The sequence below is a fragment of the Bacteroidota bacterium genome (genome assembly GCA_016720935.1).
GTDB lineage: Bacteria > Bacteroidota > Bacteroidia > AKYH767-A > 2013-40CM-41-45 > JADKJP01.
The window spans coordinates 403,701-461,371 of the sequence record JADKJP010000004.1; the positions used below are offsets into that span (position 1 = coordinate 403,701).

45 protein-coding genes (2 of these 45 cut by a window edge) are annotated in these 57,671 nt (G+C 42.2%); 20 read left to right on the forward strand and 25 right to left on the reverse strand.

Translation table 11 applies throughout. The features are described from left to right. On the reverse strand, positions 1–1,772 hold the 5' portion of the coding sequence (locus IPP86_05775) for an exo-alpha-sialidase (protein MBL0138024.1). The gene continues 1,147 nt to the left of window position 1, outside the view; 1,772 of the gene's 2,919 nt are visible here — the first part of the coding sequence; the start codon lies at positions 1,770–1,772; its stop codon lies beyond the left edge, outside the window. Positions 1,773–2,088: 316 nt separating this feature from the next. On the opposite strand from IPP86_05775, the gene IPP86_05780 reads away from it, so the two are divergent. After that, positions 2,089–2,727 (forward strand): biopolymer transporter ExbD, encoded by a 639-nt coding sequence (locus tag IPP86_05780; GenBank protein MBL0138025.1) that lies wholly within the window; start codon positions 2,089–2,091, stop codon positions 2,725–2,727. 68 nt (positions 2,728–2,795) lie between these two features. Here IPP86_05780 and IPP86_05785 read toward each other — a convergent pair whose 3' ends face one another. From IPP86_05785 to dinB, 4 genes are all read right to left on the reverse strand, one after another. Continuing rightward, on the reverse strand, positions 2,796–5,816 hold the full coding sequence (locus IPP86_05785) for a DNA polymerase III subunit alpha (protein MBL0138026.1): 3,021 nt from the start codon (positions 5,814–5,816) through the stop codon (positions 2,796–2,798). A 400-nt stretch (positions 5,817–6,216) separates the two neighbouring features. Next, positions 6,217–8,916, reverse strand: coding sequence for a DUF2569 family protein (locus IPP86_05790; protein ID MBL0138027.1), 2,700 nt, complete (start codon positions 8,914–8,916; stop codon positions 6,217–6,219). 36 nt (positions 8,917–8,952) lie between these two features. Then, complete coding sequence (locus IPP86_05795) at positions 8,953–11,724, reverse strand: T9SS type A sorting domain-containing protein (GenBank protein ID MBL0138028.1); 2,772 nt, start codon at positions 11,722–11,724, stop codon at positions 8,953–8,955. Positions 11,725–11,955: 231 nt separating this feature from the next. Continuing rightward, a complete protein-coding gene (gene dinB / locus IPP86_05800) occupies positions 11,956–13,131 on the reverse strand; it encodes a DNA polymerase IV (GenBank protein MBL0138029.1) in 1,176 nt (391 codons plus the stop codon). A gap of 465 nt (positions 13,132–13,596) precedes the next feature. Here dinB and IPP86_05805 point away from each other — a divergent pair, with 465 nt between their 5' ends. Together IPP86_05805 and IPP86_05810 are read left to right on the forward strand one after the other, a co-directional pair. After that, positions 13,597–14,397 (forward strand): LexA family transcriptional regulator, encoded by an 801-nt coding sequence (locus tag IPP86_05805; protein ID MBL0138030.1) that lies wholly within the window; start codon positions 13,597–13,599, stop codon positions 14,395–14,397. A gap of 151 nt (positions 14,398–14,548) precedes the next feature. Further along, positions 14,549–15,199 (forward strand): YdeI/OmpD-associated family protein, encoded by a 651-nt coding sequence (locus IPP86_05810; protein MBL0138031.1) that lies wholly within the window; start codon positions 14,549–14,551, stop codon positions 15,197–15,199. A 277-nt stretch (positions 15,200–15,476) separates the two neighbouring features. Here IPP86_05810 and IPP86_05815 read toward each other — a convergent pair whose 3' ends face one another. Then, positions 15,477–16,697 carry a TCR/Tet family MFS transporter gene (locus tag IPP86_05815; GenBank protein MBL0138032.1) on the reverse strand — a complete coding sequence of 407 codons (1,221 nt, stop codon included), beginning with the start codon at positions 16,695–16,697 and terminating at the stop codon, positions 15,477–15,479. 129 nt (positions 16,698–16,826) lie between these two features. On the opposite strand from IPP86_05815, the gene IPP86_05820 reads away from it, so the two are divergent. Continuing rightward, positions 16,827–18,068: an S-adenosylmethionine:tRNA ribosyltransferase-isomerase gene (locus IPP86_05820; protein MBL0138033.1), complete on the forward strand. Its 1,242-nt coding sequence runs from the start codon at positions 16,827–16,829 to the stop codon at positions 18,066–18,068. Between the two features lie 26 nt (positions 18,069–18,094). Here IPP86_05820 and IPP86_05825 read toward each other — a convergent pair whose 3' ends face one another. From IPP86_05825 to IPP86_05845, 5 genes are all read right to left on the reverse strand, one after another. Beyond that, on the reverse strand, positions 18,095–18,595 hold the full coding sequence (locus tag IPP86_05825) for a DinB family protein (GenBank protein MBL0138034.1): 501 nt from the start codon (positions 18,593–18,595) through the stop codon (positions 18,095–18,097). A gap of 61 nt (positions 18,596–18,656) precedes the next feature. Continuing rightward, a complete protein-coding gene (locus IPP86_05830; GenBank protein ID MBL0138035.1) occupies positions 18,657–20,207 on the reverse strand; it encodes a DHA2 family efflux MFS transporter permease subunit in 1,551 nt (516 codons plus the stop codon). Between the two features lie 135 nt (positions 20,208–20,342). Further along, on the reverse strand, positions 20,343–21,386 hold the full coding sequence (locus IPP86_05835) for an HlyD family secretion protein (GenBank protein ID MBL0138036.1): 1,044 nt from the start codon (positions 21,384–21,386) through the stop codon (positions 20,343–20,345). Between the two features lie 21 nt (positions 21,387–21,407). Then, entirely contained in the window at positions 21,408–22,733 is a 1,326-nt protein-coding gene (locus IPP86_05840; protein MBL0138037.1) for a TolC family protein, read from the reverse strand. Positions 22,734–22,756: 23 nt separating this feature from the next. Further along, positions 22,757–23,368, reverse strand: coding sequence for a TetR/AcrR family transcriptional regulator (locus tag IPP86_05845; protein MBL0138038.1), 612 nt, complete (start codon positions 23,366–23,368; stop codon positions 22,757–22,759). Between the two features lie 314 nt (positions 23,369–23,682). On the opposite strand from IPP86_05845, the gene ndhC reads away from it, so the two are divergent. From ndhC to acs, 13 genes are all read left to right on the forward strand, one after another. After that, the gene (gene ndhC, locus IPP86_05850; protein MBL0138039.1) at positions 23,683–24,054 is read left to right on the forward strand and encodes an NADH-quinone oxidoreductase subunit A; all 372 of its coding nucleotides are present in this window, start codon (positions 23,683–23,685) and stop codon (positions 24,052–24,054) included. 129 nt (positions 24,055–24,183) lie between these two features. Continuing rightward, entirely contained in the window at positions 24,184–24,747 is a 564-nt protein-coding gene (locus IPP86_05855; protein ID MBL0138040.1) for an NADH-quinone oxidoreductase subunit B, read from the forward strand. Between the two features lie 14 nt (positions 24,748–24,761). After that, positions 24,762–25,292, forward strand: coding sequence for an NADH-quinone oxidoreductase subunit C (locus IPP86_05860; GenBank protein MBL0138041.1), 531 nt, complete (start codon positions 24,762–24,764; stop codon positions 25,290–25,292). 36 nt (positions 25,293–25,328) lie between these two features. After that, positions 25,329–26,537, forward strand: a complete 1,209-nt coding sequence (locus tag IPP86_05865; protein MBL0138042.1) for an NADH-quinone oxidoreductase subunit D — start codon at positions 25,329–25,331, stop codon at positions 26,535–26,537. 163 nt (positions 26,538–26,700) lie between these two features. After that, complete coding sequence (gene nuoE / locus IPP86_05870; protein ID MBL0138043.1) at positions 26,701–27,246, forward strand: NADH-quinone oxidoreductase subunit NuoE; 546 nt, start codon at positions 26,701–26,703, stop codon at positions 27,244–27,246. Between the two features lie 3 nt (positions 27,247–27,249). Beyond that, on the forward strand, positions 27,250–28,593 hold the full coding sequence (nuoF, locus tag IPP86_05875; GenBank protein MBL0138044.1) for an NADH-quinone oxidoreductase subunit NuoF: 1,344 nt from the start codon (positions 27,250–27,252) through the stop codon (positions 28,591–28,593). 224 nt (positions 28,594–28,817) lie between these two features. Beyond that, a complete protein-coding gene (locus tag IPP86_05880; GenBank protein ID MBL0138045.1) occupies positions 28,818–29,165 on the forward strand; it encodes a four helix bundle protein in 348 nt (115 codons plus the stop codon). Positions 29,166–29,212: 47 nt separating this feature from the next. Next, on the forward strand, positions 29,213–30,223 hold the full coding sequence (locus tag IPP86_05885) for a (2Fe-2S)-binding protein (protein MBL0138046.1): 1,011 nt from the start codon (positions 29,213–29,215) through the stop codon (positions 30,221–30,223). A 9-nt stretch (positions 30,224–30,232) separates the two neighbouring features. Further along, positions 30,233–31,267 (forward strand): NADH-quinone oxidoreductase subunit NuoH, encoded by a 1,035-nt coding sequence (nuoH, locus tag IPP86_05890; protein MBL0138047.1) that lies wholly within the window; start codon positions 30,233–30,235, stop codon positions 31,265–31,267. Between the two features lie 29 nt (positions 31,268–31,296). Further along, complete coding sequence (locus IPP86_05895; protein ID MBL0138048.1) at positions 31,297–31,869, forward strand: NADH-quinone oxidoreductase subunit I; 573 nt, start codon at positions 31,297–31,299, stop codon at positions 31,867–31,869. 94 nt (positions 31,870–31,963) lie between these two features. After that, positions 31,964–32,461, forward strand: a complete 498-nt coding sequence (locus IPP86_05900; protein ID MBL0138049.1) for an NADH-quinone oxidoreductase subunit J — start codon at positions 31,964–31,966, stop codon at positions 32,459–32,461. 1 nt (position 32,462) lies between these two features. Next, positions 32,463–32,792 carry an NADH-quinone oxidoreductase subunit NuoK gene (gene nuoK / locus IPP86_05905; GenBank protein MBL0138050.1) on the forward strand — a complete coding sequence of 110 codons (330 nt, stop codon included), beginning with the start codon at positions 32,463–32,465 and terminating at the stop codon, positions 32,790–32,792. Between the two features lie 100 nt (positions 32,793–32,892). Beyond that, entirely contained in the window at positions 32,893–34,806 is a 1,914-nt protein-coding gene (gene acs, locus IPP86_05910) for an acetate--CoA ligase (GenBank protein MBL0138051.1), read from the forward strand. Positions 34,807–35,029: 223 nt separating this feature from the next. Here acs and IPP86_05915 read toward each other — a convergent pair whose 3' ends face one another. The 4 genes from IPP86_05915 to IPP86_05930 form a co-directional block, all read right to left on the reverse strand. Beyond that, positions 35,030–35,731, reverse strand: a complete 702-nt coding sequence (locus IPP86_05915) for a DUF2807 domain-containing protein (GenBank protein MBL0138052.1) — start codon at positions 35,729–35,731, stop codon at positions 35,030–35,032. A gap of 56 nt (positions 35,732–35,787) precedes the next feature. Then, positions 35,788–37,179, reverse strand: a complete 1,392-nt coding sequence (locus IPP86_05920) for a DUF2807 domain-containing protein (GenBank protein ID MBL0138053.1) — start codon at positions 37,177–37,179, stop codon at positions 35,788–35,790. Positions 37,180–37,468: 289 nt separating this feature from the next. Next, complete coding sequence (locus IPP86_05925) at positions 37,469–38,554, reverse strand: hypothetical protein (GenBank protein MBL0138054.1); 1,086 nt, start codon at positions 38,552–38,554, stop codon at positions 37,469–37,471. A gap of 129 nt (positions 38,555–38,683) precedes the next feature. Beyond that, complete coding sequence (locus IPP86_05930; protein MBL0138055.1) at positions 38,684–39,169, reverse strand: RNA polymerase sigma factor; 486 nt, start codon at positions 39,167–39,169, stop codon at positions 38,684–38,686. Positions 39,170–39,408: 239 nt separating this feature from the next. On the opposite strand from IPP86_05930, the gene IPP86_05935 reads away from it, so the two are divergent. Next, positions 39,409–40,872, forward strand: coding sequence for an L-serine ammonia-lyase (locus IPP86_05935; GenBank protein ID MBL0138056.1), 1,464 nt, complete (start codon positions 39,409–39,411; stop codon positions 40,870–40,872). Positions 40,873–41,061: 189 nt separating this feature from the next. Then, positions 41,062–42,126, forward strand: a complete 1,065-nt coding sequence (locus tag IPP86_05940; protein MBL0138057.1) for a T9SS type A sorting domain-containing protein — start codon at positions 41,062–41,064, stop codon at positions 42,124–42,126. A 96-nt stretch (positions 42,127–42,222) separates the two neighbouring features. On the opposite strand, the gene glgP is transcribed toward IPP86_05940, so the two are convergent. The 5 genes from glgP to IPP86_05965 all read right to left on the reverse strand — a co-directional run bounded on the left by glgP (position 42,223) and on the right by IPP86_05965 (position 52,703). Further along, a complete protein-coding gene (gene glgP / locus IPP86_05945; protein MBL0138058.1) occupies positions 42,223–46,473 on the reverse strand; it encodes an alpha-glucan family phosphorylase in 4,251 nt (1,416 codons plus the stop codon). A 61-nt stretch (positions 46,474–46,534) separates the two neighbouring features. Further along, positions 46,535–47,788 carry a polysaccharide deacetylase family protein gene (locus IPP86_05950; GenBank protein MBL0138059.1) on the reverse strand — a complete coding sequence of 418 codons (1,254 nt, stop codon included), beginning with the start codon at positions 47,786–47,788 and terminating at the stop codon, positions 46,535–46,537. Positions 47,789–47,881: 93 nt separating this feature from the next. Beyond that, complete coding sequence (locus IPP86_05955; protein MBL0138060.1) at positions 47,882–49,189, reverse strand: glycosyltransferase family 4 protein; 1,308 nt, start codon at positions 49,187–49,189, stop codon at positions 47,882–47,884. A gap of 84 nt (positions 49,190–49,273) precedes the next feature. After that, the gene (locus tag IPP86_05960) at positions 49,274–51,307 is read right to left on the reverse strand and encodes a glycogen debranching enzyme family protein (protein MBL0138061.1); all 2,034 of its coding nucleotides are present in this window, start codon (positions 51,305–51,307) and stop codon (positions 49,274–49,276) included. Between the two features lie 166 nt (positions 51,308–51,473). Then, the gene (locus IPP86_05965; GenBank protein MBL0138062.1) at positions 51,474–52,703 is read right to left on the reverse strand and encodes an MFS transporter; all 1,230 of its coding nucleotides are present in this window, start codon (positions 52,701–52,703) and stop codon (positions 51,474–51,476) included. Positions 52,704–52,897: 194 nt separating this feature from the next. On the opposite strand from IPP86_05965, the gene IPP86_05970 reads away from it, so the two are divergent. Beyond that, the gene (locus IPP86_05970; protein MBL0138063.1) at positions 52,898–54,337 is read left to right on the forward strand and encodes a T9SS type A sorting domain-containing protein; all 1,440 of its coding nucleotides are present in this window, start codon (positions 52,898–52,900) and stop codon (positions 54,335–54,337) included. A gap of 10 nt (positions 54,338–54,347) precedes the next feature. Here the strand turns inward: IPP86_05970 and IPP86_05975 are convergent, their stop codons facing one another. The 5 genes from IPP86_05975 to IPP86_05995 form a co-directional block, all read right to left on the reverse strand. Further along, positions 54,348–55,046 (reverse strand): DUF542 domain-containing protein, encoded by a 699-nt coding sequence (locus tag IPP86_05975; GenBank protein MBL0138064.1) that lies wholly within the window; start codon positions 55,044–55,046, stop codon positions 54,348–54,350. A gap of 165 nt (positions 55,047–55,211) precedes the next feature. Further along, positions 55,212–55,670, reverse strand: a complete 459-nt coding sequence (locus IPP86_05980; GenBank protein MBL0138065.1) for a DUF2752 domain-containing protein — start codon at positions 55,668–55,670, stop codon at positions 55,212–55,214. Continuing rightward, positions 55,645–55,995, reverse strand: a complete 351-nt coding sequence (locus IPP86_05985) for a DUF4234 domain-containing protein (protein ID MBL0138066.1) — start codon at positions 55,993–55,995, stop codon at positions 55,645–55,647. The genes IPP86_05980 and IPP86_05985 overlap by 26 nt, the downstream gene beginning before the upstream one ends. Positions 55,996–56,241: 246 nt before the next feature. Then, positions 56,242–57,111: a T9SS type A sorting domain-containing protein gene (locus tag IPP86_05990; protein MBL0138067.1), complete on the reverse strand. Its 870-nt coding sequence runs from the start codon at positions 57,109–57,111 to the stop codon at positions 56,242–56,244. A 367-nt stretch (positions 57,112–57,478) separates the two neighbouring features. Then, positions 57,479–57,671, reverse strand: the end of a protein-coding gene (locus IPP86_05995; protein ID MBL0138068.1) for an OsmC family peroxiredoxin. Its footprint extends 221 nt past the window's final position; the window shows 193 of its 414 coding nt (coding positions 222–414); the start codon falls outside the window, past its right edge; the stop codon is at positions 57,479–57,481.

The window sequence follows — 57,671 nt, forward strand, 5'->3', positions numbered from 1 at the left end:
ATGTCGAATGGACCGGTAACACCATTTGTACTCACCACTACTCCACGACCCATTGTACCAACCATTACCTGGTCGTTGTCAGGATGCAAAGCACCACCGTTGTTTTGCAACTGGAAAGTTTGCCATGTGTCTCCCATGTCTGTAGAGATCGCGCTTCCCGGAATGATCATCACCATACCGTTTGATTGTGGCATTGACGATACCCAATTCGGACTATAGTCCACATCGCTCAGCGGGAAGTTTCCACCGGGACCGGTAAGCAAGGTCCAGGATGTTCCACCATCGAGGGAACGATACATTTGAGTACCACCCATTGCCGGTGCAAGTGCTATCAATGTATCCGCAGTCACCTGACCGGGATGAGTAAAGATCATTGAAAATCCACTCACACCACCGGGAAGAGTTACCGGAGTGAAAGTTGATCCATCGCATTTATAGAGCAGACCTGGATTAGAACCAAATTGTCCGGTTGTATCCACGATACAATAAAATGGATAACCGGTTGAAGTGTTTCCTGCTGCAATCGCTTTCACCTGTGAATTTGAACTGATGCCGGCGATAGCAGTTGTTATATCAATCAAATCTGTTGAAGGGTTGATGGCTGACGCGCTGTTCACGCGAACAATATATTTTCCCATCAGGCAATACATATAATAATCTGTGAGCGACATTCCGGAAACATTCTGACTCTGGTAACCCATCTGACTCATCATGTAACTATCCAAAGCTGTTTGCCATGTGTTACCACCATCAAAACTTATTACCAACGCGTTCAATGTTCCTGCTTCCTGCGATGTCTGAACCGCTACCCAGTTGTTTGTGTTGGTCAGGACGCGTACGGCACGACCGCCCCATCCTCTGCCACAACCATATTCCAGTGAATCATCCGGGAAGGCACGATGCCAGATTTTGCAGGAGTCATCAGAATAAAATAATGACGCAGGCGAAGAAATAGCCGCGAAGAGACGTTTGTTTGAATAGTTCCAGGTAAGGTCAAGACTTGATCCGCCATAGAGTCCCATATTTTCACGAGTACCTTCAGTACTTGTAGGAGGACAATTCTGATTACTTCCGCCACCGGAATTAATGTGGATCATCATTGAAGTATCGCTTGCCAATCCGGATGAAGTTGCCAGCAGATGATAATCACCAGGCTGATCAAACTGTACACCATTAAAATATACAAGACCGTTGATCGCGTTCGCGGTTGTTGTTCCGGACAAATTACCCGGACCATCCAGTTTTGCGATATCTACCTGTCCGTTAAATGTAGAGTCCATACACATCTGTGCATTCAAGACCTGAACTTCCACATTGAATGGCGCGTTTTGATTCATTCCACCGGGGACATTGGTGAATTTTACATTAACCGAAGGTCCGGCTCCGAAACAAAATCCATTTCCTGTAGGAGGAATTGTATCAAATGTCCGGCTACAATTAAAGGAAGCCAAACTTCCACTACTAACGTCAAACGTATAGGTTCCACGAACAGAAACATTGATTCCGTTCATCTGGAGAATTCCTTTATTGAATGCTCCATTGAGATTCCCTGTTACAGATCCCGGTCCGGATACAACATTCACCGTAACGGCTGAGTTGTAAGTGGTATCAATCAGATTCATTGCATCCATTGCTCCAAAGAGAAAGGAAGCAGGCTGACTCATTGATACGGTATCATTGCAGTATGGAGAAAATACTGCTACTGCAGGACCGGAGGAACAACCGGGACCGTTTGGACCGCATGGGTCAAAACCGCCTTGGGCCTTCAGCATTGAAGGCATTGTACTGAGTAAACACCACAAGAAGAAAATTGCTTTTTTTCTTCAAAATGGCAGAAAGTTTAAAATAATCATTTTTCATGTGAGGTAGGATTTTAACAATTCAACGACCTCAAGCCTTGCCGGTTACCATTTACATCCAAACTGTAAGATTTCTGTTAAAATTGATCAGCGGAAATTGATTTCGTGAAAAGAATGATGATGCTTTTCAATTATGTGAAAAAATAATTTTTCTGTCCTTTTCAAAAAAATTATGGAAAATCAACATTCAAAGCTCTTCACTAAAATTTTCCACACTAAATCTGATTCTATGCATGAACTTGAAAAGCCTGCAACCTCTTCCGGAAGGCATCAACGTCCGCGGCAAAAAAAATCCGGAATCCATATTGACAGTACACCGATGGCCGATCTGGCATTCCTTTTACTTACGTTCTTTATTTTGACCACCACTTTTGCCCGACTTCGAACCATGGATATCACCATGCCCGTAAAAGGTCCGCCTACACTTACTCCTGAATCACGCACGATTACTTTTCTGTTAAGCCGCAATGATCACATATTCTGGTATAGTGGCTCTGGCGACAATCTTTCAGACACTAGTTTGCATCCTACCGATCATTCAAGACTCCATACGGGAATTCCATTTCTTCTGGCAACCAGAAATCAGGTGCTGCTTCAAAAAATCCGTCTTTTGAATGATTCAGTAAAAAATGGTTTGATAGAAAATATTCCTGAGCTTATTACTTCTCATCTCACCCAATTAAAAAATAGCGATTCTCTGGGTCCAATTGTGCTGATCAAGACGAATGATGATGCACGCTATCAAAATCTGGTCAGTATGTTGAATGAGATGTTGCGGTTTAGTATACCACGTTATTCCATCGTGGAACTCACTGCGGTTGAAAAACAAATGCTACAGAAAATTGAAAACAGAGATCAGACTCAGTGATAACAATTCACATGGGGCACAGATTTTTTCAAATTATATATATAAAGGCGAACTAAACGTGTGAAGTTTCATGAGGATCGGATTACTTCTCCTGTAGAAATTGCTTTCACCGGCCGGTCATCACGGCTCATGGTTTCAAGTTTTTCGAGAGCGGTGACCGTGAGACTGCAGAAACCGAATTCTTCGTCTACTTTTCCTTTGATGAGATAGGTGCCGCGGCCCCGGAAAGGGAACTGCTCCACTACTTTTGGAAAATGAGTCGTGTCGAAAAAAAATCCATTGCGATCGAGAAAAGTTCCGAACATCATGGTCTCGCGTTTGACCGTGCTGGTATATTTAATGGTGACCAGGTAGCCGACGATACTAATTTCTTTCCCTACATATTTCGGAAGATCCGCGGCGAGAAGATCGCTGGCAATGGGATCGCGGAGCAATGTAAAAGGCGAACACAGGGGAAAGCCGAGGATTTCGATTTCATCCATCGCGTCATCGAAGGTGCCGTGATGTAATTCGGGCAGCTGAAAATTTTTCACGCCCACATCAAAGAGTTCCGGTTTGGCTTCTGATTTTTTCTGCGCGCCAAGGAGAATGTGAATGTCCCAGAGCAACTGCTTCTTCGTGCGGCCCGTGAAACGAAAAGCGCCGATGCGGATCAGGATGCGGAGCTGTTCCACGGCAATGCTTACGCGTTTTGTAAAATCCTGCAGACTGCCAAAGGCACCGTTGCGTTCCCTGTCTTCGAGAATTTGTTCTACTACTTTTTTCTCCAGCTCGGCGAGGTGAATGAAACCAAGATAAATATCGTCTCCCTGAATCGAAGTCACGTATTCACTCTTGTTGACGCAAGGCGCATGCACCACCGCGCCTGACATACGGGCTTCGTGTACATAAAACTCTGTCTTGTAAAATCCTCCGAAATTATTGATCACTCCCACCATGAACTCCTTCGGGTAATGCGCCTTGAGGTACAAACTCTGGTAGCTTTCTACCGCATAGGAAGCGGAATGCCCTTTGGAAAAAGAATAACCGGCGAAACTCTCGATCTGTCGCCACACCTCCGTGGTAATCGTCTCGGGATAACCTTTCTCTTTGCAACAGAGAAAAAATTTATCGCGGATCTTCGCGAACTCCTCGCGTGAACGAAACTTTCCTGACATTCCCCTGCGCAGCACATCGGCTTCCGAGAGCGAGAGTCCTGCGAAGTGATGCGCTACTTTGATCACGTCTTCCTGGTAGACCATGATGCCGTAGGTTTCTTCCATCAGCTCTTTCATGAGTGGATGGATATAGGTACGCCGCACGGGATCGTGTGTGCGTAAAATGTATTCACGCATCATCCCCGATTTCGCTACACCCGGACGAATGATAGAACTCGCCGCTACCAATTGGATATAGGTATCGACACGAAGCTTTCTGAGCAACATTCGCATGGCAGGAGATTCCACATAAAAACATCCGATGCAACGTCCGTTGCGGATGAGTTGTTTGATTGTTTCATCCTGCTTGAACTCCGCGATGTTGTGAATGTCGATATCGATACCACGGTTACGTTTAACAATTTCGACAGTGTCTTTGATATGGCCCAGTCCGCGCTGACTGAGAATATCATATTTATACAAACCGACATCCTCCGCTTCGAGCATACTGAACTGTGTGGTGGGATAACCTTTTGGCGGCATATTGGTAGCGGTGTACCAGGTGACCGGTTTCTCCGAGATCAGTACACCACCGGCATGAATGCTCAGGTGACTGGGGAAGTCGACGATGCGTGTCGAGTACAAACGAATGAGCTGTGTAATACGATCGGGAGTATCGGGATGCCGGCGGCTTTCGGCAATGGCATCGATCTCCGCTTTGGGCAGACCGAAAACTTTTCCGAGCTCGCGTACGATGGCATTGAACTGAAACGTAGAATACGTCGCGAGCAAAGCCACATGTTCGCGGCCATGACGACGGAAAATATAATCGGTGAGTTCATCGCGGTCTTTCCAGGAAAAATCGAGATCGAAATCGGGAGGATTGGTGCGAAAAGGATTGATGAAACGCTCGAAGTAGAGATCGAGATCGATCGGATCCACATCGGTGATGCGCAGACAATACGCGACAATGCTGTTCGCCCCGCTGCCGCGGCCGACATAAAAATATCCTTTGTGTTGCGCGTAGCGGACGATGTCCCAGTTGATCAGAAAATATGGAGCGAAACCCAGCTCGTTGATCATCTGCAATTCCTTGTCGACACGCTGCCGTACTTCATCGCTCCCTTTTCCATAGCGGTATTCAAGACCTTTGTATGTTTCACGGCGGAGAATTTCGCGATCGAGCAATTTACTCCCGGAGAATGTCCGTTTATTTTTACTTTCGTGATAATCGAAAGCGATGCCGCAAGGCTCCAGTAATTCCTGTGTGTTGCGAATGATTTCCGGAAATTCAACATAACGCGCGCAAAGCTCCTGTTCCGTGATCATCACTTCTTCCGCGCCGGCCAGCTCCTCCGCTCCGACTTTGCTCAGCAATGTATTGTTTGCCACAGCGCGCAACAAACGATGCGTATTAAAATCACCGGGCGTATTGAATGTCACCGGATGCAGAATAACCATTCGCTTTGTACGGTTTTTCCAGGCCGAAAAACGAATGCGGGAAAGTTCGTTTTGTTTTACTCCGATAAAAAAATGAAATGTGTTCTTCGCGAGATCCGGAAAGAGCGCGGGAAAATCAGTCCGGATCACACGTTCAAAGGGAATGATCCAGTGCACGTTCTGTAATAGCGGAGGGAGATCCGGCATATCGGGAATTTCATTTGTCCCTCTCCGCAGACAATGGGTGAGGAATTCATTCAGCTCGTGAAAGCCTTCGTTATTTTTCGCGATACCAATATATAATTGTCGTGCTCCGATTCTGAAATCAATACCAACAACCGGCTGCACTTCATACTTTGGGGCCAGACGAATAAAATCCAGAACACCTGAAGTATTATTGATATCCGTGAGCACCAATTTCCGCACACCACAACGCTGCGCCGCCGCGAGCAGTTGCTCCACGCTCAGCGTTCCGTATTTGAAGCTGAAATAGGTGTGTGTATTGAGGAACATTTGGCAAGACGTTGGGACGAGGGACGAGGGACGAGGGACGAGGGACGAGGGGCGAGGGGAGGGACGAGGGACGAGGGACGAGGGACGAGGGACGAGGGACGAGGGGCGAGGACGAGGGACGGGACGAGGGGCGAGGGACAACTACTGTCCGATTTCACTTCAGGCTACCGGCTTCAACAAGACCGGTACCTGAAGGAGAAATCGTTTGTCATAACAACCAAAAACGCGAGTACATGATTGTGTAACCGTCATTTTGATTGTCTATAATATAGTCATTTTTATTTCGGTGAAAAACAAAAAAACCAATCTTCAGGAAAGTGATTGAAAGTGAAGAAGATTATTTTTGAAAATAATCGGGAAAAACACGTGATGAAAAACTGTAGACGGAAATAAAGGCAGACTAAGCATCCTTATTTTTTTCGCCGATATCAGGAGTGTTTTCTTCCGGTCGGGTAAGTTCGGCTGGCATTGTAGGGAGAGCAGCGGGTTCCACAACGTTGGAATCCGGAGAAACAGGAACAAAATAATCATCCTCCGATTTTCCATAAGTCAATAGAAATGTTTGCTTCACCCGTGAAGAAAAAAGCATGTAAGGGATCCAGATCGCTGAATAAACAATCGAGCGTATGACGGTTTGAGAACTTGTTTCATCAGCAGAATTTTCAGCAATGGCCGGAATAAAATTCCCCATCACTGAATCAATTAAAAGAAAGACAAGATAAGATGACAAATAAATAATCATCGCTCTGGGAAAAATGGTACGTCTTCCAAGAAGCAAATACAAAGTGAACGCGGCCATGCAAATCGTAAACAAATTACCAACCAGTTCAAAAGTAAGTAGCGGTCCATAAAGCGGATGATATGCCGCACTGGCCTTGTCAGTGACAGCTGTCCAGATGGAATTATTAAAAAACGGACTGGATACAATTTCAACGAACAGTCTCAAAGGGGTTAGAACCAACCCCAGGATGACAACAAACAACCAGCCACCTATCGGGAGTGGTGCGAAGTTATTTTCAACAGGAAGATCACGTTTGTTGATGATCCTGGCGAGGACAATAAACAAAACGACGAATACAATAGAAAGCGTAATCATTGTCCAGTTAATATTCCCTGAATTTGTTTCCGCAATGCCTGGGTTCCAGGAGAGCGAATAATTTTCATTCGCTGTAGCCTTTTGAACCGCGCTTGTATACGCCGGAACATCAGCGACAGGAACAAAAGATGAAATCGCTTTGTATTTATAATTTAATACAACCGTATCACCGCTATAGGCAGCCTCATAACCGGCTTTGAACCACGGGTAATCAGAATCAACTTTTTCTTCGATGATATTCCAGCGACCCGGCGTTACTATTTTTATTGTCTGAGTAAGGTTCACAGGATACGCCAAACCGATCGGCATCGTGCGTGCGACAGAACCCGGATCATAAAATTTTTCATGGAAAATTGCGGCAGAAAAAACAGCTCGGTATTTCTCTTTGGTGCTATCCTCCTTCTCCCACATTTTACCGATTTCATAACTCTCTACGGTGACGAGCACATTGTTCAACGTATCGTCCATCACCTGGATCGATTTCACCGCACTGATTTCATTATAGATAGTGCCATAATAATTCAGGTAATTCTCTTTGATTTCATCCAGACTTGATCCTGCAAAAGTTTCACGTTGTTGATCCGCGTCTTCTCCGGTATATGTTGTAGTCACAAACAATTTTGTAAGCTGCAAGGTATCCCCTACAATAAATAATTCTTCTGCATGAGTCCGGCCGGACTGCGATGAAGGAATTTCAGTGAGTGTTGTATTGGTATCTCCAATTACAAGAGCCTTTCCGTAGTCCGGACAATAAACTGAACCAAGTTTTCCACCCTGACTTGTTGCGGTTGCATCAAACCAATACGCGGAATCGCGAAAATGAACAAGCGCGATACAGTGATTAAAATCCTCCGGGGAAGGAAGCAACTCATCGACATGGCCCTTGACGTAAGCATCGACAAGCGCCGGGTAAGCCTCGATGTGCAATTCATTCAGCATTCTGCAAAAGAGTACAGCCTTTCCTTTGCAATCTCCATAGCGCTGACTAAAAACCGTGTTGGCTGCCTGTGGCTTATGGGCATATTCGCCGGTTTCAATTCCTGTGTAACGAATTTCATTCTGAACAAAACGCAAAACCGCGATCAACTGATCTTCCTTTTGAGGAAACTTCTCCCTGATTTCGTCGAGTTTGTTTTTCAACGCTTTTGAGGACGGGGTTGCATCCGCAAACAAATTTTCAGCCCATGATTTCAGTTCTTTCCAGGTCCCGAATTCAGAAACCTGCACGAGTGTATTCGCTTCGTACCAGGAAGGAATCCGTGCCTCTTCCCGTTTCGCAGGGATGTTTTCCTTTTGCCAGATATATTCCGTCAAACCACCCGATGTGGAGATTTCTGCTTTAGGAGGATTCAGGTATTCACGTAAATTCAGTTTTCGCTTTTCCGAAATAAGTATACGTTGATAGATTCCAGGAATGATATCAGACCCTTCAAAATACATTGTACGGGAAAATTTCCCGTTAAACACAGGATTAAAACCGGAAAATGAATATGCATAATCTATCAAATCACCTTTACGAATATCGTCCAGAAAAGCAACAGCTTGAATTTCTCCGTCATAGATGTGATTGTTCAACCTTGACTCCGGATGCACGGACTTAAACTTTACTTCTTTTGTCCTATCCATGACGACACCATCGCGTGTCACGGTAAGCTTATGGAAAATACATTTTTCATAGGAAGGATCGATATCAAAATTTAATTCAGAACCATTTTCAACACCTTTATCATTGAGGATTTTTCTCGCCTGGTGTATGAATGTTTCCTTTGTTTCACAATTGGTTTGAATATCGTAGAGCACATACACATACCCATTGCTAACATCGGTGGTCGCGATCTTTTCACCCTTGGTTACTTCAACAGGCTTTACCCAGGAAGGCACAGGACGACGAAGTACCGGATCGCCCTGGGCTAAACAATCGTTGTTGAAAAAGAAGAAACACACAAAAGCCAGACTGACGCATGCGACAAAATATTTAGTGCTGCGCTGAAAATAATTTACCATGCACAAAAGAAATGTTGTTTATGAATGAAAGGCATATCAGTTTTTCATGAATATTCCAGATCTTTTTATCCCGGAAGATTCCATTTGTACATAGTATATCCCTGAACTTGTATTTTCAAGAGGAATATGAAATGGCTCTGAGGATGCGTTCATGATTTTATTATATACAATTCTACCCAATTCATCAGTCAATTTTATCCGAACGGATTTATTTTCCATCACTACCGGAACATTGATGTTTACATAAGCAGAAGCAGGATTTGGGAAAACAGTTAATTGAAGTGCCGTAATGTTTTTCGGAACTGAGGTATTCAAATCGCTGATGCTGGTAATGTGAGTAGAGAAAAGTCCGCTACCATGCGTCGCTACCACCACCAGACCGTCTGTAACCCGTGTATCAATCATGTCAACTACAGCGGCACCGATTCCTGAAGGACTTTGCTGTGACCATACCGTAGCATTATCGATCAATGTATCTGTTGAAAATAATCCGACACTGGTTGCAACTAAATAAACAGTACCGTCCGACACAGGTAAAATACTTGCCCATCGTAATGACGGTCCATTACCTGTACCACTTGAATTTTGTTCAAGGTTTCCGGCAACATGTTTCCAGTTGGTGCCACCATCTTCAGAATAAAACAAACTATACACCGAATAATTCGAAAAGACAACGAGGATTTTATCCGCATCATCCGGATTGATCGCGATGCAGGAAACATTTCCAGTAGCCGGAAATGACGCGGAAGTAATTTCTGTCCGGGTCGGAATTCCGGTGTTGGCATTATCAATTCTATAGAGAGAACCTTCATCTGTTCCATAGTACAACCGATTTGCCGGTGTTTTTGAAACTGCCATCGCGGAAATGGATTCGGTAGCAGAATTCAATGTATCCGGAAACTGCACCCAGTTTGTCGAGATTGAATCCCATTGATTGCTCAACGGGATGCCAGACAAATCATCATTTCTCCACATGTATTTGCCGGCACAGAGATACATGATGTTGTTATTATTCGGATCCAGTAAATATGGATTGATAAATTGGTAACCCTCCGCGCCAATCGGATCTATTCGGCGATAGGCTGTCACGGCGCCATTCGCATCCACAGTGGTCTTTGCCATTTTTCCCTGCTGTTTGGAGAAATAATAAATTGATCCACCGTCCGCAATCTGGCAATACGAACCATCACCATCAAAAGAATGAACCCAGGGATCCTGAGCATTTGTTGAATTTGTGTAATAGGTTCCGTTATCCTGCAGGCCACCGATCACGATATCGTTCAGGCTACCATGATCAACCGTCACTGTATAAAACTGCGAAGTGATGTAACCATTGTTCATGTCTTCCCAAACTACAGGAGTGAGAGAATTATCCATTGTACGTGAAACGCCTCCATCACAACCAACATACATCACATTCGGATCAGCCGGAAGAAACGCGAATGCATGTTGATCCGGATGATGATTCGGATATTCATCAACAAAAGGCAAAGCAGCACCCGGCGCGTATCCACCGATCACATCCGTGTGAGTGGAATCAGTAAACGCTGATGTGGAACGGAAAATATTTGTCCCTCCTAAAAAGATAACATTCGGATTTCCGGGTTTTACTTTTACAACCACATCGTAACCGCCTTGTGTATTCATGCCATTAAACACTCCGATATTTCCCGGAAGATTTGAAGAAAGATCGGTCCAGATGCCACCTGTTCCAGTTCCGTTTCCGGAAACATATTCGTATTTCCACAAGCTGTTCCAAAGTGTATCACCAAGAAAATCTGTACTCATCTTTCCATAACCCGGTGTCGGGCCAAAGAAATAAACGTAGTTCTCATTGTTGGGGTCAATTCCAATTCCCAGTCGATCGTAGTTAAGTGGAAAATTTGTCGGAATAATATTTACAAAGGAAGTCGTTCCTGTTGCTCTCCAGATTCCTTTTTGCGGACCGTCACTGCTGAGGGTTGCGTAAGCTACACTGGTAGGTGATACGGCTACATCTGTAAAATATGAATACGTCGATTGCATTCCGCCTGCACCTTTTACTCTCACCCAGGAAGAACCGCCGTTTGAACTTTTGAAGATCGCGTCAAAGGCAGCAGCATATACAATCGATTGTGAAGAATTTCCAGGATCGGTCGCGACATTCCAGGTAACATCCCAGACATTGTCAAATGTCTGCGGTGTTCCTGAAACAGTATTGCTGAGGGATGTCCAGGTGATTCCACCATCCGTTGATTTATACATTCCGTTACCAAGATAAAATGCTCCACCTCCGCTTGCGGAAGTTCCATAGGCTTCGCCGGATAAATAATACCAGGTATTTTCATGCCCGGGGCGTGTATCCTGTGAGATCGCGTTCACTCCCGGATAACCAGTGACAGGTGAAACGCGGGTCCAGCTCGCACCTGCATCTGTACTTCTCCACATTCCTCCGCTCACTCCACCGGCAAGGATCACATTTTGATTACTGACATCGATGGCCAGTGCACGGGTGCGTCCACCCAGATTCCATGGACCGCGAAAATCCCAGGCTCCATTAGTGCGAGCATTTCCATTGGAGAAATGTTCATTAGCTTTCGGTAATGTTGCAGCGTAGGCGAGTTCTTTTTCACGGATCATTCCGGGAATTCGTCCGGTTGCGGGGTCTCTGAGGCGTTTCAATTCCCATCGAACACGTTCACCTGCTTCGGATTCCGCTTCACCTGTATGTGTTTTGGTTTTCTTTTCCTGTACTGTATTCGTATTTCTTGAACACGATAAAAAAATACAGGCTATGCTGATAATTACCGGAAGTAGATTTTTTTTCATTCAGAATTCTGGTCTTTGAGATTTTTTTTCAATTCAGGGGCATACTATATGCGCCTCATGATTTGGTATAAATCTAATAAAAACCATTCATCTTTTCACTCCGTCAATTTTTTTTTGCATTTGCCCGATCGAATGATTTTAACAGCTTTCATTGGTGAATTTGAAGAAATTTAAAATTATTTGCCGCTATTTCGATTCATTATACTGATTTCGGGCTTCTGCTTTTGGATTCTATTTTCCCGTAAACGGATTGAATGTACGTCTGTGCATTCCATTTCCCACGGCTCTTTGAATGGATCCTTCTCCAAAACGCCGGCGCATTTTGTCCATGGCCTGGTACAGGCGGATCATTTCTTCGCTGTCTTCAAACAGGTTGATCTGGTATCCTCCGCCCACAAGATGACTAAAGCGTACACCGATGAGGCGCACCAGCAGGCGGCGGTTGTAGAGTTTGGCAAAAATTTCCTTCACCCGCGACATGAGCGTGTGATCGCTTGATGTATGCGGAATTCTCGCCTGCATGGTATGTGTATCAAAATTTGAATAACGGATTTTCACGGTTACACATGCTGTTAGCTTGTCTTCCGTTCTCAACTGAAAAGCGAGCTTCTCGGTCATGCCTACCAGCAATTCATTCAGTCGTGTTACATCTATTGTATCCTGATCGAAAGTTTCTTCGGTGGAGATGGATTTGCGCTCGTTATAAGGTTCTACCGGACTGTTGTCGATTCCGTTGGCTTTCTTCCAGATCACAATACCGTTTTCTCCGAGCACATTTTCCATCAGCTCTACCGGCATCTGTTGCAGGGTATGAATTTTTTCCACGCCCATATTGCGCAGGAGATGATAGGTCTTTTCTCCTACCATGGGAATTTTGCTGACCGACAAGGGCGCGAGGAATGTTTTCTCAAGGCCCCAGTCAATTTTCATCTGCCCGTTGGGTTTGGCTTCACCGGTAGCGACTTTTGAAACCGTTTTGTTCTGTGATAAACCAAATGAAATGGGCAATCCTGTTTCTTTTGTGATTCGGTGTCGCAGTTCGGTTGCCCAGCTATAGCATCCAAAAAAACGATCCATACCTGTGAGATCGATATAAAATTCATCGATGGAAGATTTCTCGTAGAGCGGAACACGTTCGCTGATAATTTCCGTGACCATATCGGAATAATAACTGTAGCGATCATAATCACCGCGAACGATAATGGCATCCGGACAAAGCCTGCGTGCGAGCTTCATCGGCATCGCGGAATGCACACCATAAGCCCTGGCCTCATAACTACAGGAGGCCACCACCCCACGATCGCTGGTCCCGCCGATAAGTACAGGCTTTCCCTTCAGTCGCGGATGCTCAAGGCAGGAGACGGAAACGAAGAAAGAGTCGAGGTCCATGTGGACGATGGTGTTCATTGTTGGTTTCGGGTTCCGGGTTTTTGGTCCCTGTTCAGTTATTAAGTTATTAAGTTATTGAGTTATTGAGTTATTGAGTTATTAGGCCAGGGGTTGGTCCCTCGTCCCTATTCAGTTATTAAGTTATTGAGTTATTAGGCCAGGGGTTGGTCCCTCGTCCCTATTCAGTTATTAAGTTATTGAGTTATTGAGTTATCAAGAACAGCTAATTCAAAATTTCATTTTCTTCTTGCTTATTTGATTTACGCTATTTACTTTTGACTGCTTAACAATCATTTTGCATGACTACATTATAGTCAATCCAAATAAAAGAAACAAATACTTTAAAAAATCCTTTGCGTTCTCTGCGTCTTTGCGCGAAACAATTTCGTCACATCGGAACAAATAACGCGAAGGTCAACCTGCTGCTCACCTCAATCAGCAATCTAAAATCTTCAATCTAAAATCCAAAATCCTCAATCCACTATGTATTTCAACACCAACATCAAAATTCTGCGCAACCGTCGCAACCGAACACAGGATGTGGTTGCGAATGAACTGGACATCAGCCGGTCGACACTGAACAGTTATGAAAATGGCAGCATCAAGAATCCGACACTGGACGCTTTGATGGCATTTTCAAAATATTTTAAAATATCGATTGATACATTGGTAAAGGTGGACATGAGCAAGCTTTCCGGTTTTCAGATGTCGGAGCTGGAAAAAGGAAACGATGTATATGTAACCGGTTCTCGTCTGCGTGTTCTGGCCACCACCGTGGACAGTCAGAACCGGGAAAATATCGAGATGGTTCCGCTCAAAGCGAAAGCGGGATACAAAGCCGGTTTCGCGGATCCAGAATTTATCCAAAAACTACCGACATTTCAGTTGCCACTATTGCTGAGCGATCGCAAATACAGGATGTTCCAGATCAGCGGTGATTCCATGCTGCCGATTCCTGATAAATCCTGGATCATCGCTGAATACCTGGAAAACTGGTATGATATAAAAGACGGACACGCTTATATAGTATTGACGCAGGACGAAGGAATTGTATTTAAAGTCGCGATCAACCAGCTCCGTAAAACAAAGTCGGTCACGCTCAAATCACTCAACCCGGCTTATGCTCCTTACGAAGTTCCGGTAAATGAAATCCGTGAAGTCTGGAAGTTTTGCAATTACATGAGCAGCGAACTACCCGATAATGCTCTCGCAAAAGATGCATTGCTCGCCAAGTTAATTCAACTCGAAGGAGATTTGAAAGGGATGAAGAAGGTGTTGGAATGATTGAATTGAGGATTTTAGATTGATGATTGTAGATTGACCAAAATTATAAATCAACAATCTAAAATCTAAAATCATCAATCCTCGTCTTAATATTTCATTTTAAAAAATTACTAATACTATCCTGATCCTATAACTCAATAAAAAGCAAACCATGGCTCTCACTGACAAATTAAAAATAAAGGAAGACACGAGGATTTATGCGATTCATGCCCCGGTAAATTTTGAAAAAACATTGGGAAAATTGCCGAAAGGTTCTTCTATTTTGGATTCTTCAAAAGGAGCAACACAAATTCATTGGTTTGTAAAAACCAAAGCTCAGCTTGAAAAGGAATTGGAGAAAACGCTGAAGCTGATAAAGGAAGGCGTCACACTTTGGATTTATTATCCGAAAACTTCTTCAGGAATTCAAACTGATTTGACAAGAGATAAAGGATGGGATAAATTTCTTACTCATGATGAAATGCATTGGCTGAGCCTGATTTCATTTGATGAAACCTGGTCGGCTTTTGCCTGCAGGTTGAAAAAAGAATCTAATCACAAAAAAGAAAAGAAAGCCGATGAACGTCCTATTAACGATTTCATAGATCCGGTTAAGAAAACAGTTCGTGTTCCGGAGGATCTTGCAAAAGCACTGAAAGAGGACAAGAACCTTGAAAAGATTTTCAATTCATTTGCTTACTCGCACCGAAAAGAATATGTGGAATGGATTGTGAGTGCTAAAAAAGAAGAAACAAGAGCTTCGAGAATACAAGGAACACTGGAGAGACTGGAAAAAGGATGGAAGAATCCGGCAAACAAATGATTGGATTGTTGATTTTAGATTGCTGATTTTAGATTGTGGATTGTGGATTGTTGAAGGAGTACAAAAATCTACAATCAGAAATCAACAATCAACAATTCTCAAGAGTGAGAATTGCTCCCATAAGGATTGGAAAAATCCGGCAAACAGATGATTGGATTGTGGATGGAGGATTGTTGATTGTGGATTTTAGATTGCTGATTGTGGATTGTGGATTGTGGATTGTGGATTGTGGAAGGAGTACAAAAATCTACAATCAGAAATCAACAATCAACAATTCTCAAGAGTGTCTTGGCTGACTTGCCAGTGACCTCATCGCAAATAGCACACTCATAACAGTCAATATTGCACCCATGAGGAATGGTGCTCCGGGAAAGTTGACGGGAGCATTTGCGGAAGTGAAATATGAAAACAAACTCGTCATCAATACCGGGCCGATAATTGAAGTAATACTGATCATGCTTGTTAGTGCTCCCTGCAATTCACCCTGTTCATTGGGCGGAACTTGGGAAGAAATAATTCCCTGCAAAGCTGGTCCGGCAATTCCACCTAATCCAAGTGGAACCATGAACGCGAACATCATCCATCCTTTGGTAGCAAAAGCAATCAATAATAATCCCAATGCATAAATGATCAGTCCGAAATACACTGAACGCTTTTGACCAAGCTTTGGAATAATTACTCTGATCAATCCACCTTGTACAATGGCAATCATCAGTCCGACAAAACCAAGTGAGTAACCAACCATCTTTTCATCCCATTTGAATTTTTCAATGGTGTAAAATGTCCAGGTGCTTTGTGAAGCATGTCCGGCGATATAGATACAAACAAGGGAAGCAACCAGGCTGAGCACCAGTGGATAACGTCTCAGATTATTCAAACTGCTAATAGGGTTTGCTCGTTTCCATTCAAATGCACGGCGATTTTCTTTTTTTAAGGATTCGGGAAGAATGAAATAGCCATAGAGCCAATTCAAAAGCGCTAGTCCGGCAGCTGCAAAGAATGGAACTCTTAAACCGAAATGCCCGAGCAACCCGCCGACAACAGGACCAATAATAAATCCCAATCCAAATGCAGCTCCGATCATACCAAAATTTTGTGCCCGTTTTTCCGGTGTGCTGATATCCGCGATGTACGCGCCGGCAGTTGTAAAACTCGCACCGGTAATCCCGGAAATGGCACGTCCAACAAAAAGCCATCCGATAGAAGGCGCTAAACCCATGAAAATATAGTCCACTCCAAAACCAAACAGAGAGAACAGCAATATTGGTCTTCGACCGTATTTGTCGCTCAAACCACCGAGTATCGGAGAAAAAATAAACTGCATGAAAGAGTATGCAAATGTTAACCATCCTCCATACAAAGAAGCAGAGCTGATATCACTTCCTGTCATGCCCTGGATCAAACCTGGAATAACAGGGATAATAATTCCAAGACCGATTACATCTATCAACAACGTTATGAAAATAAATGGAAGTACCTTGTTGGTTTGAGTTGTCATTGATCAAATATATGGGGAAAAGAAAAATACCTGTGTAAAGAAAAGGAGATTTTCTGAATGAAATGAATAATGATTTCAAAATCCTTTTAAAAAATATGCCAATAAAATACGTCCTTTGTATTCACGCGTATGTCAGGTTTTCACGATCCAAAATCCATTTCCATCCAATCTTTCCGCTATGATCTGCCGGAAGAATTGATCGCACGGAAACCCCTATCCATGAGGGATCAGTCAAAATTGTTGGTTTATAAAAACCATCAGATTGCCGATTCCCGGTTTCATCAACTCGACGATTACCTGAATCCCGGGGATTTTCTAATTTTTAATCAAACCAAAGTTATTCAGGCACGGATACTTTTTCAAAAATCATCGGGTAGTACAATTGAGATTATGTGTCTGGAACCCTATGGAGTAACAGAAACAAATCTTGCCTTCCAGTTAAAAGAAAGCTGTGAATGGGTTGCCCTGGTGGGAAATGCAAAACGCTGGAAAGAACCTTCACTAAGTAAAACGATTGCTCATGAAAAAGGCAACTTTGAATTATTTGCAGAACAAGTAGAAAGGCAAGGCGGCAACTACATCATCCGGTTTCGCTGGAATGCAGACCTGAGCTTTGCAGAAGTTATCGAAGCTGCCGGAAAAATTCCACTTCCTCCCTATCTCAACCGTGAACCGGATGAAGATGATCTGGAAAGATATCAAACGGTTTATGCTCTTGAAAAAGGTTCGGTGGCAGCTCCAACTGCCGGATTGCATTTCACAGAAAATACTTTTGAAAAGTTAAAAAAGAAAAATGTATCTCATGAATTTGTGACGCTACATGTAGGTGCAGGAACTTTCAAGCCTGTGAAATCCGAAACGATGCTCGAACATGAAATGCATCAGGAAAGGGTTTATATTAAACTGGAAGTGATTCAAAAAATTCTTCTGGCGTTGTCAAAAAACAACAGAGTGATCACTGTTGGTACAACTTCATTAAGAACCATAGAAAGTTTGTATTGGTTTGGAATCCACCTGATATCCGGAAGGGATATAAACAATGTGGAAATGGAAATCGGGCAATGGGAACCTTACCAATCAACTGAAAATCTTCCTCCTTCAGCTATTGAAGCTCTTACAAAAATCACAAAATGGATGCAAGAAAGAAATCTCTCGATCTTATCGGGATATACCCGTATTCTGATCGCTCCGGGTTATGATTTCAAAATCGTCAGTGGGCTCATTACAAATTTTCATCAGCCGGAAAGCACTTTACTTTTACTTGTTTCCGCTTTCATTGGTGAGGACTGGAGAAAAGTATACAAACACGCATTGGAAAATGGCTATCGATTCCTGAGTTACGGAGATAGTTCAATATTGTTCAGGGAGTAAATCTGCTCCCTGAACAATCATTCAGATCAATTCAATTCCGGCATTCCGTATTGAGCCCACTCTTCTTTCGTCGGGCCATATATTCCAACAACCGGTAAATCGAGCATGCGCATCAACACCAGCATTTCCCCACGGTGATGCGCCTGATGAGTGATTAATATCTTAAGCGTGGTCCCACGTTTCCACATCTGACCGTACATATCATCTTCTTTTTTCAGATCAGTGTCGGTCCAGTTTTTCTTTATTTCTTCAGCAAGCATTGCTGATCCTTTTTCATAGAACTCAAGCAATTGTTTTACACTCTCACCCGAATAATCAGGATGTGCCGGGATATTGATATTTAAACCAGTTCGCAAAGGCATTTCATGAAGCGTATGAATGATATGCCATGCTAAAAATCCAAGGGTTCGTACTTTAGGATGAACCTTTTTTGACAAAGATTCATCGCTCAGGTTTTTAAATAATTTTAATGTGCTGGCGGATTCGTGTCCCCAGTCTTCAAGGAAGTCAGAAATGTGATGGTACATCGGTTGTATATTTTATGGACACAAAATACAGAATCTTCGTCTCAAAAAAACCGCCGGGATGTTAATGTGCATCTGTCACTACCGGGGCTGAACCTCTTTTCATTTTCTGTAAATACAAAAGTGGAATGCAGAAAATGAAAAAGATACCGACAAACCAGAAAGCATCTACATAACTCATTAAAAAAGTCTGTCGGATTACAGTACCTTCAATTGCTTTGTAAGCGAAAGTCTGTGCCTGTTCCGCACTAAATCCTTTTGCTGCAAAACCCTGACTTAAGGTATTCAGTCTTTCCTGAAAAGCAGGATTGTATGGATTTACATGTTCTACCAGGTTCACCCGGTGATATCCCTGACGTAAATGAATCAGTGTGGTAATGATCGCGATACCGAATGAACCTCCCAGTTGTCGCATCATGTTGTTCAATCCTGTTCCCTGGCCAATATCCTTTGGCGCAAGGCTTCCGAGAGCAAGCGTTGTCAGTGGAACAAAGAGTAAACTCAATCCTATTCCACGGAGAATCAATGGCAGATAAAAATCCGACTCCCCGGAATTCAAATTTGATCTCGACATAAGAGTTGTGAAACCAAAGAAAAACAGGAAGCCAATGGTCGCCATTATTTGCGGTGGGAATTTTTTCTGCAATAATCTTCCTACCATTGGCATCATGAAAATGGTAGTCAGTCCGCCCGGAATTAATAACATCCCGGTTTGCTGGGCAGTAAATCCTATCAGGTTTTGACAGAATACCGGAAACACAAATACTGATGCAAACAATCCAAAACCAAGGATGAATGTTGTGAACATCCCGATGGAGAGTGATCTGTTTTTTAAAATCCGCAGATCTACAATAGGATGTTCGGTGGTAAGTTCCCGCCAGATAAATGCCACAATTCCTGTAACCGATAAAACACTCAACCAAACTATGTACGGAGTTTCGAACCAGTCTTCCCCTTCCCCTCTTTCAAGTACAACCTGCAAACTACCCACTCCGACAGTCAGGAATAAAATGCCAAACCAGTCGACGGCTCCTACCTCCCTTCGGTGCGCGGATTCGCGGATATAGGAAAGTGTCAACAAAAAAGCGATGATTCCGAGAGGAATATTCACATAAAATATCCAGGGCCATGACCAGTGATCTGTAATAAACCCTCCAAGCGTAGGTCCTAATGTTGGTCCAACAACTACACCTAAACCGAACAAAGCGGTAGCCATTCCGAGTTGTTCCTTAGGCCATGTTTCTACAAGGATAGCCTGTGAGGTTCCCAGCAATGCACCTCCACCAATCCCCTGGATAAAGCGGAAAATGATCAACTCCCAGATATTGTCGGCATTACCGCAAAAAAATGAAGCCACAGTAAATAAGACAATGGAAAAAGCGAAATAATTTTTTCTGCCAAATTTTGAACCTAACCAGCCGGATATAGGAAGAATGATCACATTCGCCACAGCGTAAGCTGTCACCAGCCAGCCCACATCTTCAAGAGTCGCCCCAAGATTCCCCATAATTTGCGGCAGGGAAACATTCACCACAGTAGTATCGATCAGCTCAAGTAATGAGGCGAGGATAACTGTGATGGTAATGACCCATTTGCGGGCACCTGTTTCGGACATTTTAGTAAATAGTGACTAGTTGTTAGTTATTAGTTATTGGTTATTGGTTAAAAAAAAAGAGTTTTAACCTGGTACCAGGTATTGGATACAGAGTAATAGGTGATTTGTAAATTGCTAATTAGATCGCCACACAAATCAATTCGTCAATACTGAAACTTTTACGCTCATACCCGGACGGATTTTTGAAGCTATTTCTGTATCGGCTTTGAGCAGAATTTTCACAGGTACACGCTGAACAACTTTGACGAAATTTCCAGTCGCGTTATCAGGGGGGAGCAGGCTAAATTTTGCTCCGGTAGCAGAAGAAATGCTATAGACAATTCCTTCAATTTTATGATCCGGAAAAGCATCCACTACAACTTCAACCTTTTGATCTTTCGACATATCTTCCAGTTGTGTTTCTTTAAAGTTTGCTATCACATACAATGCTTCATCGGAAACAACAGCAAAGAGTGGAGATCCGGCATTCACCAATTGTCCGGGTTGAATATTCTTTTTGGACGCTTTGCCATTGGCCGGAGAAAGGATGGTTGCATAAGACAATTGGAGCATTGCAAAATCCAAATCCGCTTTTCTTTGGGAGACAATTGAATTCGCGACCTGTACCTGGCGGTTGGCTGCTTCAACCTGAACAGCTGCGGCACTTTGTTGTTTGGAAGCTACTGAAAGCTGCGCTTCCGCGCTTTCTTTTTCCGCTTTGGCACCGTCAAACTGCTGCCGGGTAATCGCTTTCTCTTTTAGCAAATTTTCGTAACGCGTGTAGTCCTGTGAAGCTTTCCACAGTCTGACCTTAGCGCTTTCAATGCCGGATTTTGCTGTTTCAAAATTTGCCTGCGCTGTGTTGACATTTGCCTGTGCGACAGAAACACCTGCTTTGGCATTTTCAACGGCTGCTTCAGCTTGTTCTACTTTTACACGAAGATCACGATCATCCAGCTTTACGAGTGTATCCCCTTTCTTTACCGGTTGATTTTCCTCAAAACGAATTTCGCTGACATATCCCGGAACCCTGGCAAGCACCGGACTGATGTCCCCGTCAATCTGTGCATCGTCAGTATCCTCATGATGCATCGCGTATATGTATTTACTGACACCAAAATAGATGGCCAGCAGGACAACCAGTCCTAAAATGATTGGGAATATTTTCTTTCCGCCTGATTTTTTTTCCGGGGTTTGCATATTTAAATATTGTATTGATCGTTATTGAATAGTACCTGTTGATTTTTGCAAACGATAATAGGCGAGTTGCACATCCGCCTTTGCAAGCGCTAAATTTATTTGTGATTGTAATAATATGGAATTGGCATCGAGAAGATCACTCAGCGTGACAAGGCTGTTGCGAAAACGGGAATCCATCAAACGGTTGTTTTCATCAGCTTGTTCGACCGCTTTTTCCATCACTTTTACTTTTTCTTTGGATTGTTCGAACAGAAGATAATTCTGATTCACTTCCATTTTTATTCCATCACTCAAAACACTTTTTGTTTCATCCATCTGACGGTAGATTCCATTCGCTTCAGCAACCACATGTTTATTGGAATACAAGCTCACGAGGTCCCATGAAAAATTCAGCCCAACATCCCAACTTGTTTTGAATTCATCCTGAGGAGGCACGACCCGCGGATTCGGACGAGCATCGTAATAATTCGCTCCAACTGCAAGCTGTGGGAGGTAACTGTTCTTTGCAACTTTGAGAGCGTTTTGTGCCGCTTTGGAGCGAAGATCCATGGCCATCAGATCGCTTCTTTTCTCCATGGCTTTTCCAAAACAATCTGCAAGATTTAGCGAGGACAAAACCTTATCGACCTCTGTTGTATCGACATCAATTTTTGTATCCCCGTTCATTCCAAGCATCAGGTTGAAATTAAAATTCGCGATAGCCTGGTTGTTTTGAATATCCAGTCGGGTCAGTTCAATATTAGATTGCTGCAACTGCCAACGCAACACATCGTTATGTGTCGCGATCCCTTCTCGTTCCCATACTTCTGTTTCACGTACATGTTCTTTTACCTGATTCAGATTTTCTTCAACCAACTGAGCAGAAACTTTGAGTTTGTACAAATTGAAATATGCGCTAATAATTCCGAATATCACTTCATCTTTGTCTTTCCCATTGTCGTACTCCGTTGCTCTTTGTAAAAGTCTTTGTGATTCCATCGCGTACTTCAGCCTGAAACCGGAAAATACAGTCTCGTTGAGGGATAATTTTGCCTGGTAATTATTTGTGTAAACCGGAAAGAGTATTACCTCTTCAGTCGCTCCCGGAAATTTTATTTTGGGTTGTTCAATGTCACTCAATTTGGTGTATCCTGCTGAGAGACGCAAAGAAGGTAAAGCGCCATCAACTGCTTCCTGGTATTTCGCTTTTGCGATTTCAAGTTTTGCATTTGACACTTTTATATTTTTGCTTGCATCCATTCCTTTTGCAATCGCTTCCTGTAAGGTCATTCGGACCTGTTGCCCGGAAACAGGCACACAGTCAAATGCGATGAGCATAAATAGAATTGGTAAAAGATATTTATTCATAGTTCTGAGAATGTGTGACCGGATTATTTTCCAACAAGATGTTGACGCATCAGATTTTTCAGGAACACTTTTGTTCGTTCTTTGTATTGCTCATCATATATCGATTCCGTTTTGGGATTCACTCCGATAATTCTGGATGATAAGTTGCAGGAAATAGCGATTTGTGAAACAGTACCGACAAGCATCGCGATGGTCAGTGGAATGTCTACCTGACGAAATATTTTTTTCTGCTCACCTTCCAACAGTACTTTTTTCAATTCTTCAGAATTCCGCAAGAGAATATTAAAAATGTTTTCACTGTTCACTGTGGTTTTTGTACTCAGCATTTGTCTGTGCAGAATGCGGTGAAAACGGTGCTGGGAAAAAATACGATCAACATAAGCATCGATCATTCGTTCCAGTCGCTCCAACGGGTCTTCTATTTCTTTATTCAATACCTGGAATTTCTCCCTAAGAAAACCTGCCCGGTATTCGACCAATGCTTCAAATAATTTTTCTTTGGATCCAAAATAATAGGAAATCATGGCCACATTAATCCCGGCTTTCGCCGCCAGTGCGCGGACGGAAGTCGCACTAAAGCCATTTTCGGCTATTAGTTCCTCAGCGACCTCAAGAATTTGCTCTCTTTTCGACATTTTGTTCAAATGGTTCGCAATATTAAACAAACGTTTAATTTAAACAACTGTTTAACACATGTTAAAAGTCATATGCATTTGATTTTCATAATAATAAATTCGCTTTCGATTTGATTTTAACCCTTATAAAAGGCCCTGAATTCCAATAATTTGAACAAATCTGCACCGATCAATTCAAGAATTTGAACAAGTCAACCAGGAATTATATACTCTATATATATAGTACAAATAAAAAAGCTGCGGAATCCCCATTTACAACTTAAAAAAAGCATAAATTTGCCTTAATTTCATCAAAAAGGCTGATTTTCAACCCAATGAACTCAAACAACCTTCCTTCCGACTTCCTCCCTATTCTACTGCAATTCTTTGTCGCCCTGGGCTTCGTAATTTTTGTCATGTTGGCCACCCACATGTTGGGTCCAAAACGAAAAGCAAAAGCGAAGCTGGAAACCTTTGAATGTGGAATTGAATCACAAGGCAATGCCCGTATTCCATTTTCAATTAAATATTTCCTCGTCGCAATTCTCTTTGTTTTGTTTGATGTGGAAGTCATTTTCATGTATCCATGGGCGGTAAATTTCAAAGAACTTGGTATGACGGGAATTTGGGAAATGATGATTTTCATGGGACTCCTTCTTACCGGATTTTATTACATCATTAAGAAGGGTGCATTAAAGTGGGAATGAAAAATTAATTGATGAATGTAGATTTTGGATTGAAGATTATTATAACGTCACCCGCCCTTCGTCCCTTGTCACCTTCGAAGAAGAAAAAAGTCCGGATTGAAATAAAGTAATTAAGAAGCGAAACAATTTATGTCAGACAAAATCATCACCTCACCGGAAATAAAAATTGTAAAATCTCCAGACGGTTACGAAGGACCTGGATTTTTTGCAACCTCACTGGATAAAGTTGTTGGTTTAGCCCGAAAGAATTCTCTCTGGCCACTTCCTTTTGCTACATCCTGTTGCGGAATTGAATTTATGGCAACGATGGCATCAACATATGACCTGGGAAGATTCGGTGCGGAGCGACTCAGTTTTTCTCCCCGTCAGGCGGATATGCTGATGGTAATGGGAACGATTGCAAAAAAAATGGCTCCTGTTCTGCATCACGTCTACGAACAAATGGCGGAACCACGCTGGGTATTATCGGTAGGTGCCTGCGCATCCAGCGGTGGAATTTTTGACACCTACTCCGTTTTACAGGGAATTGATCAAATCATTCCTGTTGACGTTTATGTACCGGGATGTCCTCCAAGACCCGAACAAATCATTGATGGAATATTAAACATTCAGAAACTGGTGGGTAGTGAATCATTGCGTCGCCGGAATTCTCCTGAATACAAAGCCCTCCTCGCCTCTTACGGCATTGAATAAGACGTATGGAAAAACTGACCCTCGATGTTGTCATCTCCTCGCTCAAGGAAAAATTCGGCGAGCAGATTATTCAGGACGAACAACTCTATGATTTCCGAACAATAACCATCCGAAAGGAAGCTGTGCTACCCATCGTTCGTTATCTCTACGATCACGAACGTTTTCAGTTTCGTTATCTCACCACCATGTGTGGTTTGCATTATCCGAAAACCGAACAACCTTTCGGAATGATGTACCAAATCCATAGTCTGGTACACAACCTCCGTTTTCGCATGAAAGCATTTACGGTGGAGAACGATCTCACTTACGATTCCCTCACCCCTGTTTTTCTCTCAGCAAACTGGATGGAAAGAGAAGCCTTTGATTTCTTTGGATTTAAATTCAAAGGACATCCTAATCTCAAACGTATTCTTAATGTTGAGGATATGGATTACCATCCATTGCGTAAAGAATATCCTATTGAAGACCGTACACGTTTCGACAAGGACGATACCATGTTTGGTCGCAAGCCATCCGATTTCGACAGAAAAAAACTTATTCCTTAATTTCTTGTGTCAGACAAATGGCGCAAAACATTTTTTATGGAACTAAACACTGAAGTAAAACCCGGACAAAAGCAATACACCACCCTGAACCTGGGTCCCACGCATCCTGCGACGCACGGGATTTTCCAGAATGTATTGAAAATGGATGGAGAAATTATCGTTGATTCAGAACCAACGATAGGATACATTCACAGAGCTTTTGAAAAACTTGCGGAACACAAACCTTTTTACCAGGTAACTCCGATCACGGACCGGTTGAATTATTGCTCCTCTCCCATCAACAATATGGGATGGCACATGACCGTAGAAAAACTGTTGAAGGCAGAATTGCCAAAGCGGGTGGAATACATGCGTATTATCATCATGGAACTTTCCCGGATTGCCGACCACATCGTTTGCAACACAGTAATTGGTGTGGATACCGGAGCCATGACAGGATTTCTCTATCTGTTCCAATCAAGAGAAAAGATCTATGAAATATTTGAAGAAATCTGCGGCGCACGTTTAACAACCAACATTGGTCGTATTGGTGGTTTTGAAAGAGATTTCCCGGAAGCTGCGTGGAGAAAAATCAAAGACTTCGTAAAAAACTTCCCGGCTGAATTAAAAGAATTTGAAAACCTTCTGACAAGGAATAGAATTTTCATGGACCGCACCATCGGTTGCGGACCAATCACTGCCGAGAAAGCATTGCAATACAGTTTCAGCGGACCCAATCTGCGTGCTGCAGGTGTTGATTATGATGTGAGAGCGATGAACCCTTATTCTTCTTATGAAGAATTTGAATTCCAGGTTCCGGTAGGAACCCATGGTGACACCTACGATCGTTACATGGTTCGTGATGAAGAAATGTGGCAAAGTCTTAGCATCATTCGTCAGGCTATCGAAAAAATTGAAAAACTGGAAGACAAAACATCTTTCCATGCGAATATTCCATCTTTCTATTTACCTCCAAAAGAAGATGTGTACAACAACATGGAGGCGCTGATCTATCATTTCAAAATTGTGATGGGTGAAACAGATGTACCGGTTGGTGAAGTTTATCATTCGGTAGAAGCAGGAAACGGAGAACTGGGATTTTATCTGGTCAGCGACGGAGGGCGTCAGCCTTTCCGTTTACATTTCCGCAGACCCTGTTTCATTTATTACCAGGCTTATCCTGAAATGATCAAAGGCGGATTCCTGAGCGATGCCATTCTCACCATGAGTTCGATGAATGTGATCGCAGGAGAACTGGACGCTTAATAGAATTTAGAGTTTAGAATTTAGAGTTTAGAATTTAGAATTTAGAATTTAGAATTATTAGTTATTAGTTAAAGAAAGTATCCAGTGCAGACTCATGAATACTAACAACTAACAACTAAAAACTAAAAACTAACAACTAACAACTAATAACCAATAACCAATCATGACGGAATCTAAAGAGATTCGTTTTAGTGAAGAGTCCCTGGCTTTGGTTCAGCGGATGATGAAGCGTTACCCGGAAGGCAAACACAAATCAGCACTCATTCCAATTCTTCACATAGCACAAGCTGAATTCGGTGGATGGCTGAGTGCCCCGGTAATGGATTATGTAGCTTCCATTTTGAAGATACAACCCATAGAAGTGTACGAAGTCGCTTCCTTCTATTCGATGTTTAACCTGAAACCTGTTGGAAAATGTATGATCGAAGTTTGTCGTACAAGTTCCTGCTGGTTGCTGGGTGCGGAAGATGTTATTCGTCACCTGGAGAAGAAATTAAATATCAAAGTTGGCGAAACCAGTGCTGATGGAATGTTCACTTTGAAAACAGTCGAGTGCTTAGGTTCCTGTGGAACCGCACCGATGTTACAAGTGGGAGCTGATTATTACGAGAACCTCAATCTTGAAAAGGTTGATCAGCTGGTGAGCCTTCTCAAGAGTGAAGGAAAACGCAAATCCTATACCGATCAACCTGAATCCCGCACGTTGTAAGCTATGGCAAAGAAACTACTTTTAAAGAATGACCACATAGCCGGAATCCAGGGCTATTCTGTATACCGTGAAAATGGCGGCTACGCTTCTGTTGAGAAGGCTATCAAAACGATGACTCCCGATGCAGTCGTGGAGGAAGTCAAAAAATCAGGACTGAGAGGACGAGGCGGTGCAGGATTCCCAACTGGAATGAAATGGAGCTTTCTCGCCAAACCTGCGGGAGTTGCCCGTTACCTGGTGTGTAACGCGGATGAATCCGAACCCGGAACATTCAAAGACCGTTACCTGATGGAACGCATTCCTCATCTTTTGATTGAAGGAATGATAACCTCCAGTTACGCGCTCGGAGCAAATACGTCTTACATCTACATCCGCGGTGAATATTTTTATGTAGCCCGCATCCTTGAAAATGCAATTAATGAAGCATACGCCAATGGCTGGTTAGGGAAAAATATTTTAGGTTCTGATTACTCGCTTGATTTATATGTACATGTTGGCGCAGGCGCTTACATCTGCGGAGAAGAAACAGCATTGCTGGAATCTCTCGAAGGCAAACGTGGAAATCCACGCATCAAGCCTCCGTTTCCTGCAGTTGCGGGATTGTATGGCTGTCCGACTGTTGTCAATAATGTTGAAACCATAGCTGCTGTTGTTCCGATTGTGAATGACGGCGGTGATGAGTATGCGAAAATAGGAATCGGAAAAAGTACAGGAACAAAACTCATCTCTGCTTCAGGACACATCAATAAACCCGGTGTTTACGAAATTGAAATGGGAGTTCCGGTAGAAGAATTTATTTTCTCACAGGAATATTGCGGGGGAATTCGTGGAGGAAAAAAACTTAAAGCTGTGGTAGCCGGAGGTTCTTCTGTTCCTATTCTTCCGGGTGAACTTATCTTAAAGACCGCGAAAGGCGAACCTCGCCTGATGTCCTACGAATCTCTCTCTGATGGAGGCTTCGCTACCGGTACCATGTTGGGTTCCGGTGGATTTATAGTCATGGATGAAGATACCAGCATCGTAAAAAATCTCTGGAACTTCACCCGTTTCTATCACCATGAATCTTGCGGACAATGTAGTCCTTGCCGTGAAGGAACAGGCTGGATGGAAAAAATCCTGCACCGCATCCTTGAAGGACATGGAACAATGAGCGATATAGATTTGCTTTGGGATATCCAGGGCAAAATCGAAGGCAAAACAATTTGTCCGCTTGGTGATGCGGCTGCATGGCCTGTCGCCGCTGCGATCCGTCACTTCCGTTCTGAGTTCGAAGAGTATATCAAGAATCCAAAAAGCATCAAGGATGTTAAGCACTATTACCGTCTGAATAACCTTGTGGAAGCTTAATTAAAAGGCAAAAGGCAAAAGGCAAAAGGCAAAAGGCAAAAGGCAAAAGGCAAAAGGCAAAAGGCAAAAGGCAAAAGGCAAAAGGCAAAGATTTTATTAAAAATTGCAAAAAATAAACATCTCTCAATAAAGAAAAACAAGATAGCTAGTTTCAATACCATTCGATTTACTTCATTGTGTAAAAAAACTCAATGAAATACGAAAAAGATATTTATGATTGAACATTGAAGCTAGGAGTAAAAGTAGTCTTCGAATACAAAAAACTAAGAAAGAACAGAGTTGATTTCGCTATTGCTAATCAATTTTTAAGAAGTGGGACTTCAATTGGCGCAAACGTAACTGAAGGAAAAGCCAGTAGTTCCAGAAAAGAATTGATTCGTTATTATGAAATAGCCCTTCGTTCTGCACATGAAACTGAATATTGGATACGACTCATTCAATCAGCATACTCTGAAAATAATATTGCAATTGAGGAGGAACTAAAAAAGGAAATAAACGAAATTATTAAAGTCATAAGTAGCATTGTATTAAAATTAAAAAAAACTATAGTTCAAAAAGATGACAGGCAATGATTTTCTGTTTTTGCCTTTTAACTTTTGAATTTTGAATTCATAATTCTATGGCGAAAGTCACGATTGATGGCCACATGATTGAAGTTCCGGATGGAACTACCATTCTCCAGGCTGCGCGTATGATCGGAGGAGATGTTGTTCCTCCGGCCATGTGTTATTATTCCAAATTAAAAACAAGCGGAGGGTATTGCCGTACTTGTCTGGTTAAAGTAACCAAGGGTTCAGAAAAAGATCCCCGCCCGATGCCGAAACCTGTGGCTTCCTGCAGAACTCCGGTAATGGATGGCATGGAAGTGCAAAACAAAACGGCTCCGGATTTACTCGAGGCAAGAGCAGGTGTAGTTGAGTTTCTGCTCATTAACCATCCGCTTGACTGCCCGATTTGCGACCAGGCCGGAGAATGTCATCTGCAGGATCTTGCTTACGAACACGGCTTGTCCCGTACGCGTTATGAATTTAGCCGCCGTACCTTCCAGAAAATTGATATCGGTGAAAAGATAAAATTACACATGACACGATGCATTCTTTGCTACCGTTGTGTGAAAGTAGCCGAACAAATTACAGATGGTCGTGTGCATGGTGTCATGAACCGTGGCGATGTCGCTGAAATCAGCACTTATATCACACAGGCTGTCGAAAATGATTTTTCCGGAAACATGATTGATGTTTGTCCTGTTGGTGCGCTTACCGACAGAACATTCCGGTTTAAAAGCCGTGTATGGAATGTCAATCCGGTTGATGCACATCGTAATTGCACAAAATGCAGCGGACGCGTGATGCTCTGGATGAAAGGGGAAGAAGTGTTCCGTGTCACTGCCAGAAAAGATACGTATGGTGAAGTGATGGACACACCGGACGGAAAAGCAGGATGGATCTGTAACGAATGTCGTTTTGATAAAAAACAAACAAGTGACTGGGTAATTGACGGTCCGAGTAAGATCAGTCGTAACAGTGTGATTTCACAAAATCATTACATGCTATCTGAACCGGCCCACAAACCTTTGTTGAATGCAGTAAAAGCCGTACCGGCAAACTGGCAATTGGAAAACAAAAAATAAGTTTCATTTATGTTCACACCCGCACTCATCTATATAATTATTCTCATCGTTGTGATTTTCTCCATCACCCTGGTGATCGCGATGTATTCCACTTACGCGGAAAGAAAAGTCGCAGGATTTCTGCAGGATCGTCTGGGTCCAAACAGAGCCGGACCCTTTGGAATCCTTCAGCCGGTTGCGGATGGAATCAAGATGTTCATGAAGGAGGAAATTATTCCGGATGTATCCAACAAATGGTTGTTTATCCTTGGACCGAGTGTCGCGATGGCAACTTGTTTGATGACAAGCGCGGTGATTCCTTTTGGAAGCGGACTCACCATCGGAGGAACATTTTATCCAATGCAGGTCGCCGATGTGAACATCGGAATTCTCTATGTTTTCGGAGTAGTCTCCATTGGCGTTTATGGTATCATGATCGGCGGATGGGCATCCAACAATAAATACTCCTTGCTTGGAGCCTTGCGCGCATCATCACAAATGATCAGTTATGAAGTAGCGATGGGACTTAGCATTATCGCCCTGGTGATGATGACAGGTACCCTGAGTGTTCGTGAAATTGCTGAAGGACAACCTGGAGGACACTGGAATGTGTTTTACCAGCCGCTTGGTTTTTTGATCTTCATCATTTGCGCTTTTGCTGAAACCAATCGTGCGCCTTTTGATTTACCGGAATGCGAAACAGAATTGGTTGGTGGTTATCATACAGAATACAGTTCAATGAAACTGGGATTTTACCTGTTTGCTGAATACATCAACATGTTTATTTCCTCAGCGATTATCTCCACTTTGTATTTCGGTGGTTACAATATGCCTTTCATCGGAAGATTCGTTACTGATCCAAACACTCTGAGTCTGATCGGCACCGCTTTCCTGTTTGGCAAAATCTTCTTCTTCATCTTCTTCTTCATGTGGGTACGCTGGACCATCCCCAGGTTCCGCTATGACCAATTGATGAACCTTGGATGGAAAGGACTTATTCCGCTGGCGATTCTCAATATCTTCCTTACAGGTATAGGTATGTGGTTCTTCGGTAAAGTATCCTGATTAATTCTCCCCAACGCGAACAAAAAAATATGCAATCTCTCAGCAATAGAAGCAAAGTCGTCTCTAAGAAAGAAATGTCTTTCATGGAACGTATTTATCTTCCCGCGATTTTTGGCGGAATGGCAATTACAATCAAACACCTTTTCAAGAAAAAGGCGACGATAAATTACCCTGAAGTCAAACGCGACTACGCACCTGTCTACAGAGGCAAACATGTCCTGAAACGTGATGAGAATGGCGCTGAACGTTGCACAGCCTGCGGACTTTGCGCAGTGTCTTGTCCGGCCGAAGCCATCACCATGGTTGCCGGTGAACGTAAAAGCGGTGAAGAGAAATTGTATCGCGAGGAAAAATATGCTGTGACGTATGAAATCAACATGCTTCGTTGCATTTTCTGCGGATTGTGCGAAGAGGCTTGTCCGAAAGAAGCAATTTTTCTGACCGACGAATTGGTTCCTACAAATTTCAAAAGAGGTGAATTCATTTACGGTAAATCCAACCTGGTAGAACCATTGGACAAACGAGTAGATGTTTCGGTAAGACAAACACAGGCTGTTTTGGACTTTAAGAAAAACAAGCAGTTAACGCATAATAGAATATAGGGACGAGGGGCGATGGGACTAGGGACGGAATCGTACATAAGCCCAAATAGATTAAAGAATAAATTTCCTTTCATTAATTACAACCAATAACCGAATGACACTTTACCTCTTCTACTTTCTGTCCTTCCTGGCAATATTGAGTGCCCTGATGGTCGTTATTTCCAAAAACCCGGTACACAGTGTTCTTTATCTTATCCTGACCTTCTTTGCGATCGCGGGTCATTACGTTTTATTGAATGCTCAATTTCTGGCTGCAGTGCATATTATTGTGTATGCAGGCGCGATCATGGTTCTCTTCCTCTATGTGATCATGATGCTCAATCTCAACGCCGAGACAGAGCCGCACAAAGGAAAATGGCTGCGGGTGGCCGCGACGATGGCGGGAGGATTACTAATGGTGGTTCTCGTTGGAGCGCTTCGTTCCGCTTCCGATCAGATGCAGGTAGCGGCACCAGATAGTCAGATTGGCTTGATTAAAAATCTCGGGCATGTATTGTACAGTGACTTTATGCTGCCCTTTGAAATATCCTCTATTCTGTTTCTGGCAGCCATGGTTGGCGCAGTAATGTTGGGAAAAAAAGAAATTAAATAATATGGAAAACGTAACCAGGGTCATTCAACTCATTCCGTTAAATTATTATGTACTCTTGAGTACAATGTTGTTTAGCATTGGCGTAATCGGCGTGTTGTTTCGCCGAAATGCGATTGTTATTTTTATGTGCGTGGAATTGATGTTGAATGCAGTTAATCTTTTGCTCGCCGCTTTTTCCGCCTATCATTCAGACCCGGCCGGACAGGTTTTTGTATTCTTTATCATGGCAGTAGCGGCTGCTGAAGTGGCTGTAGGACTTGCCATTCTTACGATGATCTACCGGAACACGGGTTCCGTTGATATCAATTTCCTCAACAGGCTGAAATGGTAGGCTGAAACCTGCAATTTTTATAGAAGTATTGTTATTTCTCCAAAATTTCTGTGGAGAACATGTAGGATTCTTTTACATTTATCCTGCTAAACAATAGTATATGTCCTATCCATATCAGATCAAGACTCCCGACGAATACCAATCTGCCTACCGTAAAAGTGTAAATGATCCGGAAGGATTCTGGGCAGATATTGCTTCGAATTTTTATTGGCGTAAACGTTGGGACAAAGTTCTGGATTGGAATTTCAAAGATCCTTCCATCAAATGGTTCAGTGGTGGCAAATTAAATATTACTGAGAACTGTCTGGATCGTCATCTCGGTTCAATCGGAAATAAACCTGCTATCATCTGGGAGCCCAATGATCCGGAAGAACACCACCGTGTAATCACCTATCGTGATCTCTACCACAAGGTTGTTCAGTTTGCAAATGTGCTGAAGAACAATGGCGTAAAAAAAGGAGATCGCGTGTGCCTTTACATGGGCATGGTACCCGAACTGGCAATTTCCGTTCTTGCCTGTGCCCGGATAGGCGCTGTTCATTCCGTGATTTTCGGTGGCTTTAGCGCGCAGAGTATTGCTGATCGTCTGCAGGACGCCCAGGCTGAATTTATCATTACCTGTGATGGTGCTTTTCGTGGCAATAAAGAAATTCCATTGAAAAGTGTCATTGATGACGCGCTTGTTCAATGCAAATTTGTAAAACGTGTCATCGTCCTTACACGTACGCGTACTCCTGTGAGTATGATCAAAGGGCGTGATGTATGGTGGGAAGATGAAATCAAGAAAGTTGAAACCATGGGCAATCCGGATTGTCCGGCGGAAGAAATGGACTCTGAAGATGAATTGTTCATTTTGTACACCTCCGGATCCACCGGCAAACCGAAAGGAGTTGTACATACCTGTGGTGGTTATATGGTTTATACGACTTACTCCTTTGTAAACGTCTTTCAATACAAACCAGGAGACATCCATTTTTGTACAGCTGACATCGGATGGATTACAGGTCACAGTTACATCGTATACGGACCTCTCGGAGCCGGTGCAACAACATTATTGTTCGAAGGTGTGCCCACCTGGCCTGATGCAGGAAGGTTCTGGGATGTTGTAGATAAGTTCAAAGTAAATATTCTCTATACTGCACCAACTGCAATCCGTTCTTTGATGGGATTTGGTTTGGGACCGGTACAGGATAAAGATTTATCATCCCTCAAGGTGCTTGGAACAGTTGGTGAACCAATTAACGAAGAAGCCTGGCATTGGTACGATGAATTTATTGGAAAGAAAAAATGCCCTATTGTAGATACCTGGTGGCAAACGGAGACGGGCGGAATTATGATCTCCAATATGGCTGGAATCACACCCGGAAAACCTTCCTATGCCACCCTCCCATTACCAGGAATACAACCGATACTGGTAGATGAAACCGGAAAAGAAATTGAAGGCAATAATGTGAGCGGAAACCTTTGTATTCGCTTTCCATGGCCATCTATTATACGTACAACCTATGGAGATCATGAACGTTGTCGCCTGAATTATTTCGCTGCCTATCCCGGACAATATTTCACCGGTGATGGGTGCTTACGTGATGAATTCGGAAATTACAGAATCACCGGCAGGGTCGATGATGTATTAAATGTAAGCGGACACCGGATCGGTACTGCTGAGGTTGAAAATGCTATCAACATGCATGCAGGTGTTGTCGAAAGTGCTGTGGTTGGTTATCCGCACGACATTAAAGGCCAGGGAATTTACGCTTATGTAATTTATAGTGGAACTCATGGGGATGAAAATCTGACTCGTCAGGATATCGCCTTGACGGTAACCCGGATCATCGGTCCTATCGCAAGGCCTGACAAAATTCAATTTGTAAACGGACTGCCCAAAACACGTAGTGGAAAAATCATGCGCAGGATTTTGAGAAAAATCGCTGAGGGAGAAATGGAAAATCTGGGCGATACAACTACACTTCTTGATCCGGGAGTAGTAGACGAAATTAAAACAGGCAAAATATAATTTCCTGTGTCAGAATTTCATCACTAAACAATAATAAACTCAATTAAATACATGGCTTTAAAAGACTGGAAATTTGAATCTATAAAATTCAAAGAAACTTCCAGTTTATAGGAATGCATGAATCCAAAGCAAAGTCAAATGTGAAAACTTCAACAGAACTCTTGCTGAAGTTTTCACATTGTCTGAACTAAACCAAGGGGATAAATGTAAATATCGGGATACTCTATATCTTTTGAATCATTCCTGACCCGGTAATTCTGGACTGCATATGACCGGGTTCGGAAAGGTAAAATACGTTTCCACTACCTGAAATATTTACAGTAAGATCGTTCGCAACATCTACCTTACTGTTTCCGCTTCCGCTGATGGAAATTGAACTGGTAAATGATTTCATCAATTGCGCGTTCATGTCGCCTGAACCACTGATACGAAGATCTGATTCTGCCGAGCTGCCGGCAAGCTCCATATTTCCGGATCCCGACAATGTAGCTTTTAACGACTTCGCAATCACATTTGCTTTTATATCACCCGAGCCGGAGAGGCGGATGTTCATGTGGTCGCAATTGAATTGGCTGCGGGCAACCATACTTCCGGAGCCTGACAGTTCCATGAGACATAAATTTTTCACAGTGATATAAATATTTATTACACGTTTGGTATGAATATCATCCTTGCAATAAATAATCAACTCGTCATTTTTAATCTCTGTTAAAAGCAAGGGAACAATATTATCTTCCGCTTCAATTTTGATTTCCTGAACATCTCCCTGGCTAACGTATACATTTGCTGTATTGCGCAAATCAATCCCTGTGAATGCCGGAAGATTTCGTAATTCTGTTATAACCTTTCCGGATCCTTCAATCGTGCATCCGAATGAAGAAAACGAAAAAAGCAGAAAGAGAACAGCGGTTAATTTAGATTTCATGGCTTTGTGTTTATATTGATGAAGAATATTTAGGGGGAAATTTCAACAGCTCAGGATCACCAACCGGCAAGTGTAATTCCAAAATTCACAGGATATAACGTCGGGCCCTGTTTGTCTTTAAACACTGTACTCATGTAATAATCCGCGAACACGTTAAAATGTCCATAACCGGCTGCCACTCTCACACCGTAACGGAATGGATTCAGATTAAAGCTATCATACGTTTTCGGTTTATGTACATTTCCGTCTTGTTCATATTTTATTTTCGTATGTGAACCCAAACGAACACCTACCATTCCTCCTACACCCAGGTGAAATGCGTTTTTCATTTTTTTGCTTGTAAAGACTTCAATCATCAGTGGAGCCATCAGATAACTTGCGACTAGTTTTGATTTTACGTAATTGATGTCGGAAACAGAATCAATATTCGCTGAAATGGGTTCTGATGAATTTAATGAAACATTATTTTTGAAACGATAATTGTTCCAGGTCACGCCCAATCCCGTCATGAACCAAACATTGCTTTTACCAAACTGAATGTTCTTCTGAATAAGATTCAGTCCAACCGAAACCGATTTCTCTTCACGGAGATCAAGCGCGCTGTAACCCTGCGGCACTTCAAATTTCCCGTCAGCATTTACCCAGGAATTGAATCCCATTTCAAATCCTCCCCAAATCGGCTTCGATTCATGTTTCTTATACGTTTTGAGAGAATCTTTTCTTCCAATAATCAACACTTCAGTAGTACCTAATGTAAGATGAGTGGTATCTGCTTTCGCGTTGCTTGAACCTACATCAGAAATATGACCTATACCCGACACATTTCTTTGAATATTTTTTGGCGGGTTTTTATATGTCACATTCCCGCTACCACTAATTTGAGCATCCAGATCATCCGTAACATCTATCAAGCATTTTCCCAATCCAGAAATGGATGCTTTGCATGTTTTCACGGTAAGATCAATCGCATCAACTTTTCCTGAGCCGGAAATATTTATCTCCGCATGATCAGCTGTACCGTTGAGTGTGATTTTACCAAGTCCGGAAATATCCGCACGTACCTGACGTGCATGAACCTCCATTTTAATTTTCCCATCACCGCCGATATCAAATTGCATGTCATCGCCATTAATTGGTGACTCGCCAATGATCTCACCGCGGCCTTCAATGCTCGCGCGTTCAAATTTTGGGATCGCGATGTACAATTCCGCATCCGGACCACCATCAATGCGAAGCACACCATTATTAACCCGTGTTTCAACATGACCCGCAATGCCATTGTTGACGATCTGAACACTTTGATTTGCATCCTGGCGCAAATGAACTTTTGCAACCGATTCAATTTTAATTCCTGTGAAAGGCTCTACCTGGCGAGTTTCCATGGATTGTGAAAATGCAGTAAGGCATCCAAGTTGTATGATACCTGCGAAGAGAAGTTTACGTAACATATAATTTTGCTATTTAATTTGCTGTTTGTATGAATGGGACGTGGAAGGGGGTGGGGAAGTTACAGAGGGGTGGGGAAATGTTTCGGGTTCCAGGTTCGGGGTTCCGGGAGCTGGGTTCCGGGTTCTGGGTTTTGGAGTGAAAGTGGAAGTGGAAGTGGAAGTGGAAGTGGAAGTGGAAGTGGAAGTGGAAGTGGAAGTGGAAGTGGAAGTGGAAGTGGAAGTGGAAAATGTGGGAGATGATGAAAAATAATAATCAAACTCTCTTCGCAATTCACCCTTCACTATTCATTTACTTCATTTCTGTGTGGGAAATGGAAAACTTGCCAATCGCAAGGGCGTAGATTGTGGCATCATCCACAACATCGTTGGTTTTACCAATAGAAATTGGCTGACCGGTCCTTTTGCTTAAACGGCTAGCTCCTTTTGATGCAAGCGACCAAAGGTTATCCTTTTCTGAAGTGGTGGGAGCATTTGACGCCAGGCCAAGATCTTTCATGTCCTGTTCGTTGAAAATATCACGAAGATCCTGTTCCCGCTGAGGTTTTGAAACCGGAGTCGAATTATTGGCGAAGACAGGTTCCTGTAAAGGTCTATGCACATTCATAACACTGTCAACCGGAACCAATTTATTTTGCACCACCTGAGGAGCCGGCTCCTGAATTTCATGATTAGACTGATTCCGATTGGAAGGAGCTGCTTCTTTCTTTCTCCTATGATCTGCAACCACAGGTCTGTCTGCTTTCTCAGGAGCAGGCAAATTCTTTTCAATTTCTATTTTTTCCTTATTAAGGTTAATAGAATCAATCTGATTTACACCTTCTTTAGAATTCACAGGAGGAGTGATCGTTTTTTCAGCTGTCTGAGGAGTATTATCTTTTTGCTGACGGAAAACATATATTGAAATCAATAGCAGCACCAATGAAGCTGCAATAGCTATAACGCGATAGTTCGTCCGAGAAAATGCAATAACTCTTCCGCCCCGCTTCAATGAATTTTTATTCTTAAAAATGATGGTATAATCAGGAACAGTGCGTGTCCGGCGGAAAAGATCCAGTTCAGATTTCAGATCCGGATGCGCAGCTAAAAAACGATCAACATCTTTCTTTTGACTATCGTTTAGATCGTCTTCTGTATATGCCACCAACCATGTTTTGTAATTCGAAAGATTAACCCCTTCTATTTTCTTTAAACTGTCTTTATTGAAAAACACTGTGGATTGATCCGGCTCAACTGACACATTTACAAAACTGTCAAACTCTTCTTTTAAATCCGGATTCTGATCAAGGAAGGACATAAGTTCCCTACGCTGACTTTCGGTCAGATTTCCTTCGTGATAATCGAGGAAGTAAATTTCGTAGTTGGAACGGGAGAGCATTTTTTTATTGTTGATTGTTGATTGTTGATTGAAGATTGAAGATTGAAGATTGAAGATTGAAGATTGAAGATTGAAGATTGAAGATTATTTACATAAAAAAATGTAAACAACATTCAATCTTTACTCTCTTTATACTACTCTTTCCAATGATCCTATATATTCTTTTAAAAATACCCGCGCTCGGTAGATGTACACTTTGACTTGAGATTCGCTCATACCGGTTATTTTCCCGATCTCATCATAACTGTATCCTTCATAATCCCTGAGTGTAATTACCGCTTTTTGTTTTTCCGGAAGAAGATTTATCGCTTTGTTCAGGACTTGTTTCAAATCGGAATACTGCTCTGTATGAAACAAACTATCTTCCGTTACTTCTGTATAATCACTTAGATGCTTCTTTTTCCTGATCCTGTCGATCATCGTATGATAAGCAGTTGTAAACAAATAACTTTTTGCTTTTGCTCCATCCACCTTTTCGACATTTCTCCACATTTTTTCAAAAGCATCCTGCACAACATCGTGCGCCTCATCTTCATCCCTCATGTTTTTAAGGATGAAGCGATACACACCATCGGCGTGCTGGTCTACGCATTGATTGTACTCCTGTGTGGTCATGGTTCCTGTGTGGGGAATCTGTAAATGGGACGATTCAAGATCCCTAAAGTTACAGGAAAAATCAGTTTTATTTTGCTGAAAATGGGGATTTTACAGACTTTCAGGAAAACGACTGAAGATTCGGCTCCTGTAGTTGATGAACAGGGAAGATTACCGAAAGACATTATAAATTTTGATATTTCGAATAATTAAAGCTTCATTTCATTATATCCTTCCTATTTTTGCCCTGAGGTAAGATTATGACAGAACAAGAACAGATTTCAGTATTTGACATGTTTAAAATTGGTATCGGACCATCCAGTTCGCATACCCTGGGGCCTTGGCGAGCCGCAAAATTATTTCTTGAATCCCTGGAAAAAAACGGGCTGACAATGACTGTTCGTGCAATCCAGGTTCACTTGTTTGGTTCGCTTGCAAAAACCGGTAAAGGACATGGAACAGACATCGCGATAGAATTAGGTTTGTGCGATTTTGATCCTGTCACTTTTGATGTCAACAGCATTACACCCACAATCAACGAAATCGCAAGGGTTAAAAAACTGAATCTGGCTTCTAAGAACAATATTGATTTTGATCCTGCCAAAGATTTACTTTTTCATTTTTCAGAAAGTCTGCCTTACCATCCGAATGCAATGACTTTGAAAGCTAAAATCAAAGATGGTTCTGACTTTGAAGAAACCTATTATTCAGTAGGTGGTGGATTTGTTGTCAAAGACGGAGAAGTTCCGGGGCAATCCAACAAAAGAGTCATTCTGAAATATCCAGTCAACACTTCGGCTGAGCTCATGAAGCATTGCGAAACTCAGGGTTTGTCAGTATCCCAGGTGGTTTTGGAAAATGAAGACAGCTGGCGGAGTGAATCGGATGTTCGTACAGGTGTAATGAATATCTGGAAAGTAATGACTGAATGCATTTATCGTGGATGCCATGCTTCAGGCGAATTACCCGGAGGATTAAAAGTAACCCGCCGTGCGGCTGAACTGAATAAAAAATTAATTGGCAATAAATCATATTCCTCTTTCGAGGAATGGGTCAGCCTTATTCGTTCAGGCGGTAATAACTTCAAATATATTCTTGACTGGGTTACTTGTTTTGCACTTTCTGTCAATGAAGAAAATGCTTCCTTTGGTCGGGTAGTAACTGCTCCAACCAATGGCGCTGCCGGAGTAATTCCCGCCGTACTCATGTATTATTACTTATTCATGAGTCCGAATGTCAGTGGAACAAAAGAAAATATTGCTCAATTGGAAGATGAATTGATCAGGTTCTTGTTGACTGCATCAGAGATTGGAAGCATTTTCAAAAAAGGTGCTACGATTTCTGCAGCTATGGGTGGATGTCAGGCTGAAATCGGTGTTTCTTCCGCGATGGCTGCAGGCGCGTTGACCGAACGCATGGGTGGTAGTCCGCAACAAGCCATGATGGCCGCGGAAATCGCGATGGAACATCATCTTGGACTTACCTGTGATCCGATTCGTGGATTGGTACAAATTCCATGCATTGAACGAAACACCATGGGAGCCATGAAAGCAATTACTGCAGCTCAGCTTGCACTGAACAGCGACCCTTCAAACGCGAAAGTTTCTCTCGATGATGTGGTAAAAACAATGTGGCACACGGCACTCGACATGAATCACAAATTCAAAGAGACAGCTGAAGGCGGATTGGCTACTGCTGTGCCGATTAGTTTGAGTGAATGTTGAAAATTTCCAACAATCAATTTTCTGCTCCAAATTAACGACCAGATTTGATTTTTCATTCTATTTAATTTCGGAAACTTTCTTTTTTTGCCATTGATTTTTTGACGTTCACCAAATGCTTGTAAAAAGTATAAAAGGTTATTGTTAACATTGTTTCACTTTGTTTGTGTACCAAGTTTAAAACCTTCATCAATGGCACGCCATTTTATTTCTGCCTTAATTGCGCTGTTCTATTATTCCACTGTTTACTCACAGTGTTTTTGTCCGCAGCCCGCATTCAACGAAACCTATGATTCGTTGAGCAATTGGTCAGTGCTTGACAATACAGCAGGACAAATCATACTTTCCGGAACACAACTTTTTTTTGATGGACCGGCAGGAGCTGACTACAATCGCATCTTCAGACAAGTACCAGGACTACCTGCTATCTCAACACATTTTACAGCAAGATGTAAATTCAAACCCATCGACGGTAACTCTCCGGGGCATTTAATAATGGCCTTTACACAAAATAGTGATGATCCTTCGGTTTACAATCTGCCAGGCTATCCTCCTACTCACAACAATGTATTTGGAGCATCATTCTTATCTCCATTGACTCCACATTCTCACACTTGCTGTTTAAATCCCACCGATCCGTCAAATCCATGGGGTTTTCATTTGTATGTAAAAAATGATTCCGTTTTAAATCAAACTTTACACAATCAGTACATTCCGGTGGGCAGCATGAATCAATTTTATTACATCGAATTGCAACGCTGGAGTGCATCTGAGGTATCACTAAGTGTATTCAGCGATTCACTTTTTACACAACATATTCCCGGTTCTCCAATCTGCGGCAGGCTGGATGAATCCTTTGGCAATCTTTCCTATCTGCAGCAAGGTGTGATTACAATAGCATCCTGGTACCGACATATCCGTGCACTCATTGATGATGTACAAATATGCGGCGGCGCTCATTGCAATCCATGTTCGACTACAGGAGAAAATCCGGTGTCTGAAATAAAACAAAATATATTAACAACTTCTTCAAATGGAGAATTAACAATTTATAGTTCTGATGGTAAAGAAATAAAATTGAACTCACTAGAGATTATAAATCTGGCAGGAAAAATTGTTTTAGAAAAAAATAATATTTCAGGTGATCGAATCATTATCAAGATTGATTTTCTATCTGATGGAGTTTATATTTTAAATGGTTATTCCACTGATAAAAACATACAGCTTAAATTTATAGTGGATGATAATCACCGGTAAAAATGTGATTCAGGATTTATTCAAAATAAACTAGTTCAAAATTAGAAAGGGGATATAGCTAACCAGCTTATCCCCTTTCTAATTTAGCTTAAAAAACTAAACCCATTTCACGAGGTTGAATTCCATTTTGTTTGGCAACAAATGATGTTTCGGGAAAATCCTGAAACCATATTCAAAGACTCCGGATTGAGTGACCGGGAATGTAGTTTCATAGGTAGCACGCCGGCGAGCTGTATGTCCCAGTGTCAACTCCTTTTTGAAAATAATTTCGCGGTGATCGCCTTTTCCGGTTTTCTGAATGAACAATACTTCCACTCCGATATCTTCCGGATTCAGATAACCCAGACTGAGTACTATTTCCGCATGAAACTCTTCTCCCATCGGCAAAGGCTTTTGTGCGGAGTCGTGAATGACTGTATCGATAATCTTGATCAATCCCCAGTTGGCGATAACGTGCCGTTTCCACTCCGAAAGCTCTTTAACCTCCTTGAAATTATTATTCGAGATCTTTTTACTTCTCTCAAATAATGGCACATAATACTTATGGATGTATTCATCAATCATCCTGTGTGTGGTAAATCGCGGAACGATTTCAGCGAAATTATGACGAATCATATCTACCCAACCGGATGGAACTCCTTCCTTGTTGCGGTCATAATAAAGCGGAATGACTTCTTTTTCCAACAAGTGATAGAGCATTTCGCTATCCAGTTCATCCTGAAAATCCTTGCGTTCAAACGTGTTCTCCTCCGGCAAAGCCCAGCCTGCGCCCGGCAAATAACCTTCACACCACCAACCATCCAACACGCTTAAGTTCAGAACGCCATTAAGCGATGCTTTCATTCCACTGGTACCGGAGGCTTCCATTCCGCGATCCGGATTATTAAGCCATACATCTACACCCTGAACAAGATATTTGGCCACTTCCATATCGTAGTTCTCAAGGAAAATGATTCTTCCGGTAAACTCAGGCAGCTCTGAAATCTCGACAATCTTTTTGATTAGATCCTGACCTGCTTTATCATTCGGGTGTGCTTTTCCTGCAAAAAGAAACTGTACAGGTTTCGCCGGGTTTCTGAGAATTTCCTTCAGACGATCGATATTCTGTAAAAGCAGATGTGCACGTTTGTAGGTTGCAAATCTCCTCGCAAAACCAATCACCAGGACATCTTCACGCAGAGAATCACTGACTTCAATAATTTCCTTGGGATTTTCATGACGACGGGTCATGTCAGCACGAATTTTATCATGCATTACTTTCACCAAATCACGTTTCAGCTCTTGGCGGATATTCCAGATAGTTTGCTCTGGCATTTTCAGCATTGCCTGCTTCATTTGCTCATCCACCTTTCGGAATGGAGTATTGCTCTTGAACATTTCCTGGAAAATAACCTGCCACTGTTTTGCCGTCCATGTTTGATAATGGACTCCATTAGTCACATAACTGACATGGAGTTCATTCGGCATAAATCCGGGCCAGAGGTGCTGGAACATATCCTGCGATACTCTTCCATGAATTTCACTTACACCATTGATCTCCTGCGAAACGTGAGCGGCGAGATGACTCATGGAATATTTCTCATGTGTATCGTTTTCATCTACCCTTCCAAGACCAACAAATTTCTCCCATTGAATATTGAAGATGGTCGGATACTCGCTGAGATAAGCGCGTATCATTTCTTCAGTGAACACATCATGTCCTGCAGGTACAGGAGTATGCGTCGTGAACAAAGTTGATGCTCTTACAATATCCAATGCCTCATCATACGTGATATTTTCAGAAATGATGAGATCACGAATACGCTCCAGACCAACAAATGCCGCATGACCTTCATTGCAATGGTAGACATTGGCTTTTATTCCAAGCTGTTTCAGCAAACGGTCTCCTCCTATTCCGAGAAGCATCTCCTGCTTCAATCGGTTTTCATGGTCGCCTCCATACAATTGATAGGTGATGAAACGATCATCTGAACTGTTCTCATCGATATCTGTATCGAGTAAATACAGAGGAACTCGTCCAACATTTATTTTCCAGATTTTGGCATAAACACGTCGGCCGGGGAAAGCAAGACTAATTTTCATCCAGTTTCCTTCTTCATCACGAACCGGAAGAATCGGGAGGAATGAAAACTTTTGCGATTTGTATTCTGACAATTGCTCTCCGTGCTTGGATAAAGTTTGTTTAAAATATCCGTAACGATACAACAGTCCAACTCCAACCATGTCAACACCGGTGTCACTGGCTTCTTTCAGGTAATCACCGGCAAGAATACCCAAACCTCCGGAGTACAAGCGGACGATGTGATTCAATCCATACTCCATGCAGAAGTAAGCAACCTTCGGCCAATTCAGATTTTTGGGTTGCTCCATGTATTTTTTAAAGGAAGCATACACTGAATCCAGCTTTTCAAGGAAGGCCGCATTCTTCTCCAGTCGTTTCAATTTGACATATGGAAGAACATCCAGCATAGCGACCGGATTTTTTTTGTACTTCTCCCACAATTCAGCATCGATCATCTCAAACAACTCCGCCGCCTCGAGATTCCATGACCACCAGAGATTTCTGGAAAGTTCATGCAAGGGCTCAAGCGCTTTCGGGAATTCAGACTGAACAAAAATCCTTCTCCATTTAGGCTGATTGCTTTTTGGATAATTGATGATTCCCCGTTCAATTGGTGAAACTTCATGTTTATTACGGTACAAATACTCGCGGCCTTCGCTTTTTTGTAATGCGATATCATACGCTTGTTTGTAATACTCGATCAGGTTATGCCACTGTACAGTCTTTGATAATTCAAAAGCCGAATCACGTGCGATGGCAACCTCGTCTTTATTTTTCTGTGTGTAACCCAAGACGATGTTCGCGATTTTTTGAGACGCTTCATCCGCATCGATGTCATTACGATCGACCACAAAAATTCCTGTATTGACATTTCCAAGATTGGTGCGCATCCATTTACCGAAACCGGCCAACTGGGTAGTGATCGTAGGTACATGAAAGGCTAAACTTTCCAAAGGAGTATATCCCCAGGGTTCATAATATGAAGGGAAGGCGGATAAATCAAATCCTATGATCAGATCATAATAATGTAGATCAAAAATTCCATCGTCACCATTGAGATATGTTGGGACAAAAATCACTTTCACTTTATCGCCTGCTGAATTGTTGAGATGATTGCTCTTCAGACGGTTCATTACCGGATCTGTATCAATATCCTGCAGGCAATGTGTGAGATTTTCCGGAGTGGCCGGAACAGAACCATTTTGCAATCTTTCAGCGAGGTCTTTACGGGCACCAGTATGATGCGCAGGAACCATGATGAAGGCCACAACAGTTTTGTTGAGCGCGACATTTGAATTTAGTTTGCCCATCGCATCAATAAACACATCAATACCTTTGTTCCTGAATTCATAACGACCGCTTTTCGCTAGGAACATTGTGTCTTCCGGCAGATCCGCGCCGGTCACTGCTTTCGCGACCGCGAATAATTTCCTGCGGGCGATCAATCGTTTTTCATCAAAGCTTCCATCGTCAGGAACCATTTTCACTTCAAAACCATTGGGCGTAATGATGTCAGGTGATTCATCCAGAAACTGAACACATTCCTTTGCCGTAATTTCACTGACGGTCGTAAAGCAATCGGCGAAATGAGCGGCTTTTTTCTCGAGGGATTGCTTCGCCAATACATTAAAATCCTTGGCAACCTGATCGCCATTGTATTCCGCGAGTTTATCATACAAAGGCCAGCCATTTCCGGCAATAGAACGACCAACAACAGTTGCATGCGTGGTGAGAACAGTTCCGATTTGCGGAACACGTTCGTGCAGGTACAAGACACCTGTTCCGGTCATCCACTCGTGAAACTGCGCGATGATTTTGTCTTTGAAAGACAAATGGAATTTATAAAAGCTCTCGATTACTTTTCCTGTCGCGTAACCGAACATCGCCGGTTCGATATAATCCCACTGACCGGTAAGTGAATCAAGTTTAAAGCCCGACCATAGACTGGCGAAAATTTCATCCTTCATATGGAAGAACGGAGTGAAATCAACCAGGATCGCAATCGCTTCGTTGGCTTGTTTCCATCTTCCGATTTTCACCCGCAATCCTTCAGCCGATGCTCTTTCTTTCCAGGCAGAAAAAAGTGAGGTGTCTTCCACAAACTCAGGATGTTCGCCACTTCCTTTCCATACATCCGGTCCGATCGCGATGTAATGTTCTCCCCACTCCTGAACAACTGTATCTGATTTACTGGTGATCACGGTATGTATACCACCCACTTTGTTACATACTTCCCAGCTCACTTCAAAAATGTAATCTGGTCTGCTCATGTTTTTTTCTTGCATAGTGATTGTATTGTGCTTTACTTGATAGGATAGATATGCTTTGAGAATTTATTCAATCTGATCAGGCCACTCCCTGTTCTGTCGTCTTAGCCTTTTTGCGCTTTGCAGGCGCTTTTTTTGGAGTTGCTGATTCAGCTTTTTCCACACGAAGGGTAAAATCACTCAGTACATTCATATAATTAATGAATGCTTCATACGGTGTGTCGTAAGGATTAAAGTATTTGTGTACATCTCCATCAGAGAAGAACTTTGTACACATGTAATAAAAGTGATCGCTGGTTTGCAGATACTCCCAGTCTTTTTTTATACCAGGATCAGTAGAATTCCTGATTATAGATTCCATACGATAAAGACTGTCGAAGGCATCATCCTGCAAATCATTACCCAGCCATGCGGTAAGATCACGCTCTTCATCAGCCCATGAAATCGGGAAAGGAACATGAATCGGTCCAACCGGATTGAGGGATTCAACCGCTTCGGAAGGTGTAATGAACTTATAATTTGAATTTGAAAACAGTGCTTTGGGCAAATGGCGCATGAAATCAAAAATGCCGGTTTCCGCCCACTGATGTTCTCCAAAGGTTTCATAATCCATGAACAGATTTACAATTTCCTCCTCCGGAGGTAATTCATTCAACCAACCGACAAATTTTTCGGAGGTCAATGGCCAATCGGGCCAGTCACGGTTAGAAAACCGGAAGGCGATATCATCACTCAGTCTGAAGTTCTTTAACAATAATTTAAGCTTGGGTCGGCGGGCACTGCAATAAAGATAATTCGGACTTTTCCATCCGAGAATTTGCTTTGCTCCTTCAGTTAACTGAGCTTTAAAGCCCATCTCCTCTACCATTTCGCTGATATCATCAGAATAGATGAGCTCGGTATTCCGGAATACAGTAGGCTCCTGTCCAAAATGTTCCTTAATTTTTTCCTTGTGTAACTCAACCTGATTCACGAACTCGTCTTTGCTTTTCAATGAGCACAAAGAGTGCGCATAGGTTTCTCCCAGAAATTCCACACAACCTGTCGAGGCAAGCTTTTGAAAGCTTGCAAGTGTCTGAGGAGAATATTTTTCCATCTGTACGAGAGCTGTACCGGTTACAGAAAACGAAACCTTGAACTGTTGTCCATATTCACGGATCAAATCCAGCAACATTTGATTGGTGGGAAGATATCCTTTCGCCGCCACTTTCTGCATGATGCTTCGGTTGGCATGATCATCATAATACTGATGATTTTTACCGATTTCAAAAAACCGGTAACGCCTCAACCTCACTGGTTGATGCACTTGAAAATAAAAGCAGATGGAACGCATGGTGGAGAGAATCGGGGAATTATATTCTAATCAATTATTATCTGAGAACCATCAGCCTGAATTTCTCAAGGACATCCCGCTTATGTAAAGCGATTACCCGTGAAAGGCTAATGAATTTTTCATTTGTACTACTTCTTCATAAACATTCTTCACTTTCCAGGCCGCATCATCCCATTTCAGATTTTCAACTTCGTCCTTACCGTGATGGATGAACATTTTTGAAATTCCTTTGTAATGAAGCAAACCGTAGATCTTGTCGGCGATATCATCCACATCCCAGAAGTCAACGGTGAGCGCGTGTCTGAGAATTTCCGCAACGCCGGATTGTTTCGAGATAATTACCGGAACATTGGAACGGATTGCTTCCAGCGGCGAAATGCCGAATGGCTCGGACACCGATGGCATTACATACACATCACTCAGTCCGAAAACATGATCCACTTCTCTCGCATTGAGAAATCCGGAGAAATGAAAACGCGATCCAATTCTCAACTGCGCGACACGACGAATGATTTTCGGAAGCATGTCTCCTGTACCGGCCATTACAAAACGTACGTTCTTATCTTTCTTCAACACTTTGTAAGCCGCTTCCACGAAATAGTCCGGCCCTTTCTGAAATGTGACACGACCAAGGAAGGTAACCAGCTTTTCAGGGAAATAACGTTCCGGACGACGTTGCTGGTGAGTCATCGGCATAACCGCGTTATGTACCACCTTTACTTTATCCGGATGTATACCATAACGTGTAATGATGATATTTCTTGTAAACCTGCTTACCGCGATAATTTTATCAGCGGCCTGCATACCCTGGCGTTCCATTTCATAGATCTCCTGGTTTACATTCTCACCTGAACGATCAAATTCAGTAGCATGAACATGGGCGATAAAAGGTTTGCCGCTCACTTCCCTCGCAGCAATTGCGGCAGGATACGTGAGCCAGTCATGCGCATGGATAATATCAAATTCCTGAGATGCCGCGATTTTAGCGGCAACTACTGCATATCGGGCCACTTCTTTAAACAAATCATGGCCGTATTTTCCACTGAACTGAAACTTCGTTCTGAAAACCGAATTTTCTATATCTGTTTTTTCAAGTCTTGCAAAAGTACTTACACGCGCAAATTCTTCCGGCGACATGTAAGGAATGAGGATGGAATGAACTCCGATAACAGTGAGCTTTCTCCAAACTTCATGGTATTTCACTTCATTGACATCCAACAACACATCGCTGGCATCGATAAGGCGAATGCTTTCTCCATCTTCATCACCATACATCCGGGGAACAACAAAGAGTACTTCCACGTTGTTATACAGTAAGCCTTTTGACAAACCGTAACACGCTGTACCCAATCCTCCCGAAATATGCGGTGGAAATTCCCACCCAAACATTAACACTTTCATACTTTCTGAATGCCTTCCCTGCTAAAAATTAAAATGCAAAGATCCTTATAATTTTAGTTCACTCTCTCTCCTGCTCCAATAATTTTACAACTCTGTATTCACAGAACTTTTCTGTTTGTTAAATTTATTGATGAGATAATTTATTCTTAAAATTTCGGCAACACTCCAAGCCTGGGAGATAGCTCCTTCTGCCCTGTGCGGCGGATCTCCATCGTAAATTTCAGAGATGGTAGACATTCCATGCTCCATCAAAGTCGGCGCAAAACCTTCGTACAGATGACGAATGAATGGAATTCCGTTTTTACCGTGCACATTCAGATAACCCTCGGCAAAATGGCCGAGCAACCAGGGCCACACGGTTCCCTGGTGATAGGCTCTGTCACGGGTTTTCTGATCACCGAAATAAGTGCCTTTGTAAGCCGGATCCTTTGGAGATAATGTGCGTAATCCGCGTGGTGTGAGCAATTCATTTTGAACTTTAAGCAAAACTGCCGCTTTAATCATATCATCAACCGGAGAAAAAGGCAATGAAGCCACAACAACCTGGTTGGGCCGCACAGACCAGTCTTTCTCTTCTCCATTGATAACATCAGCAAGATACCCGCGTTTTTCATCCCAGAATGTTTTCACAAATGAAGCTGCGATGAGCGGCGGATATTCTACCCATTGCTCGATAAATTTTTGATCGTCGCATTTGTGTGCAAGTTGCAACGCGAAACAAATCGCATTGTACCAAAGCGCGTTGATTTCTACAGGCATTCCGATTCTTGGTGTAACCGGTTTGCCATCGACCACCGCGTCCATCCAGGTAAGAGCATGCCCGGGTACTCCGGCGTAGATTAAACCGTTTGACAACATGTGAATGTTGTAATCAGTACCATTCTTAAACGCTTCAAGAACCGAACGCATTTTCGGCCCGAAAGTCTTCCAGACGTTTTCCTCTTGTCCTGTAAACTGACAATACTGCTGCAATGCCCAAAAAAACCATAATGGAGCATCAACACTGTTATAGGCGTTACCCATATTGGGGAACAAACCATTTTTCATTTGCGCTGACATCGTAGTCAGGACAGCTTTGCACAAATCCGGTTTCTGAGTAACGAGGGTGAGTCCCGGCAAAGAAATAAATGTATCCCGTCCCCATCTTCCAAACCAATGGTAACCTGCAACGACTTCAGTTTTCTTATCCCGTTGAACAATGAACTGGCGCGCGGAAGTAATCAGGCTGTTTTCAAAGCTATTTCGAGGAATACGAGCTTCCGTTTCGTTTTGAAAAAGTGTACGCAGGCGACGTGGAGAAATTTCTTCAAGACCGGCTGCAAAAACAACCTGCTCTCCCTTTTTCATAGGGAATTCAAAATAACCCGGCGTGAATAAATCTTCCTTGAAATCATAACCACGCTCCTGCTCCTGCGAATATTCAAAATTGTAATACCAATCCGGCACCGAAATATATTCGGAAGAACGGGATGTTTGCATGACCAATTCAGAATATCCATTGTATAAGCGAAGCTTCACGCCATTTGAAACTTCAGTGTATTTTTTCAGTGTGTAGGTATTCGCTTTGCTGAGGGAATGATAATTCCGAAAAGCGAGAAATGGCATGAGCCTCAATCGTACCGGCGATTGTGCATCTTCAAGTGTGTAACGGATCAATACGGTATCACTATCAGACAACAAAACAATTTCCTTTTTTAACAGAACACCTCCTACAGCGTAGGTCCATGTGGGAACCGGATCGAAAGAAAAATCAGTGATGTATTTATGACCTTTTGGATGAAATACACCTCCAGGGAATTTGTGAATCGCGAGATGAAATTCCGATTCCTTTTGCAAAACTGTTTCATCTACAGATGAAAGCAATACATGCAGATCATTGTCGATTTGTGGCTGAGGTGCAACCAATAAACCATGGTATTTGCGTGTATTGCAACCAATGATGGTTGAACTTGCATAGGCTCCATTTTTATTGGTTCGCAACAATTCCTTGCTCAGAACATATTGAAGATTAACAAGTTGCTTCTTGTCAAATTGGATAAAAGACTTCTTCAATGGCGTCTTTTCATCGGTAAGTTGAGGGCTTGAAATTTGATTTTCCACGGTAAAAATTAATTTCATTTCAATCCTGAAAGATAGAAATAAAGAGGAATTGTGAAAGGAATGACACCGATGAGATATCAATTATTTATCAATGGGGAATTGAAAAAAAAGTGCTGCTGAAACGAAAAATGAAGTCCTTTAATCTCCAAAAAAATGGAAATTATGCATTCAAATTACCGCCTGTTCAATTTGTTGAAAGTTGAATTTGTTTTGCTTTTTCCTTTTTCCCAAGAATTGCAAATCCGATCGCAACCACCAGGCTCATGGTAATCAGAAATACAAAAAGGGTGTTGAAACCATAATGATCAGCAATTCCCAGCCCAATCGAAGGGGCCGAAATGGTGGCGATTCCATAGGCCATGGAATACAATGCCGAGTATTGTCCCTGGCGTTCCTTCAATGGTCGGGACAATGCGAAATTCATCATGAAAGGCATCGCGAAAATCTCGGACATTGTTATAATCAGTGTATACAAAATGGCAAAAGCCATCATACTTTTTCCAAAAAATAAAATCAGGAAGGCAAGAGGCAAGCACAAGGAGCCTGCGACGATGAATGAAAAGATCCGTTTTGATTTCTCAAAATAGGCAATCAATGGCATTTCGATCAAAACAACGAGCAATCCGTTCAATGCAAGCAGAAGTCCAATCGTATCCTCATTGTATTTGCTAACAGTGCTAAAGAACTGAGGAATACTCGCGAAAAGCTGAAAAAAGCAGGTTCCGTATAAGGCCACCAACAAAATGAAAAGCAAATATCTTCCATCTCTGTAAGCAGAAGTAGTCCGATCATTCAGGACAGCATTTTTGCTATGTCTTACATGCGTTCTCTGTCTTGGAAGATAGGTAAACAACATAAGAGCCGCGAGGAAACTGGTAGCTGCATCGATTACAAACAACCATTTGTAACCGAGATACAAGGCAATGAATCCACCAATGGCCGGCCCTACCGAAAAACCAAGATTTACTGCCAGTCTTACGAGAGATACCGAACGGGTTCTGTTTTCAGGCGAAGTGTATTCAGCAATAGCAGTTGAGTTTGCCGGACGAAAAATATCGGCTGTAAAGCCATAAAAGAATATAATTGCTGTAATTGCCCATACTGAAGTAGCAATTAGCATCAGGAGAAGTATCAAACCACAGGTAATGAGAGAAAACAGCATGATATGGAAGTAATTCATCCTGTCGGTAAGCCATCCGCCGGTATAACTGCCAAGAACGCTTCCTATCCCGTAAAAACTCATGATAAACCCGGCGTCAGCAATGGTAAAGTGAAGCTCCTTGGTCATGTACAAGGAAGTAAAAAGTAAAACCATGGAACCGCTCCGGTTGATAAACATCGCGACCGAAAGGATCCAGATATTTCTTTGAAGCCTGGAAAAAGCTTGTTGGTAAAGTGATAAAAGCTTAAACATGGGGATTCGCCAAAGATATTATTTTTGTCTATGCAGTCCACCCTGTCTTTTCATTTAGATTTGCTTAAGCTAAATTTTAAAACAGATTAACAATTGCTAACATTTATTCACAAATCAATTCAATCGGAATCCTGCCTATCATTCAAAATATCATCTCAAAAAAAACAATTCCAACTTTCAGCAATTCCATCAGTATGAAAATTTATCCCCGTTTTTTAAATTGTGTTTTAGCAACTGTAATGTTGAGCATTGGGCAGGTTTCAACAATTACAGCTCAATTTGTATTTGAAAAAACATTTGGTATTACTCAACGAAATAATCAGGGTTTCGGTCTGATTCAAACAGAAAACGGAAATTTTGTCTTGTGTGGAAACAGTGATAACGATGGAATGCTGATCAAAACGGATGCGGAAGGAAATTTACTCTGGCTACAAAACTTTATTGATGGCGGTCTGGAAAGTATTCGCATGACTTCCGATAGCGGACTTATTCTTGCCGGAACAAATTATGCCTCACCTTATTCAGCTGTTTATAGAAAAACCGATAGCATTGGTACTGAAGAATGGAATATAGTACTGAACAGCGGATCGTTCTCTCACTATGGAATTTCCGCTATGGAACTGGCTGATGGCAATTTCGCGCTTCTGGAAAATGACAGCTATCCTTTTCAGGAATTTTTAAGAATATGGAAAATAGATTCTACAAATCAATCGGTATTGTGGTCGACTGAAGTCAACAAAGTTTCCAATTGTAGTAACACGTCTTTTATCAATTCACCTGATACATCCCTTGTTGTTGCTTGTGGTGATTTCAGCAACCCCTTTCCTCATCTCATTCTCGCGAAAGTATCCACTGACAGCACCCTTACATGGAAGAAAGACTACGGATTCCCTGCAAATATCAATGCGGGATATGCGGGCAATTCAGTAACCAGTACAAACGACAGTGCCTACCTGGCTGTTGGCTACAAAGTGAGCGGTAGCACACAATCATTCATTGATCTCTTGTTGTTGAAGGCAGACAATAATGGAGACAGTCTTTGGACAAAAACTTATACTGTCAGAAACTCAAACGATTTTCCTTCGGTGATTCAAACCCGGGATGGTGGCTTCGCGCTCATTGGTACAGTTCAATATCCATCCTCTGGCAGCGGATTTGATTACAGAATACTCCTGATGAAAACCAATAGCAATGGTGATAGTTTGTGGTCAAGAGAATTTACCGGACTGGGTTTAAACCAGGCAAGGCAGCTAATTGAAACCAATGATGGAGGATTCGCCATCATTGGTACGACAACTGATCAATCCACCAATGACACTTACTTTTATTTTATCAAAACAGACAGTACAGGTTCTTTGATCACGAGCACACCCGGGAGTTTATCGAATCCACTTTCAATTGAGATTTACCCTAATCCTTCAGGCGATTTTGTAAATATCAACATCACAAATACTGCTGCTGATCTGAGCTGTCAAGTGGAATTGATCGATATATTCGGCAGCGTTTTAAAACAACAAGACGTCCATCGTCAACAAAACCGAATTTCCATTCAGAATTTTTCTGGCGGAATATACTATTTGAGAATCACGGACAGTCGTGGAAATTCTGTCACCCGGAAACTGATTATCAACTAATTTTAGTAACTCAGACCTTATCGGAGAGATCATTCTGGAGACGAATCGCCTTGGGGAAAAGAATGAAATTCTCAAGATGGACATGGATATGCAAATCCTCTTCAAACTTCTTTAATTCATCCAGACTTACCATGAATGTCATACAAGCGCCTTCCGGTGCTGTGTAATGATTGCTCAATAAGCGAATTTCCTGCATCAGCTTGCCGACTACTTCATGCTCTTCTTCCATTACTAAAATAGGCATGTCCACACGGAATGGTGTTTCAGGATTTTTTTCTGATGACTTTTCGGCTTCGATCAATTTGATCTGAGGAAAAAGAATCATCTCTTCTTTCACCAGGTGTTGTTCCAAATCATGTTTAACTTCAAAAAAAAGAGCCAGGATTCTTTTCATATAGGGAAACCTATCGCCATGCTTAGCAGCGACCTTTTCAAGATGCAGCAAAATTAAAGGCATCACTTCCTTCACATATGTATGATGCGTTTGCAGAATATGGTCCACCAGGGCTGTCAACGAGAGCTCTTCATAGTTGACTTCTTGAATTTTTCCTTTTGAAAAAACAATCTCCAATTCCCCAATAATATCTTTCAATCTATCAGGATCCTTTACCTGATCTGATAATTTCATTTTCCCTTTACAACAAAAATCAAGATCGTATTTTTCCAGCAGCGCCGCGGTTTCAGGCTTCGATTTCACAATTTCAGCCAATGAGAGGTTTTCTATCATAATTATTTTTTTGACAAAGGTGAGCCAATACCTCCAAGGGCAATATGATGTACCTCAATTAAGGAAATACTATTCTGTATTATAAATGTTAAAGCTCCACTGAGGGACGGTTCCGGCAAAACAATATTTCCAATGCCACGAAAATCTTTATTTCCAAACCGATTCCCTGAGAATATCCGTCATTGAATGACTCATGACAAACATCACCAAACGAATCAGATGGTAAGAGCCAAGAAGGAAACCTGCTGTATAGGCCAGGTTCATGTTGTACAGATATTTTTTAAAATATTCCTTCCGTGTAAATAGTTCAGCGGAGAGTGTAACAATAGCAAGCAAACAAAAAAACACAAACGCCGGTCCGAATAAATGATAACTCAGACTTCTGCTCAAATCGCCTTCATAGAAAAAAATCATTGATTTGGTAAGCCCGCAGCCAGGGCAAGGAAATCCGGTGAGTAATTTAAACGGGCAAAGAGATTGCTCTCCCTCGATATGAGGATTCATCCATAAAATAATCGCCGGGATAACCAGGGCGAATAAGGCACCGGTTATCCCGAGGATTTTTCTGTTGCTCAAAATTTTATTCGTATAATTTATTGATATCACCTTGAACGATCATTGCGGCAACCATGGGAAAAAGAAAACCAAGAATTAACAAAAGGGTACTTTGATCTTTTCCCTGCTCCCCGATTTTTTCATAAATCTTTGGCAAACCTTCTTTGCCTGCCAGATAATAAAAATACAAATTCACAGGCAGACAACAACCGGCAAAAATTGCTATGGGCTGGGAGATCACTTCTTTCTCCGCTACAGCATTAATTACTTGCGCGGTTTTAATATTCCAATAAATCAGGTATAATCCACAGGTCACCAAACCCAGTAGCAAAACGACTATTGGTTCATTTTTAAATACAGGTACTGTTGTTGCCATAAATAATAATTTTAAAGATCCTACTCATCTGGCTTTTCAGTTCCGCCCCGTTTGAATGGTTTCTGGACTCCATATACAATACCATATCAGGTTAGTTTCGCAACAATCAGCTTTAATTTAAAAAAGAAATTAAACAGCTAAAACGGAAGATCCAACAACTGAATGATGGAACTAAGATATTAAATAAAAAGTATTAAGCAAGTATCGACAAGTAAAAGTGGTCCTGGATTGTCAGACGATTAAAATTTACAATTTGATAAAACGAGAGGCTGAAATGACATTATTTTCTATGCCAACGAGCTGAATAAAATATAAACCAATGGATAAATCTCTGATATCAACTTCATTCCTATTTGACACAAACAACACTTCTTCTCCAATAGAATTTAAAACCCTGATAGCTTTGTATTTCATTTTTGAATCAATTGTAAAAAAATCTGTTACAGGATTAGGGAAGACTGAAAAGAAGAGGCTGTTATATATCGAAGGAACAGCATTGATGGCCGAATCACAAACAATATGAGGCATCGGAGGAGTGCAATAAGAGAAATACGGAGCAGGATTTGAATACAAAACGACATCTTTCACCCGGAAACACGTGAGATCATAGCTGTTATCCGAAAGCAAATAATACCCCGAATATGCCAAACCCAAACTGCTGCCTACACCTTCGGTCCAGGTTTCCCATGGTATTCCATTTGTATCCGCAAGAGTGACGCGGCGATGATAGAGAGAACCGGTTTGTACCGAATCAATCCCAACAATGATGCGGTCAATAAATGTAGGGAAGTTACTCAACACCTGCGCACGAACGGTATCACCGATATTTGTCGGATTGAAGTCATAGATCAGTCGTTCTATTGTGTCGTTACACAAATAGTCTGAGAAAAAATAAACTCTTTTGTTCACTTCCCGCATCCCACCCAGAAAATTTGTATAAACTGAATCGAACAAGGTCCCAGGAGCGTGATGTGTTTGAACAGACAGCTTTTTATAAATATGAGAATTGAAAAGTGTATCACCTCCTGTCAGCTGAATACTGTATTCATCATGCCATCCTCCGGGATAAAAATACCAGCAGCGAACAGAGCTCCAGGTTCCATTTTGCGTGGGCATGGGCTGATAAATTTGAGCATTTGATAAATCAGAAAAACATATGATGAGGAAATTCATCAGGCAAACAACATAACATTTTTTCATGGCTTCAGGGAAGATAATTTTTATGTAATGATCTCAAGGATTTAAAATAAACCCACCCCGAATGTAGATCACTGTAAGCAAATCCTATATTAATTCAACTACTTTAACACGAAGCCTAACCTGAAAATGAAATTAATGTGACATAATTTTTAACAGGGAAATGAAATTCAGAAAATAAATTCATGTAACATAAAAAATTAAGCTCCCGGAATCCTTTTGAACTAGATCAAATGGATACCGGGAGCTTATTTGCACTACCTGATTCTGTTCTAGTAAAAAGCTATTAACCTTCGAGTGTGGCCTCCACGGAAATTTTCGAATTAAGTGTTTTGCTGATCGGGCAATTCACTTCGGCATTTTTTACACAGGTGTCGAAAACATCCTTTGAGATCCCGGGTACTTTTGCGTTCAGCACAATATGAGATTCAATGATACTTCCCGCTTCCAGGTTTACATGCGCTGTTGCTTTAAGAGTT

What these genes read in the sequence shown, in the direction of transcription:
- IPP86_05855 (MBL0138040.1), top strand. Translation starts at nt 24,184, where the DNA reads ATGTCAGACAAAATCATCACCTCACCGGAAATAAAAATTGTAAAATCT.
- IPP86_05780 (MBL0138025.1), top strand. Translation starts at nt 2,089, where the DNA reads ATGCATGAACTTGAAAAGCCTGCAACCTCTTCCGGAAGGCATCAACGT.
- IPP86_05925 (MBL0138054.1), bottom strand. Translation starts at nt 38,554, where the DNA reads ATGCTCTCCCGTTCCAACTACGAAATTTACTTCCTCGATTATCACGAA.
- nuoF (MBL0138044.1), top strand. Translation starts at nt 27,250, where the DNA reads ATGGCAAAGAAACTACTTTTAAAGAATGACCACATAGCCGGAATCCAG.
- IPP86_05840 (MBL0138037.1), bottom strand. Translation starts at nt 22,733, where the DNA reads ATGAATAAATATCTTTTACCAATTCTATTTATGCTCATCGCATTTGAC.
- IPP86_05825 (MBL0138034.1), bottom strand. Translation starts at nt 18,595, where the DNA reads ATGTACCATCACATTTCTGACTTCCTTGAAGACTGGGGACACGAATCC.
- IPP86_05965 (MBL0138062.1), bottom strand. Translation starts at nt 52,703, where the DNA reads ATGTTTAAGCTTTTATCACTTTACCAACAAGCTTTTTCCAGGCTTCAA.
- IPP86_05815 (MBL0138032.1), bottom strand. Translation starts at nt 16,697, where the DNA reads ATGACAACTCAAACCAACAAGGTACTTCCATTTATTTTCATAACGTTG.
- IPP86_05915 (MBL0138052.1), bottom strand. Translation starts at nt 35,731, where the DNA reads ATGAAATCTAAATTAACCGCTGTTCTCTTTCTGCTTTTTTCGTTTTCT.
- dinB (MBL0138029.1), bottom strand. Translation starts at nt 13,131, where the DNA reads ATGAACACCATCGTCCACATGGACCTCGACTCTTTCTTCGTTTCCGTC.
- IPP86_05790 (MBL0138027.1), bottom strand. Translation starts at nt 8,916, where the DNA reads ATGGTAAATTATTTTCAGCGCAGCACTAAATATTTTGTCGCATGCGTC.
- IPP86_05970 (MBL0138063.1), top strand. Translation starts at nt 52,898, where the DNA reads ATGAAAATTTATCCCCGTTTTTTAAATTGTGTTTTAGCAACTGTAATG.
- IPP86_05990 (MBL0138067.1), bottom strand. Translation starts at nt 57,111, where the DNA reads ATGCCCACGCAAAATGGAACCTGGAGCTCTGTTCGCTGCTGGTATTTT.
- IPP86_05985 (MBL0138066.1), bottom strand. Translation starts at nt 55,995, where the DNA reads ATGGCAACAACAGTACCTGTATTTAAAAATGAACCAATAGTCGTTTTG.
- acs (MBL0138051.1), top strand. Translation starts at nt 32,893, where the DNA reads ATGTCCTATCCATATCAGATCAAGACTCCCGACGAATACCAATCTGCC.
- ndhC (MBL0138039.1), top strand. Translation starts at nt 23,683, where the DNA reads ATGAACTCAAACAACCTTCCTTCCGACTTCCTCCCTATTCTACTGCAA.
- IPP86_05895 (MBL0138048.1), top strand. Translation starts at nt 31,297, where the DNA reads ATGCAATCTCTCAGCAATAGAAGCAAAGTCGTCTCTAAGAAAGAAATG.
- IPP86_05920 (MBL0138053.1), bottom strand. Translation starts at nt 37,179, where the DNA reads ATGTTACGTAAACTTCTCTTCGCAGGTATCATACAACTTGGATGCCTT.
- IPP86_05820 (MBL0138033.1), top strand. Translation starts at nt 16,827, where the DNA reads ATGTCAGGTTTTCACGATCCAAAATCCATTTCCATCCAATCTTTCCGC.
- IPP86_05935 (MBL0138056.1), top strand. Translation starts at nt 39,409, where the DNA reads ATGACAGAACAAGAACAGATTTCAGTATTTGACATGTTTAAAATTGGT.
- IPP86_05785 (MBL0138026.1), bottom strand. Translation starts at nt 5,816, where the DNA reads ATGTTCCTCAATACACACACCTATTTCAGCTTCAAATACGGAACGCTG.
- IPP86_05960 (MBL0138061.1), bottom strand. Translation starts at nt 51,307, where the DNA reads ATGAAATTAATTTTTACCGTGGAAAATCAAATTTCAAGCCCTCAACTT.
- nuoK (MBL0138050.1), top strand. Translation starts at nt 32,463, where the DNA reads ATGGAAAACGTAACCAGGGTCATTCAACTCATTCCGTTAAATTATTAT.
- IPP86_05885 (MBL0138046.1), top strand. Translation starts at nt 29,213, where the DNA reads ATGGCGAAAGTCACGATTGATGGCCACATGATTGAAGTTCCGGATGGA.
- IPP86_05830 (MBL0138035.1), bottom strand. Translation starts at nt 20,207, where the DNA reads ATGTCCGAAACAGGTGCCCGCAAATGGGTCATTACCATCACAGTTATC.
- nuoE (MBL0138043.1), top strand. Translation starts at nt 26,701, where the DNA reads ATGACGGAATCTAAAGAGATTCGTTTTAGTGAAGAGTCCCTGGCTTTG.
- IPP86_05805 (MBL0138030.1), top strand. Translation starts at nt 13,597, where the DNA reads ATGTATTTCAACACCAACATCAAAATTCTGCGCAACCGTCGCAACCGA.
- IPP86_05835 (MBL0138036.1), bottom strand. Translation starts at nt 21,386, where the DNA reads ATGCAAACCCCGGAAAAAAAATCAGGCGGAAAGAAAATATTCCCAATC.
- IPP86_05930 (MBL0138055.1), bottom strand. Translation starts at nt 39,169, where the DNA reads ATGACCACACAGGAGTACAATCAATGCGTAGACCAGCACGCCGATGGT.
- glgP (MBL0138058.1), bottom strand. Translation starts at nt 46,473, where the DNA reads ATGCAAGAAAAAAACATGAGCAGACCAGATTACATTTTTGAAGTGAGC.
- IPP86_05795 (MBL0138028.1), bottom strand. Translation starts at nt 11,724, where the DNA reads ATGAAAAAAAATCTACTTCCGGTAATTATCAGCATAGCCTGTATTTTT.
- IPP86_05900 (MBL0138049.1), top strand. Translation starts at nt 31,964, where the DNA reads ATGACACTTTACCTCTTCTACTTTCTGTCCTTCCTGGCAATATTGAGT.
- IPP86_05810 (MBL0138031.1), top strand. Translation starts at nt 14,549, where the DNA reads ATGGCTCTCACTGACAAATTAAAAATAAAGGAAGACACGAGGATTTAT.
- IPP86_05940 (MBL0138057.1), top strand. Translation starts at nt 41,062, where the DNA reads ATGGCACGCCATTTTATTTCTGCCTTAATTGCGCTGTTCTATTATTCC.
- IPP86_05955 (MBL0138060.1), bottom strand. Translation starts at nt 49,189, where the DNA reads ATGAAAGTGTTAATGTTTGGGTGGGAATTTCCACCGCATATTTCGGGA.
- IPP86_05950 (MBL0138059.1), bottom strand. Translation starts at nt 47,788, where the DNA reads ATGCGTTCCATCTGCTTTTATTTTCAAGTGCATCAACCAGTGAGGTTG.
- IPP86_05845 (MBL0138038.1), bottom strand. Translation starts at nt 23,368, where the DNA reads ATGTCGAAAAGAGAGCAAATTCTTGAGGTCGCTGAGGAACTAATAGCC.
- nuoH (MBL0138047.1), top strand. Translation starts at nt 30,233, where the DNA reads ATGTTCACACCCGCACTCATCTATATAATTATTCTCATCGTTGTGATT.
- IPP86_05865 (MBL0138042.1), top strand. Translation starts at nt 25,329, where the DNA reads ATGGAACTAAACACTGAAGTAAAACCCGGACAAAAGCAATACACCACC.